The organism is Crocosphaera sp. (genome assembly GCF_030064895.1).
Taxonomy (GTDB): domain Bacteria; phylum Cyanobacteriota; class Cyanobacteriia; order Cyanobacteriales; family Microcystaceae; genus Crocosphaera.
The window spans coordinates 1-56,730 of the sequence record NZ_JASJEB010000046.1; the positions used below are offsets into that span (position 1 = coordinate 1).

The 56,730-nt window shown below is 38.6% G+C and carries 53 protein-coding genes; 38 read left to right on the plus strand and 15 right to left on the minus strand.

Annotated elements, in window-relative coordinates:
• The first annotated feature begins 323 nt into the window (after positions 1-323).
• The 6 genes from QNJ66_RS12245 (at position 324) to QNJ66_RS12270 (ending at position 11,702) form a co-directional block, all read left to right on the plus strand.
• Complete coding sequence (locus tag QNJ66_RS12245) at positions 324-686, plus strand: response regulator (protein WP_300507078.1); 363 nt, start codon at positions 324-326, stop codon at positions 684-686.
• Between the two features lie 114 nt (positions 687-800).
• On the plus strand, positions 801-1,346 hold the full coding sequence (locus tag QNJ66_RS12250) for a chemotaxis protein CheW (protein WP_300507081.1): 546 nt from the start codon (positions 801-803) through the stop codon (positions 1,344-1,346).
• Positions 1,347-1,447: 101 nt separating this feature from the next.
• Complete coding sequence (locus tag QNJ66_RS12255) at positions 1,448-3,886, plus strand: HAMP domain-containing methyl-accepting chemotaxis protein (RefSeq protein WP_300507083.1); 2,439 nt, start codon at positions 1,448-1,450, stop codon at positions 3,884-3,886.
• Between the two features lie 254 nt (positions 3,887-4,140).
• Entirely contained in the window at positions 4,141-6,327 is a 2,187-nt protein-coding gene (locus QNJ66_RS12260) for a methyl-accepting chemotaxis protein (protein ID WP_300507086.1), read from the plus strand.
• A 123-nt stretch (positions 6,328-6,450) separates the two neighbouring features.
• On the plus strand, positions 6,451-9,627 hold the full coding sequence (locus QNJ66_RS12265) for a hybrid sensor histidine kinase/response regulator (RefSeq protein ID WP_300507089.1): 3,177 nt from the start codon (positions 6,451-6,453) through the stop codon (positions 9,625-9,627).
• Positions 9,628-9,881: 254 nt separating this feature from the next.
• The gene (locus tag QNJ66_RS12270; RefSeq protein ID WP_300507091.1) at positions 9,882-11,702 is read left to right on the plus strand and encodes a diguanylate cyclase; all 1,821 of its coding nucleotides are present in this window, start codon (positions 9,882-9,884) and stop codon (positions 11,700-11,702) included.
• Positions 11,703-11,919: 217 nt separating this feature from the next.
• On the opposite strand, the gene QNJ66_RS12275 is transcribed toward QNJ66_RS12270, so the two are convergent.
• From QNJ66_RS12275 to cysE, 9 genes are all read right to left on the minus strand, one after another.
• Positions 11,920-13,656, minus strand: coding sequence for a 6-pyruvoyl-tetrahydropterin synthase-related protein (locus QNJ66_RS12275; protein ID WP_300507094.1), 1,737 nt, complete (start codon positions 13,654-13,656; stop codon positions 11,920-11,922).
• A gap of 221 nt (positions 13,657-13,877) precedes the next feature.
• The gene (locus QNJ66_RS12280; RefSeq protein ID WP_300507096.1) at positions 13,878-14,306 is read right to left on the minus strand and encodes an ArsC/Spx/MgsR family protein; all 429 of its coding nucleotides are present in this window, start codon (positions 14,304-14,306) and stop codon (positions 13,878-13,880) included.
• Positions 14,306-14,905: a (2Fe-2S) ferredoxin domain-containing protein gene (locus tag QNJ66_RS12285; RefSeq protein WP_300507099.1), complete on the minus strand. Its 600-nt coding sequence runs from the start codon at positions 14,903-14,905 to the stop codon at positions 14,306-14,308. The genes QNJ66_RS12280 and QNJ66_RS12285 overlap by 1 nt, the downstream gene beginning before the upstream one ends.
• A gap of 424 nt (positions 14,906-15,329) precedes the next feature.
• Complete coding sequence (gene nifT, locus QNJ66_RS12290; RefSeq protein WP_300507100.1) at positions 15,330-15,530, minus strand: putative nitrogen fixation protein NifT; 201 nt, start codon at positions 15,528-15,530, stop codon at positions 15,330-15,332.
• A 77-nt stretch (positions 15,531-15,607) separates the two neighbouring features.
• Complete coding sequence (locus QNJ66_RS12295; RefSeq protein WP_300507103.1) at positions 15,608-15,949, minus strand: nitrogen fixation protein NifZ; 342 nt, start codon at positions 15,947-15,949, stop codon at positions 15,608-15,610.
• Positions 15,936-17,069: a homocitrate synthase gene (nifV, locus tag QNJ66_RS12300; protein ID WP_300507105.1), complete on the minus strand. Its 1,134-nt coding sequence runs from the start codon at positions 17,067-17,069 to the stop codon at positions 15,936-15,938. Before nifV ends, QNJ66_RS12295 begins: the two co-directional genes overlap by 14 nt.
• A gap of 29 nt (positions 17,070-17,098) precedes the next feature.
• Positions 17,099-17,311, minus strand: a complete 213-nt coding sequence (locus tag QNJ66_RS12305) for a DUF2949 domain-containing protein (protein ID WP_300507108.1) — start codon at positions 17,309-17,311, stop codon at positions 17,099-17,101.
• Positions 17,312-17,501: 190 nt separating this feature from the next.
• Positions 17,502-17,789: an Asr1405/Asl0597 family protein gene (locus tag QNJ66_RS12310; protein ID WP_300507111.1), complete on the minus strand. Its 288-nt coding sequence runs from the start codon at positions 17,787-17,789 to the stop codon at positions 17,502-17,504.
• A 16-nt stretch (positions 17,790-17,805) separates the two neighbouring features.
• On the minus strand, positions 17,806-18,516 hold the full coding sequence (cysE, locus tag QNJ66_RS12315) for a serine O-acetyltransferase (RefSeq protein ID WP_300507114.1): 711 nt from the start codon (positions 18,514-18,516) through the stop codon (positions 17,806-17,808).
• Positions 18,517-19,543: 1,027 nt separating this feature from the next.
• On the opposite strand from cysE, the gene nifB reads away from it, so the two are divergent.
• The 24 genes from nifB (at position 19,544) to fdxB (ending at position 41,053) form a co-directional block, all read left to right on the plus strand.
• Positions 19,544-21,016 (plus strand): nitrogenase cofactor biosynthesis protein NifB, encoded by a 1,473-nt coding sequence (nifB, locus tag QNJ66_RS12320; RefSeq protein WP_300507117.1) that lies wholly within the window; start codon positions 19,544-19,546, stop codon positions 21,014-21,016.
• Between the two features lie 3 nt (positions 21,017-21,019).
• The gene (locus QNJ66_RS12325) at positions 21,020-21,220 is read left to right on the plus strand and encodes a hypothetical protein (protein WP_300507119.1); all 201 of its coding nucleotides are present in this window, start codon (positions 21,020-21,022) and stop codon (positions 21,218-21,220) included.
• 89 nt (positions 21,221-21,309) lie between these two features.
• A complete protein-coding gene (gene nifS / locus QNJ66_RS12330) occupies positions 21,310-22,512 on the plus strand; it encodes a cysteine desulfurase NifS (RefSeq protein ID WP_300507122.1) in 1,203 nt (400 codons plus the stop codon).
• Positions 22,513-22,628: 116 nt separating this feature from the next.
• A complete protein-coding gene (gene nifU, locus QNJ66_RS12335; protein WP_300507124.1) occupies positions 22,629-23,510 on the plus strand; it encodes a Fe-S cluster assembly protein NifU in 882 nt (293 codons plus the stop codon).
• Positions 23,511-23,880: 370 nt separating this feature from the next.
• Positions 23,881-24,771, plus strand: a complete 891-nt coding sequence (nifH, locus tag QNJ66_RS12340) for a nitrogenase iron protein (RefSeq protein WP_300507126.1) — start codon at positions 23,881-23,883, stop codon at positions 24,769-24,771.
• A 189-nt stretch (positions 24,772-24,960) separates the two neighbouring features.
• Positions 24,961-26,397 carry a nitrogenase molybdenum-iron protein alpha chain gene (nifD, locus tag QNJ66_RS12345; protein ID WP_300507129.1) on the plus strand — a complete coding sequence of 479 codons (1,437 nt, stop codon included), beginning with the start codon at positions 24,961-24,963 and terminating at the stop codon, positions 26,395-26,397.
• 209 nt (positions 26,398-26,606) lie between these two features.
• Positions 26,607-28,142 (plus strand): nitrogenase molybdenum-iron protein subunit beta, encoded by a 1,536-nt coding sequence (gene nifK, locus QNJ66_RS12350; RefSeq protein WP_300507132.1) that lies wholly within the window; start codon positions 26,607-26,609, stop codon positions 28,140-28,142.
• A 209-nt stretch (positions 28,143-28,351) separates the two neighbouring features.
• The gene (locus QNJ66_RS12355; protein WP_300507135.1) at positions 28,352-28,654 is read left to right on the plus strand and encodes a Mo-dependent nitrogenase C-terminal domain-containing protein; all 303 of its coding nucleotides are present in this window, start codon (positions 28,352-28,354) and stop codon (positions 28,652-28,654) included.
• Between the two features lie 76 nt (positions 28,655-28,730).
• Positions 28,731-30,149: a nitrogenase iron-molybdenum cofactor biosynthesis protein NifE gene (gene nifE, locus QNJ66_RS12360; protein ID WP_300507137.1), complete on the plus strand. Its 1,419-nt coding sequence runs from the start codon at positions 28,731-28,733 to the stop codon at positions 30,147-30,149.
• Positions 30,150-30,291: 142 nt separating this feature from the next.
• Positions 30,292-31,674 (plus strand): nitrogenase iron-molybdenum cofactor biosynthesis protein NifN, encoded by a 1,383-nt coding sequence (nifN, locus tag QNJ66_RS12365; RefSeq protein ID WP_300507140.1) that lies wholly within the window; start codon positions 30,292-30,294, stop codon positions 31,672-31,674.
• A gap of 37 nt (positions 31,675-31,711) precedes the next feature.
• Positions 31,712-32,131, plus strand: coding sequence for a nitrogen fixation protein NifX (gene nifX, locus QNJ66_RS12370; RefSeq protein ID WP_300507143.1), 420 nt, complete (start codon positions 31,712-31,714; stop codon positions 32,129-32,131).
• A gap of 157 nt (positions 32,132-32,288) precedes the next feature.
• Complete coding sequence (locus QNJ66_RS12375; protein WP_300507145.1) at positions 32,289-32,765, plus strand: NifX-associated nitrogen fixation protein; 477 nt, start codon at positions 32,289-32,291, stop codon at positions 32,763-32,765.
• A gap of 78 nt (positions 32,766-32,843) precedes the next feature.
• Positions 32,844-33,080, plus strand: a complete 237-nt coding sequence (locus tag QNJ66_RS12380) for a CCE_0567 family metalloprotein (RefSeq protein ID WP_300507148.1) — start codon at positions 32,844-32,846, stop codon at positions 33,078-33,080.
• Complete coding sequence (nifW, locus tag QNJ66_RS12385; protein ID WP_300507151.1) at positions 33,077-33,424, plus strand: nitrogenase-stabilizing/protective protein NifW; 348 nt, start codon at positions 33,077-33,079, stop codon at positions 33,422-33,424. The genes QNJ66_RS12380 and nifW overlap by 4 nt, the downstream gene beginning before the upstream one ends.
• 145 nt (positions 33,425-33,569) lie before the next feature.
• Positions 33,570-34,391 carry a HesA/MoeB/ThiF family protein gene (locus QNJ66_RS12390; RefSeq protein ID WP_300507153.1) on the plus strand — a complete coding sequence of 274 codons (822 nt, stop codon included), beginning with the start codon at positions 33,570-33,572 and terminating at the stop codon, positions 34,389-34,391.
• 100 nt (positions 34,392-34,491) lie between these two features.
• Positions 34,492-34,845, plus strand: a complete 354-nt coding sequence (locus QNJ66_RS12395; protein WP_300507156.1) for an iron-sulfur cluster assembly accessory protein — start codon at positions 34,492-34,494, stop codon at positions 34,843-34,845.
• 99 nt (positions 34,846-34,944) lie between these two features.
• Positions 34,945-35,319: a 2Fe-2S iron-sulfur cluster-binding protein gene (locus QNJ66_RS12400; protein ID WP_300507159.1), complete on the plus strand. Its 375-nt coding sequence runs from the start codon at positions 34,945-34,947 to the stop codon at positions 35,317-35,319.
• Positions 35,320-35,414: 95 nt separating this feature from the next.
• Positions 35,415-35,843 carry a hypothetical protein gene (locus QNJ66_RS12405; RefSeq protein ID WP_300507163.1) on the plus strand — a complete coding sequence of 143 codons (429 nt, stop codon included), beginning with the start codon at positions 35,415-35,417 and terminating at the stop codon, positions 35,841-35,843.
• Positions 35,833-36,186, plus strand: a complete 354-nt coding sequence (locus QNJ66_RS12410; protein WP_300507165.1) for a hypothetical protein — start codon at positions 35,833-35,835, stop codon at positions 36,184-36,186. Before QNJ66_RS12405 ends, QNJ66_RS12410 begins: the two co-directional genes overlap by 11 nt.
• Positions 36,187-36,341: 155 nt before the next feature.
• The gene (locus QNJ66_RS12415) at positions 36,342-36,968 is read left to right on the plus strand and encodes a FeoB small GTPase domain-containing protein (RefSeq protein ID WP_300507168.1); all 627 of its coding nucleotides are present in this window, start codon (positions 36,342-36,344) and stop codon (positions 36,966-36,968) included.
• Positions 36,934-38,397: a nucleoside recognition domain-containing protein gene (locus QNJ66_RS12420; protein WP_300507171.1), complete on the plus strand. Its 1,464-nt coding sequence runs from the start codon at positions 36,934-36,936 to the stop codon at positions 38,395-38,397. The genes QNJ66_RS12415 and QNJ66_RS12420 overlap by 35 nt, the downstream gene beginning before the upstream one ends.
• A gap of 2 nt (positions 38,398-38,399) precedes the next feature.
• Positions 38,400-38,651 carry a FeoA family protein gene (locus QNJ66_RS12425; RefSeq protein WP_300507173.1) on the plus strand — a complete coding sequence of 84 codons (252 nt, stop codon included), beginning with the start codon at positions 38,400-38,402 and terminating at the stop codon, positions 38,649-38,651.
• Between the two features lie 128 nt (positions 38,652-38,779).
• Positions 38,780-40,714 carry a molybdate ABC transporter permease subunit gene (gene modB, locus QNJ66_RS12430; protein WP_300507176.1) on the plus strand — a complete coding sequence of 645 codons (1,935 nt, stop codon included), beginning with the start codon at positions 38,780-38,782 and terminating at the stop codon, positions 40,712-40,714.
• A 42-nt stretch (positions 40,715-40,756) separates the two neighbouring features.
• Positions 40,757-41,053 (plus strand): ferredoxin III, nif-specific, encoded by a 297-nt coding sequence (fdxB, locus tag QNJ66_RS12435; RefSeq protein ID WP_300507179.1) that lies wholly within the window; start codon positions 40,757-40,759, stop codon positions 41,051-41,053.
• Positions 41,054-41,131: 78 nt separating this feature from the next.
• Here the strand turns inward: fdxB and QNJ66_RS12440 are convergent, their stop codons facing one another.
• The 4 genes from QNJ66_RS12440 to QNJ66_RS12455 form a co-directional block, all read right to left on the minus strand.
• Entirely contained in the window at positions 41,132-41,461 is a 330-nt protein-coding gene (locus QNJ66_RS12440) for a type II toxin-antitoxin system PemK/MazF family toxin (protein ID WP_300507181.1), read from the minus strand.
• 3 nt (positions 41,462-41,464) lie between these two features.
• A complete protein-coding gene (locus QNJ66_RS12445) occupies positions 41,465-41,689 on the minus strand; it encodes a hypothetical protein (protein WP_300507183.1) in 225 nt (74 codons plus the stop codon).
• Positions 41,690-41,856: 167 nt separating this feature from the next.
• Entirely contained in the window at positions 41,857-44,430 is a 2,574-nt protein-coding gene (locus QNJ66_RS12450; protein ID WP_300507186.1) for a tetratricopeptide repeat protein, read from the minus strand.
• Positions 44,431-44,442: 12 nt separating this feature from the next.
• Positions 44,443-44,871 (minus strand): hypothetical protein, encoded by a 429-nt coding sequence (locus QNJ66_RS12455; protein ID WP_300507189.1) that lies wholly within the window; start codon positions 44,869-44,871, stop codon positions 44,443-44,445.
• Between the two features lie 344 nt (positions 44,872-45,215).
• Here QNJ66_RS12455 and QNJ66_RS12460 point away from each other — a divergent pair, with 344 nt between their 5' ends.
• The 3 genes from QNJ66_RS12460 (at position 45,216) to QNJ66_RS12470 (ending at position 46,400) form a co-directional block, all read left to right on the plus strand.
• Entirely contained in the window at positions 45,216-45,437 is a 222-nt protein-coding gene (locus QNJ66_RS12460) for a hypothetical protein (RefSeq protein ID WP_300507192.1), read from the plus strand.
• Between the two features lie 6 nt (positions 45,438-45,443).
• Entirely contained in the window at positions 45,444-45,833 is a 390-nt protein-coding gene (locus tag QNJ66_RS12465; RefSeq protein ID WP_300507193.1) for a type II toxin-antitoxin system VapC family toxin, read from the plus strand.
• Positions 45,834-45,923: 90 nt separating this feature from the next.
• Positions 45,924-46,400, plus strand: a complete 477-nt coding sequence (locus QNJ66_RS12470) for a hypothetical protein (RefSeq protein WP_300507196.1) — start codon at positions 45,924-45,926, stop codon at positions 46,398-46,400.
• Between the two features lie 99 nt (positions 46,401-46,499).
• Here the strand turns inward: QNJ66_RS12470 and QNJ66_RS12475 are convergent, their stop codons facing one another.
• Positions 46,500-47,264 carry a superoxide dismutase gene (locus tag QNJ66_RS12475; RefSeq protein ID WP_300507200.1) on the minus strand — a complete coding sequence of 255 codons (765 nt, stop codon included), beginning with the start codon at positions 47,262-47,264 and terminating at the stop codon, positions 46,500-46,502.
• Between the two features lie 438 nt (positions 47,265-47,702).
• Between QNJ66_RS12475 and QNJ66_RS12480 the strand changes: the two genes are divergently transcribed.
• A complete protein-coding gene (locus tag QNJ66_RS12480) occupies positions 47,703-51,731 on the plus strand; it encodes a TIR domain-containing protein (protein WP_300507203.1) in 4,029 nt (1,342 codons plus the stop codon).
• 214 nt (positions 51,732-51,945) lie between these two features.
• Here QNJ66_RS12480 and QNJ66_RS12485 read toward each other — a convergent pair whose 3' ends face one another.
• A complete protein-coding gene (locus tag QNJ66_RS12485; RefSeq protein WP_300507206.1) occupies positions 51,946-52,188 on the minus strand; it encodes a type II toxin-antitoxin system HicB family antitoxin in 243 nt (80 codons plus the stop codon).
• 159 nt (positions 52,189-52,347) lie between these two features.
• Between QNJ66_RS12485 and QNJ66_RS12490 the strand changes: the two genes are divergently transcribed.
• The 4 genes from QNJ66_RS12490 (at position 52,348) to dnaK (ending at position 56,553) form a co-directional block, all read left to right on the plus strand.
• Entirely contained in the window at positions 52,348-52,599 is a 252-nt protein-coding gene (locus QNJ66_RS12490) for a hypothetical protein (RefSeq protein WP_300507208.1), read from the plus strand.
• Positions 52,600-52,684: 85 nt separating this feature from the next.
• Positions 52,685-53,344 carry a ComF family protein gene (locus QNJ66_RS12495; protein ID WP_300507211.1) on the plus strand — a complete coding sequence of 220 codons (660 nt, stop codon included), beginning with the start codon at positions 52,685-52,687 and terminating at the stop codon, positions 53,342-53,344.
• A 127-nt stretch (positions 53,345-53,471) separates the two neighbouring features.
• Positions 53,472-54,356 (plus strand): tetratricopeptide repeat protein, encoded by an 885-nt coding sequence (locus tag QNJ66_RS12500; protein ID WP_300507213.1) that lies wholly within the window; start codon positions 53,472-53,474, stop codon positions 54,354-54,356.
• A gap of 277 nt (positions 54,357-54,633) precedes the next feature.
• Positions 54,634-56,553: a molecular chaperone DnaK gene (gene dnaK / locus QNJ66_RS12505; RefSeq protein ID WP_300507215.1), complete on the plus strand. Its 1,920-nt coding sequence runs from the start codon at positions 54,634-54,636 to the stop codon at positions 56,551-56,553.
• Positions 56,554-56,730 lie beyond the last annotated feature (177 nt).

Consider the following 56,730-nt stretch of genomic DNA (forward strand, 5'->3'; position numbering starts at 1 on the left):
AAATAGCCAATTATGAGCAATTTAAAAGCTAAATAATCTTATTTTTCAACTTTTTTCTCCCCTCCTGCCTCCTGCCCCCTGCCTTCTGCCTCTACTTATTAAGTATTCTTGTTCTAATGCAAGATGTGAGTCTCCCCATCTTCCCCTCTCCCCGTCAAACTCCAAGAATAAGTTTTTGGCAAAAATGGGATGCTCCCCAGGGTTTTCACTTAATTGAACTAATAACTTACTGTTTAAAATAGTTATTATTGACTATTTACTTTTGTTGAACTATTGGGAACATTGATAGTAGTCCATATAGTAGCAAAAATGCTCTCTAGTTCATGAATACAATATTAGTCGTAGATGATATAAAGGCTGAATTAGACCTTCTCAGTCAATATTTAATTAAAGCAGGTTATAAAGTCGTTACTGCAAACGATGGTAAAGAAGCTTTAGAAAAAGTTATTGACAACAAACCTGATGCTATTTTAACAGATTGGATCATGCCTAATATGGGTGGTTTGGATCTCTGTCGTCAACTGAAGAAAAAAGCCGAAACCGCAGATATTCCTGTGGTTGCTTGTACTGCAAAAGATCGTGATCTGGACAAGATGTGGGCAAGCAAACAAGGGGTTAAAGGGTACGTTGTTAAACCCTGTAGCGAAGAAGAAGTTGTTACTGCTCTGCAAACCGCTATGGCCTAAACAAATGTCTGTTTTCAGGAGTTAGATTTAGGAACCATTAAAAAAGAAGCTTTCCTAACTCCTAACTCCTAACTCCTAACTTCTAACTCCTAACTTCTAACTCATATTAATATCATGTCAACCACTGAAATAAGTTCCCTTTCTAGACTACAAGAACTCCTTCCCCAACTTTTTGAAACTCCGCAAATACAAGGACAATCTTATTTAAGTTGTCAACTAACTTCTCAAATAAATGGGTTAGTTCCTATGGAGTTTGTTCAAGAATCTTTATTAGTAGCTGGAGAACAAATAACGATTCTTCCTAGTATGTCATCCTTTGTAATGGGTTTAATGACTTCACGTGATAGCGTTTTTTTTGTAATTGATCTGCCGCATTTATTGGGTTTGTCGTCTCCTTTTTCTTTACTACAAACCTATCAAATGATTGTAATTCGTGCTTCATCTTTGATGTCCCAAACAACTAATAAGGAATTATTATTAGGGTTAGCTGTTCCTCGTATTCAAGGGGTAATCAGGGTTATTTCTGACAAGAGAGAAGCTGAGCAAAAAGATTTGCCAGAAAGTCTTTTGCCTTTTATTCAAGAAACCCGAAAAGAAGGAGAGAATGCTTTACATATTCTCAATTTAATTAACATCATTAAAAAAGTTGAAAAAAATTAATTGATCTATACTTAAAATGATTTAAAAAATTATTAATAGGTAGGCCATTTTTTGAATCAAAATTTATTTTATTTACCCTAATTTTTAAAAATAAAAACTTCATGAAAACCCACGAAAAATCAAGAGATTTAGTGTCAGACAATCAACCTGAACCACAAGATAATTCTACTCAAGAAACAAAGGAAATTTTTGCTTCACCTCAAGAGGAAAAGAAAAAAAATAGCCACCGAGCAAGTACCCTTCGGAGTCGCTTATTAACAACTATTGTACCCACGGTATTAGTTCCCTTATCGGTGGCTAGTACCATAGGGATTAATGTTATTAATAGTGATAAAAAAGCTGAAATCTTGAGCGAGGTAGAAAGAAAGGTTATTGTCACCAGCGTTTTAACTCGGAATTTTCTGAATGATGCGTTAAATATTAAGGAATTATTGGTAGCAAGTCCTTTTATTTACCAAAACTTACAAGCAGGAAATGAACAAGTAGAACAGCTAGGATTATTAGACAAATCCATCGAAGAAGTAGAAGCAGAATTTGCTGAAACAAAATTGTTGAATCCTAACCCTGATCTAAATAATTATCTACAAATTATTGCTCAAAAAAATGGACTTTCTGAAATTATTTTGACAGAACGAAACGGGTTTAATGTTGCCTATAATATGCCTACTTCTGACTTTGTACAAAGTGATGAAGACTGGTGGCAAATAGGTGTAAAACAAGGGGCAAAGATAGTCAGATCAGGGTTTGACGAATCAACTCAGGCCAACATTTTAGAACTGGTTAACTCCGTTCAAGATATGCAAACAGGAGAATTATTGGGTATTACGAAAATTGGGGTTTCAATGGAAAAATTCAATGAAAATCTTAACATCAGCATTGGAAATAACGTTTTAAACTCCCAAAGTCTCCAAATTATTAATGGAGAAGATGGTAGTATCTTAGTAAATTTTTCGGCAGAAGGGACAAATAATCAACAAGAAATCGTTGGTGGGGCAACAGTTGGCCAAGTTGTTAAAAAATTATTAGAAACCCTCAATAGAAATGATAATCCCACTAAAGAAACTATGGCCCCGTTTTTAGCTGCCTTAAAGGAGAAAGCTGGTATTACTCATGTTATGTTTGAAGCCCAACACACAGACGAAAAAACAACAAATTTAGTAGGGAAAACAAACCTCCTGTGTTTCGAGTTTGGGGGAAGACATTTCCTCTTAAAAAGAATTCCCAACACTAAGTTTGTGGTGGTGTCTTCCGTTACCAAAGCAGAAATTGCCGCACAAGGACGGAAACTAGCCAGTATTTTCGCTGTAACTGCCTTAATTTTAGGAACTGTTGCCACTGGGATTATCATTCTTTTATCCCAGAAATTGTCCGAACCCTTAGCTAACTTAGTAACTAAAGCGCAACAGGTAGCAGCCGGAGACTTAGACGTTAAAGCGCCCTTAGAAGGGACTCAAGAAACTCGCATTTTAGGGGAAAACTTTAATAACCTCATAACCAAAGTTAAAGGACTTGTACTCGAACAAATAACTGTTGCGCAACAGAAACAACAGGAAAAAGAACAACTGGAACTAGGAATTTATCAACTACTAGAAGAAATACAAGACTCAGTGGATGGGGATCTCACCGTTCGCGCTAGTTTAACCTCCATAGAAATGAGTACCATTGCTGACTTATTCAACGCCGTTATTGACAGTCTGCAAGATATTGCCATTCAGGTGAAAAACTCTAGTGCTAGGGTAAGTAACGCATTAGAAGAAGATAAACAGTCTATTCAAGCTTTAGCCCAACAAACTATCCAAGAAGCCAAAGCAACGGAGAAAACCTTGGGATCGGTAGAAGAGATGTCAGAATCTATCCAAGGAGTTGCCAAAATTGCCAACCACGTATCAACCCTCGCCGATGATACCTACGGGGTAACACAAGAAGGGGCCAAAGCAATGGATGACACGGTGAATAGTATTGTCAGCTTAAAGACAACTATTGCCGAAACCACCGAAAAAATGCAGCAATTAGAAAAATCCTCCCAAAAGATTTCTCAGGTTGTCTCCTTAATCGAAGAAATGACCTTAAAAACCAACCTCTTAGCCATTAATGCCGGACGTTCAGGGGAACAGGGAGAAGGATTTGCTATTTTTGGAGAACAACTAGCCCTATTAGCCGAACAATCTGCCATCGCAACTAGAGAAATTGCCAATATTGTGGCCAATATTCAAAGAGAAACCCAAGAAGTAGCTTATAACATGACCTTGGGAACCAATCAGGTGAACGATACCACCCAATTAGTAGAAGCCACCAAAGGGCAACTAGAACAGGTTTTAGACCGTTCTCGGAGCATCAACGACCTGATGAAATCTATTTCCGAGGCGACCATTTCCCAGACAGACACCTCCCAAACCGTTACCCAGTTAATGGCAGAAATTGCCCAATATTCCAAACAAAGGTTAGCTGCTTCCGAAACCGTCGCCCATTCTATGGAACAAACCGCCCAGGTTGCCCAAGAATTAGAGGCCGCCGTTGAACAATTCAAAGTTGAAAAGTAATTAAACATCAATCATGTAGGGGTCAACGGTCCTTGACCAAACATTGAACATTGAACATTGAACATTGAACATTGAACATTGAACATTGAACATTGAACATTGAACATTGAACATTGAACATTGAACATCTTTCATTTTGGTTTCAAGCCTACTTCCAAACGAATGATAAATGATAAATGAAATGACCCCCATAACCTAAACTTTAACGCCGATCTCGTCTAAAACAACACTTATTAAATAAGACTGAACCAAAAATGACTCAATCATCTATAAAAACTACCCCAGAAGCCATTATTAGTCAGCCATCCCCCAATTCAAAAGCTGAAACCCTTTCTGGGTGGCAGCGATCGATGAAGATTCCCTTTATGCAAAGGTTACAGTTTCGTGTTCCTTTATTCGTGTTGCTTGGTGTCATACCCCCGATGTTAATCGGCATTAACTATGCCAGTTCTCGCGCTAGTAAAATTATTGAAACCAATGCACAAGAAATCCTGGCTAACCAAACCCAAGCATTGACAGAAAACGTTGCTCGCTGGAAAACCATGAACGTTTTAGCATTGCAAAATTTGAGTCGATTACCCAGTATGGTTAGTTTAGAGGCTAAACAGCAGAAACCACTCCTAGAAGAATTTGTCAAATCTTATGATCATCTTTATTTGGCAAGTACCATAGGGCTTGACGGGATGAATATTGCTCGTAATGATAATAAACCTCTTAAAGACTATAGCTCACGGAATTATTTTAAGGGAGCCAAAGCCGGCAATGATATTACTTGGCAATCTCTGATCAGTAAAACGAATCAACAACCAGCCACTTGTTTCTCTACACCCATTCGTCAACAAGAAGTAGTCGCAGGGGTTCTTCAAGCCTGTAGTAATCTAGACACAATTGCTCAACAAGTGGGTGCGGTCAAAATTGGCGAGACTGGTTACGCAATGGTTGTGGATGAAGCCGGTCAATTGGTGGCTCATCCTAACTCAACCTTAGTCACAGGGGATAAGCTAACTGATTTTAGGGATTATCCTCCCGTTAAAGCCTTATTAGGGGGACGAAAGGGGCATCTTGACTTTACCGATGGACAAGGCATTTCATGGATTGCTTATAGTGCCTCTTTGGAAAATGGTTGGGGAGTTTTTGTAGTGCAACAACAAGGAGAAGCCTTTTTACAAAAACGACAATTTGAACAAATTGTTTGGACCATAGCCTTGACCGTTGTGGGTTTAGTGGGATTGATTGTTTTTGTGGTAACTAATCGCATGGTAAAACCGATCATTCGACTCACTAAAGCCTCTGGTGCTTTAAGTTCTGGGCTGCTCAACCAAAAGATAAACATCAACCGTAATGATGAAATTGGTGTTTTAGCCGATTCTTTTAATACTATGGCACAACAGTTACAAGTATCTATTGCCAGTCTAGAACAAGAAGCGGATCAAAAACGACAACAGAAAGAAAAACTAGAAAATGAAATTGCTCAACTATTGGGAGATGTTGGGGGTGCAATGGATGGGGATCTCACTGTTCGCGCTAACCTAACCTCCATGGAAATGAGTACGGTAGCTGATTTATTTAACGCTATTATCCATAACCTCAAAGACATTGCTATGGAGGTAAAAACCTCCACAACTCACGTAAGTTCATCTTTAGGAGACAATAAACAATCTATTCAAGGGTTAGCCCAACAGGCCATCGAAGAAGCCGAAGCTACCCGCCAAACCTTGGGATCTGTAGAAGCAATGTCCCAGTCCATCGAAGCAGTTGCCAACAACGCTAATGAAGCAGCAACCCTAGTAGATGACACCTACACCGTCACCCAAGAAGGGTCAAAAGCCATGGATAAAACCGTAGATAGTATTTTCCAGTTACGGACAACTGTAGGGGAAACGGGGAAGAAAATGAAGCGGTTAGGGGAGTCCTCACAAAAGATTTCGCAAGTAGTGTCCTTAATCGAAGAAATTGCCCTGAAAACCAATTTATTAGCCATTAACGCCAGTGTAGAAGCCCGTCGTGCTGGTAAACAAGGAGAAGGTTTCATGATTGTAGCGGAGCAAGTAGGGGCCCTAGCAGAACAGTCAGCCGCCGCTACCAAAGAGATTACCCAGATCGTGGAAGCTATTCAAGGAGAAACCCAGGAAGTTACCCAGGCCATGGAATTAGGAACGTCTCAGGTGGTGGATAGTACCCGACTGGTCGAAGCCACCAAAAAAAGGTTAGAGACGGTTCTAGCGCGGTCTCAGACCATTAATGAGCTAATGCACTCTATTTCCCAAGCAACAGTTTCCCAAACAGAAACCTCTCGCGTTGTTACGGAACTGATGCAGCAAATAGCCCAACAATCCCAACAACGTTCTACAGCGTCCCAAACCGTGGCCCAGTCCATGGAAGAAACAGCCCAAGTTGCCCAAAAATTAGAAGCAACCGTAGAACAATTCAAAATTAGTTAATAAATACTCAACTGATAACTGATGACCAAACATCTTTCATCTTTCATTTTGGTTTCAAGCCTACTTCCAAACGAATGATAAATGATAAATGTTAAATGATAAATGAAATAACTGATAAACATCATGGATCAAGAACAACAAGTCCGCCTTAATTTTCTCGACGAAGCCCACGACTGTTATGATGGCATTGAAACAGCGTTATTAGAGTTAAAAAGCTCTGATGACATTACCCAACAATTGGATCTAGCACTGCGATCGGCTCACTCTGTTAAAGGGGGGGCTGGTATGATGGGCTTTAATGCCTTAAGTAAAGTAGCTCATCATCTCGAAGACTTCTTTAAAATTTTACGGGTTCGTCACGCTTCCACTCCCATCGCAACCAAAGTCGAAACCTTACTTTTACAAGGGGTTGATTGTCTGCGTCAGGTGAACGAATTACATCGTCAAGGGGCAGACATTGATAACGAGTGGTTAGAGCAAAACGTTAACCCCATTTTTGAACAGTTACGGAATTATTTAGGGGATCTCCAAGAAGAGGACGAAAATACTTTATTTTCTCAAAATGCAGACAATGATGAACCTGTTTGGTTGATGTTTGAGGAAGGAGTAGAAACCGTCCTCGATCAATTTGAGCAAAGCTATGTTTTCCTATCCCCCACTGAGTTAAAAGAAACCCTGGTCTTAACAGCAGAACAACTATTGGCCTTTGGTCAAATGGCAGAACTTGACCCTTTTATTCAACTCTGTCAGTCGGTTCAACATCAAGTTACTATTGTCCCAAACGAACAGTTATCTGCTTTAACTCAACAAGCGTTAAGTCTATGGAGACGTTCCCACGCTTTAGTTGTACGCGGTAGTTTCGAGAAACTTCCCTCTCATTTAGAAGGGTTTGTTCATGAAGTCACAACTCAGAACTCAGAACTCAGAAGTTATTCTTGTGATGGTGACACGGTTGAAAACTCTAGTGCTAGGGTTTTACATTCAGAAGACAGCACCGAAGAACTCTTATTTTTAGCTGAAAATGACACGGTTGAAAACTCTAGTGCTAGGGTTTTACATTCAGAAGACAGCACCGAAGAACTCTTATTTTTAGCTGAGGATGACACGGTTGAAAACTCTAGTGCTAGGGTTTTACAGTCAGAGGAAAACTTATCTTTCACTGAAGATGAGAGCTTAAATTTATTTACTGAAACGGAATTAACCGATTTTAGTCAGCTTCAAAACGAAATAGAACAAGCATTAGACTTATCCTCGGAGACTATCTTAAATAGTTCAGACTTAGCAGAGTTGCAGAATGCTTTTACTCTGGATACACCCTCTGTAGAAACAAAACAAGAGGAAACAGCTAAGAGGAAAAATGACCTAGAGTTTAGTCGTCAAAATATTCCCAATAATCTCAACCCTCAAACCACAGGGAAAACCGTTCGGGTTCCGGTGGAGCAACTTTATCAAATTAATAGTCTATTCGGAAAATTAGTTCTAGAGCGCAATAGTATTAACCTCCGTTTAGAACAACTGACCAACTTTGTCGCACTAATGCGTCAAAGGATCACTCAATTAGAAACATCCAATAACCACTTAAAAACTTGGTACGATAAAGCTTCCCTAGAAGGAATGGTTTTGAAAACTCAGGAGTTGAGCGACAGTTATCAGTTATCAGTGACGGGTGAACAGTTGAATGGTGCATCATTGTTGACTGTAGAGAACGATGTTAGAAAGTTCGATCGCCTGGAAATGGATCGTTATAGTGATCTCCATTTAATCTCTCAAGAACAAATAGAAACCATTGTCCAACTGGAAGAAGTCACCTCAGATATGGACTTAGGGTTACAAAAAATGACCCAAGTAGTTCAAGACTTCAACCAAACCACGCGATCGCTACAAAAGAATGTCACCACCACCCAGATGCAACCCTTTGCGGACTTGGTTAAACCGTTTCCTCGTTTGGTAAGGGATCTTAATTTACAGTGGGGTAAACAAGTTAATCTGAAAATTGAAGGGGAAAGCACACTCATCGATCGCACCATGGTCGAAACCCTTAATGCTCCTTTAATGCACTTGATCCGTAATGCGTTTGCTCATGCGATCGAAGATCCTCCCACTCGCATCAAAGCAGGTAAACCCCCGGAAGCAACCATAACCCTACAAGCGGTTAACCGAGGTACAGAAACTCTGATCACCGTTAAAGACGATGGTAAGGGTATTGAAACCCATAAAATTTGTCAACAGTTGCGAAAAATGGGGGTTAGCGACTCAGAAATTGCAAAAATGTCCGCTCAAGAAATAATTGACTACATTTTTAAACCTGGGTTGACTACCAGCGAAGAAGTCACCGAACTTGCTGGTCGTGGGGTAGGAATGGATGTTGTTAAAACCAGTCTGGAAGAGATTCGTGGGGATATTAGGGTTAACAGCGAAGTAGGAAAAGGGACCACCTTTATCCTCAAAGTTCCCTTTACCCTCTCCATTTTACGGGTGATGTTAGTCGAAAGTTCTGGCCTCATTTTTGCTGTCCCTGCTAACAGTGTACGAGAGGTCTTACCCTTACAAGTTGAAGGAGTGAACGACTTAACAGAAATTACCTGGCAAGAGGAAACGATCCCCTTGCTACATCCCGAAAAAAGTCTGCAGTTCAACCGACCCCATAAACCCTTTGAAATGTCGGGTTATCCCGTCATCAATAAACCCACTGCTTTGATTGTTGGGAATGAAAATAGTTGGGGTGCCATTCATATCGATCACGTTTGGAGTGAACAAGAAGTTACCATTCGACCCATTGAAAGTCCTTTACCCTTACCTATGGGTATCATCAGTTCCATGATGTTAGGGGATGGTCGAGTGGTTCCTTTGGTCGATCCGGTGCAACTTCTAGAAGACTGTTTAGACAAGGGATCTCAACCTATCACCCCATCTTCTCAACCCGCAACCGAAAATACTGCAAAAACGATTCTAGTAGTAGATGACTCTATTAATGTCCGTCGTTATCTCACTTTAACCCTAGAAAAAGTTGGCTATCAAGTTGAACAAGCAAAAGATGGACAAGATGCAGTAGATAAACTGGTTTCAGGACTTGTGGTAGATGGAGTTATTTGTGACATCGAAATGCCACGACTGGACGGTTATGGGGTACTCGAAGAACTGAAAACTAAACCAGAGTTTCATTCTTTACCCATTGCTATGTTGACTTCTCGTAGTAACGAGAAACATCGTAAGTTAGCCATGAACTTAGGTGCTGCTGCTTACTTTTCTAAACCTTACAACCCACAAGAATTACTGCAAACCCTGCACAGTATTTTGTAAAAAAATACGATCCCCCATTTTCTCTTGAGACTAGGAGTTTGGGGAGTGGGGGGAGACGGGGAGACTGGGAGTGTGGGGAGTGTGGGGAGACGGGGAGACGGGGAGACTGGGAGTGTGGGGAGATATATTGACTCCTAACTCTGAACTCCGAACTCCGAACTCCGAACTCCGAACTCCTAACTCCTAACTCCTAACTCCTAACTCCTAATTTCTGACTTAACAAACACAATTTTCCAAATTCTAAATTATCTATCATGAACAACATTTTTCAACCCATTGAACTCTTAGAAAATGCTGCCGCTAAATGCAAAAGCGGTCATCTACAAATAACCGCTAACCAAGTAACCTGGGACTTATACTTTATCAATGGAATGCTACAGGATGCAACCCATTCCTTACAGTCCCTCGCTACAATAGAACATTATTTACTCCGAAATAATCAAGAGGCCGTTGCTAAAATTGTGGCCAATGTAGCCAAAAATGTTCCCTCAAGACAGCCCTTACTCCCTAGTGTTTTAAAGCAGTTAACAGAAAAAAATCATTTAACTACTGATGAGGTATTGAGCTTAAAAACAGACCTCATCAAAGATGCTTTAGAATCTTATTTATGGTTAAGAGAAGCAGAATATCATTGGTCTGATGAGCAACCTCAATCTTCTCATCAGATAACCATCAAAGGAGATAATCTTTTCATTATTTCTAATTTATTGGACAATCTAATCATCAGAATGCAAAACTGGCAAAAATTCTCTGCTGCGATCACTTCTCCCTATCAGCGTCTTTTCTGTGCTAACCCTAATTTAATACAGCAAAAAGTTCCTTCTGGAAATCTTAATCCCACTGCCTTAGAACAATTAGTTAAGTTCATGCAAGGAAAAACACTGCGTCAAATTAGTCTTTTTGTAAAGCAAGATGAATTAAAAGTTGCTCAATTATTATTCCCCTATCTTCAGAGCAATATTCTACAATTACAACCACCCCAAACCACTCTAGATAAACTACCTTCTATTCCTCCCTTAACCCCAAAAAATACACCTAGTAAAACCCAAAATAGTTCACAACCACTTAATAATTATAAACCCACTCAAAGCAAACAACAGAAAACTTATAAAATTGTTTGTATCGATGATAGTCCCACTATTTTAAACATGATTAAAGCCTATTTAGAAGAGGCTCAACACGAAGTTATTACCATAGATAATCCCACACAATCTCTTCCTTATTTGTTTAAATATAAGCCAGATTTAATCTTAATTGATTTTTCGATGCCAGGTATTAATGGGAATAAACTGTGTCGCATTATTAAAACAAGTCCTTTATTTAAGAATACTCCCCTGATTATGATCAGTGGTAACGAGAAAATGTTGACCCCTGAAAATATTAAAGAAGCAGCAGCAACTGATTATTTAGCCAAACCTTTTAGGAAACATGAATTACAGACTATTGTTAATAAGTATTTGCACAGCAATACGAATATCAGTAAACCACTAATCACAACAAAAATTGACACTATTTCTTCTCCAAAGACCGTAGAAAAAACCGAAATGAAACAGCTAACCAGAAGAAAAAGTGACACTATTTCTTCTAGAAAATATGTAGAACAACAAGAATTTAAACTATCTGATAATTTAGAAAGAAAACCAATACAAATTACGCCAACTGAACGCGATATTGATCCCATTACTCGCTTAGCAAACCGTCAATGTGTTGAGAAATATTTATCTGTCATTGCTAAAAATCATGAAAATAGACAATCTTCTTTTAGTTTAATGTTTATCAAGGTTAATAATTTAACGGATATTAAAGACACTTTAGGAAACAGTGAAGGGGACAATATTCTACGAAATATCGCAAAACAAATACAATCTTTAGTGAGAGAAAATGATGTTACTTCCCGTTGGAGTAATGATGAATTTGTGATTATTTTCAATAATGTTTCTCACCCCAAAATACTGGAAAAAATTAGTCAAAGAATTCTTAATAATATTGAAAAATTATCTATTTTATCGGAGCATAAACTGAGTTTAAAATTGAGTCATAGTGTCAAGATTAATTCTTTAGTTGGAGTTATATGAATTCAGTAATTATCGGGTTTCTTAGACTTAGACTTATTAGCTACACCCTACCTTCCTGTAGAGACATTTCATTCAACGTCTCTACAAAAAACTATGTACTTCACGAGTATGAGAAGTTTTATTATCATTAAAAATTAATAATTAAAATTCCGCTTTTGGGAAGGGTTAGGAGTTGGTTTTCTGCCTCCTGCTATACTAGAATTTTTGCTAAAGATGTTCATATTATTCTCATTCTCACAAAAAAGATTAGAGCAGTAAAACTCAACAAGCTTAAAATAATTCCTAAGATAAAAGCCTGAGTTTTTTGATATCGTAATTCTATACCATAAGAACCTGGCTCTAATTCCAATTCTATTGTTCCATCATTAGACATATTAATAGGGGAAGACTTCCCATTGATGTATAAATTCCAAGCTGGATAAGAATAGATTCGGACTCGAATTTTTGAAAATTTTTCTGCTGTTACAGAGAATATACGATGATAGCTTTTCCACTGCTGTATTTCAATTTCGGATTGACCACTAATAACAGAAATTTTGGGTTGACCAATAACAGGTACAGGAGGAGATGAGGTATCATTTTTAAGAAGAGGGCGGTATTCTCGAACATCCCTCAATTTATCTGTGTACGGGTCATCAATAATAGTTTTAATATGCTGAAGATGTTCGATATTACCTCGTCCTGGGTTACGAATCGTAATATATTTACGTGAAAGTTTATAAGAATATCTAAAATTCATTAGCAGAATTCCCACAATTACTATGGATAATAAAAATCTATAACCTAGGGGAAGTTTTAGGAGCATATTAACAAAAATTCCTAATAAAACTGCTCCAATAAATGATAAAACTTGTAAGAATCTCCAAGGAAATTGAAGCATTTGTAAAGTTGGACTCGCTTCCCAAATAAATCTGGAAAAAGAACTTATTAAAAAAGTTATACTGAAGGCAATAACTATCCAATACCAAATTTCTTGAGGCTGGAAAAAGCGAGAACGTTCAGCAATAAAAGCAAGAATTATTAAAACAATGATTACGGATAATTGATGAAAAACAACAGGAGAAATCGGATTGTTGTTGGTTATACCTAAGAGTTCTTGGATACCCAATAAATTTCCAGAAAAACCTCCATGAAGTTCTTTCATTGTCTCGATATTAACAAAACGTTTTTCGAGAATAGCTGGTAATAAATAAAAAGATGCGATTCCCAATCCCATAACCGCAGATAAAATTGTTTTTAGTACAATTTTACAAGGTTTATTAAATAGAAAAAATAATACAGAGGGGAACCAAATAACTGCACAAATTAGCAAGCTTGGGGTATGTGTTAAAGCAATTATTGTCCAACACATAGCAAGTCCTAATCGCGATTTTTTGTTTGAGGAAAGGGACTGTTCAGTTAACAACCAAAGTAGAGGAATCCAGGCCTGAACAAACATTGACCCTAACCCTCCTCTCCAGTAGATATCAAAACCGATATATGGAACTGTTATGTAAGCGAATGCACCCATTAAAGCAGCAATTCTTCCCCATTTATTTCTACCATAAAGATAAAAAGTCAAACCTGATAAAAACAGTGCTAAAGAAAAGAGACTAATAAGAGTATCTTGAGCATCTAAGCCACTTAATCTAAAAAATGAACCAAAATAGTAAGCAAGAGGTGGATAAAATACAAAAGTGGGGCTACCGTATCCATAATTAGTTCCAGCCAGCCATCGAGGATACAAAATTCCTTCCGATAATTGTTTAGAGAAATGCTGAATCCAAGTAAGATGCCATTTAATATCTGCATTTCCATTGAGTCCATCCTTGATCATCTTGAAATTTATAATGATCGTTGCTATTGCTAAAATAACAACTATCCCACCTTCAAGTAAATAGGGTGGGGGTGATAACTTAGTGGTAATGCTATCTATTTTTGATTTGACTGTTTGTGAACTTGTTTCTCGTATCATAAAGTCAATTAGTTAATTACTATCAATAGGGTTTTTTGTAATTATTGATGATTCAATATATGGGAATCATAACATTGTTTTTAACGAAAAATCCTGTCTAAATTGATAGCGATCACTAATAACCAGTGATCGCTATCAATTTTCATAATTCAACTTTATTTTAGGGTCTTTTAGAGTTTTCCCCTCCGTCGAACTCACATTACTACAGAATGAACTGTCAACTATTGAACAGTTGTACAAGATTTTTCCTCGTGACTACGGGGACAGGTTTCTAAGTCTTCAGTCACAGGTTTATCTGGGTTTAAACCGATCCAAGTATCAATTTTTTCAGGTTCAAAACCTACTCGAAAAACTCCATCAACATGAATTAAAGGACGACGAATCAATAAGGGATCAACTATCATTAACTCTAAGGCTTTTTCCTCACTTAAATTATCAGGAATAACCTCCCCAGATTTTATTTTCGGCGCGCTAGGATTAAACCATAAATTAACAGGTAAATCCCCAAAAAATGGTCTTAAAGTTTCCGGTGTCCAAGGTTCAGTTAAAAGACTTTTTGCTTCTAAATTGTGTCCGGCTGCTAATAACAAATTTTTCTGTTTTGTGTTATTCCGGCAACCTGGTTTCTCGTAAAAGGTAACGTTAGCCATTATTTTTTTCCAGAGGTAAGATAGTGTTCTTCGAGTAATCCTGCAATTTTTTTAGGATTAGGTTTACTGTGTTTACATTTCCCCGGCATTAAAATCATATTGGGAGCTTTTCCACAGCGTTTTTGACAGCCAGTTTTCTCGATTTTTACGTGCTTTTCTAAGCCTAAATTAGAGATAGTTTTTTCCAGGACAGTATAAAGTTTTTTCCCTCCTCTTTTTGCACAGTCAGACTTATTACAAAGCAGGATTTTACCTTTTTTGGCACAACCTTTACCTTTAGTTTTACCCATAGTATTAGTCCCTAGTTCCTGATTACATTTTACGTCGCAACTTAGTCGCTCAATTTCATAAGCTTTCAACTTTAACTTAGTAAATTTTTCTTTCTTTAACTCCTGTTCTCCTGTGATTGAAATCCAATCTCCAGGTAATAAGTTTAAGGCGTTAGTATCCTGTAAACTGTTGTCAATTTTAATCCTTAATTGCCGTTCTCCAACTGCTAGAATTAAAGATTTTGCTTGACCATTAGACTTATAAATAAAGCCCACAAATTCGCCTTGTAATTCAAAGGGAATTGTTTCACTAGAATGACTTGAACTCATGATAGCTTTCCTAAAAGTATGGGTTATCAGTTACCAAACATTGAACATTGAACATTGAACATTTTGTTTTCAAGCCTCTCCCTTTAGGGAGAAAGAAGTGTGGGAGAGGTTTCAAGCCTACTTCCAAACGAATGATCAATGATAAATGTTAAATGATAAATGAAATGACCAGTTATTGTTCACTGAAGAAATTACCATTTTTTTTGAGGTGATGAGAGTTTTTGTCAACTAAAATGACAAAAAAGCTTTTATCAGGTTGAGCTAGATTACTGAAACCATCTTTAAACTATAATTTCTCTCAATAAGAAAAACAGTAAAAAAACTTGAAGAAAGGGGCTTAAATTAGTTACCAGTTACCAGTTACAAGTTTTCAGTTATTGCTCACTGTTCACTGTTTAATTAAGCCCGAAAAACTGGAGGAAGCTTAAAGACGTTTTGCGTCGAATGTTTGAGGTAAAGTTGTGTCGTCATTGAGGTCAGAAAATTTTAATTCCCAACCATTAGCTAAAGTTAAAATTTTGCCGTCTCCTTCAACAGTTTCTTTAACAACTAACTCTTCCAAATCTTTTTTAGGCACATAAACGGATAAATTACCTTCATCTTCTCGGCGTAGCATTACTTTCATTGAATAACTCCTAAAATAGTTGACAGGGAATAGGTAATAGGGAATAGAAAAAAGTTGCTATTTTCAACTCCGAACTCTTAAACCTGAGACTCTTGTAGAGAAGGTTCTACGGTTTCTACAATTTCCTCATCATCGGTATCATCAGTAAAAGGTTCATCCACAGGAACTAACTCCTTACGACGACAACCAACAACATAACCCTTTTCGAGGAAATGAACGGCATAAATGTAATAACTTTGTAGATAGGTGCCAATGCCAACAACATAACCTACATCGCCTTTTTTGGCTAAAGTTTCGCCCACTTCTTTACCAGGAAACGTTCCATCATTGCGAATCATTTTCCGCAGACGCACTTTTTGTTCCATTTCAAAAGCGGGAGGATCATTAAGTTCAATTTCACCTGGATTATACAATCCCATGAGACATACTCCTATTGGATACAACATCAAGTAACTCTTCAACGGTTAGACTCCGTTTCATTTGCACCGATAAATGGCGCACTGAGTCTAACACCACTTGGGACTCTTCATGGTTTAAACGGATACCATGTTGACTCAAGAGATTAGTCAATAAGTGTCGTCCCGAATGTTTCCCTACCACTAAACGGCGTTTCCAACCCACCTCATCCGGGGAAAAAGGTTCGTAAGTTTGGGGGTTTTCTAAGACACCGTGAGCGTGAATACCGGACTCGTGGGCAAAGACATTATCCCCGACAATCGCTTTCCAAGGGGGAAGAGCAATACCTGAAGCAGCGATCACGAGTTGAGATAATTCCCGTAAACGGGAGGTTTCCACCCCTAAATCAACTTGATAGAGTCGTTTTAGGGCCATGATCATCTCTTCTAAAGCCGCATTACCGGCTCTTTCTCCCAAGCCATTAACGGTTGTATTAACCGCCGTTGCCCCTGCTTGCAACCCGGCTAAGGCGTTAGCTGTGGCTAGGCCAAAGTCATTGTGGGTGTGCATTTCAATGGGTATATTGAGGCACTTAACCAATTTTCCCACTTTTTGAGCCGTGCTTAAAGGCTCAAGAATACCTACCGTATCGCAAAAACGAAAACGGGAAGCACCTAAAGACTCGGCAAACTGTGCTACTTCGAGTAAAAAGGACTCATCAGCCCTTGAAGCGTCTTCAGCACCCACAGAAACAAATAAATCCTGATCTAAAGCAAAATTCAGACTATCTTTTAAGCGTTGCCAAACAAGATTAGTTTTTCCTTTAAATTTTGCCTTAATTTGAATTTCAGAAACAGGGATAGAGACATGAACCCGTTTCAAACCACAGGCAATAGAGGCTTCTATATCGGAACGGACAGCACGGTTCCAGCCTAAAAGCTGAGCTTTTAATCCTTTTTGGGCAATGGTGGTGATGGCTTGGGCTTCTGAGCCTCCCATGGCGGGAATTCCTACTTCTAACTCAGGAATGCCCATACTATCCATCATCGAAGCGATGGCTATTTTTTCGTCGGCACTAAAAACAATACCGGCAGCTTGTTCTCCGTCTCGTAGGGTTGTATCATTGATATGAATATTGTTCAAGACTTAATCCTCCTCAGATTGACCAATAATTAGGGAGACTGAAAGTACATTTGAGCATCTAGCCAATCCCAAATTCTCTGTAGTTCTCCCAAAGAGATTAAGCCGTATTGCCAAAGCAACATAGGAATGGGATCTCCTGGTTGTCTTCGGTTTTTGATGACCACTGCTAGGTCATTCTGTGATAGGGCCATCTCTTGTTGCAAGAATTGACTAAATTCGCTAGAAATTGAATTGTTTTCCATGACAGCACTGAGAAGTTCAGTTATCTATATTGTGATCAGGTAACTGAGAAAAGCAAAAAAGCGGCTTAAGAGGAAAAAACCTAACTTTAAGAATAATAAGCCTGATGATTGGCTGAAAAACCCCAATAAGGCTATTGATTAGTCAATTTTCTCAGTGTTGCGTTGGTGATCTAACCAGAGAATCACCATGTTACAGTTGTCTATTTTGATAAGACTTAACGGACTCGTCATCAACCGTTTGCCAACACCGCTCTAACCAGTTGATTAACTCTTGACGGGGAGCGATCATCCCAGAGACAACACTACGGAGTAAAATAGCATGGATTCCATTTTCTATTTCTACCCACAATGAGCCATCTTCGGGACACCAGCAGGGAATTGTTAATTCTTGAAGACGTTGACAAACAGTCCAGCGATCGCAGCGAGAAATTTTCTCAACTCGACTGATTAGAGCATCGGAGTTATAAGGTTGCATCATAATTGTAAGGTAAAGGTCAAGATAGTTTTTGTATCTTTTGTTCCAATTTTTCAATTCTGTCCAATAAAGTCCTAATTACTTCCCCCTCAACATCAGGTAATTTACCGTGTTCCAATGGGCAAAATGGACCTGTACGGGAGATAATACGACCAGGAACGCCTACTACGGTACAATCGTGAGGAACATTCCCTAAAACAATAGAGCCTGCTCCAATACGAACATGACTGCCAATACAAATATTGCCTAAAACTTTGGCTCCGGCTCCCACGATCACCGAATGGCCTAAAGTAGGATGGCGTTTACCGCTTTCTTTGCCGGTACCACCAAGGGTAACATTTTGGTAAATTAGACAATCATCCCCAATAATGGCTGTTTCCCCAATCACCACCCCCATACCATGATCGATAAACACTCCTTTACCAATAGTAGCTCCAGGGTGAATTTCAATTCCGGTGAGGAAACGGGCAAAATGAGAGAGCAAACGAGGGACAAAAGCTACATGACGTTGCCATAGGTAATGAGATAGACGATGGATCGCCAAAGCGTGTAAACCTGGATAGCAACACACCACTTCTAACCAATGATGAGCGGCGGGATCTCTTTTGAAAATGATTTGAAAATCTTGCCACAAAACGCTCCATAGGTTAGTCTCAGAAGTGCGTGCCTTTGCAATAGAGCTTTCTGACTGACTTCCATGACCCTCTCTGACTGGGAGTGATCCAAACATTAAATTCCGTGCTTACGCATAGACTTAGTTGTTATGCTTATACCAAGCCCTCTATTGACCCCATACACAAAGACGGTGAGTCAAATTGGTTGAACTTATTAATGGATTATTCCTTTTGCTCAAAGCTAGACATGGTAGGCTTTTCAAGAATTTTAAAAGTTTTTTTGGGGTCGGGGGACAAGTATTTTCTGGTGGGGGATAAAGTATTTTTGAGGTGAGGGTTTTGTATTTGTGTACTCAGTCAAAATCAGTATCTAGCAAGACTTTCAAACCTTTTTTCATCCAATAATAGCCTAGATCAATAACTACTCAAAATTAAGAAACTATAAAGGGGCTATACATCCCATTAAATCTGGGTTTGAGCTATGTTATACCCCCGAAACTCGAACCTAACGGGTTCCTAGCAAATTTACCAGCGAGAAAATGTTACATTGGATACAGAATTGAATTCCGTGACGGCACTGGGGAGGCGAGAGGAAGCTAACTCGGTGTTTCTTTTGAGAGTGAACAGTAAACAGTAAGCAATAACTGGTAACTGATAAGTGATGAGTGGGAAATAAGAGGGGAAAAAAACAAGACAATAATAGGCTCAAAACCTTACGTAATCAGACTTAGAAACTGAGTGCAAAAATGCCTGACTCCCCCCGTAAAAATACAGGGGCCTCCCCTGATAAATACCTGTACCCTGTACCCCAAAAAAATTTTGAGCAACCTCAAACCCTTGTGTTAAAAGGACTTGAGGATATGAGTGCATATTAAGTAATCCAATCAATCCCAACCCACTCAACAACAGGCAACCCGAAATGAGGGAGGTGTTATAAATGACATAACGCCGAAGACATACAGTTCATTGTTTAACCCTTTGCTCGTTATAAAGTCTCTGACTAATTCCTCTAACAACAATGGCAACTTGGGCAACAACGGCATCATAAGATAACAACTTTTCCTCTGTTTTTCCTCTGTGCCGCCCTTTATGCCTCCTGTTTTCAGTCAAGCTTTAATTCGTCCTCTTAACTCACGGAATTCAATGTTACAATCTACTGGTCTCATTAACGCTGACGCATCTACGGCTAAGAAAGCGACTCCTGGGGGAAGCTCGTTCATCCCCAAGGCTAAAGGAGGTTGTGCTTGTCCTTCAAGTGACGATGGCACACAAACCATAGATGCAAGTATTCAAGAAAGAATAGCCAAACACCCCTGTTATAGTGAAGATGCCCATCATCACTATGCACGGATGCACGTTGCTGTTGCCCCTGCTTGTAACATTCAATGCAACTATTGTAATCGTAAATATGACTGTGCTAACGAAAGTCGGCCAGGGGTAGTAAGTGAAGTCTTAACCCCGGAAGAAGCAGCACACAAAGCATTAGTTATTGCAGGAAAAATTCCCCAAATGACGGTGTTAGGTATTGCCGGACCTGGAGATCCCTTAGCTAACCCCAAACAAACCTTTCGCACCTTTGAATTAGTAGCAGAACAGGCACCGGATATTAAACTCTGCTTATCCAGTAACGGATTGATGTTACCCGAATATGTTGATCGCATTAAAGAATTAAACATCGATCACGTTACCTTGACCATTAATATGATCGACCCGGAAATAGGAGAGAAAATTTATCCTTGGGTTCGGTATAATCGGAAACGTTATAAAGGAATAGAAGGCGTTAAAATACTTCATGAGAAGCAAATGGAGTCCTTAGATGCCCTCAAAGAAGCAGACATCCTTTGTAAAGTCAACTCAGTAATGATCCCCGGGATCAACGACGAACACCTAGCAGAAGTTAACGAGGTAATTCGTTCTAAAGGTGCATTCCTTCACAATATCATGCCCTTAATTTCTGCCCCTGAACACGGAACTCACTTCGGATTAACCGGACAAAGAGGACCCACACCCAAAGAACTAAAATCTTTACAGGATAAGTGTTCTGGCAACATGAAGATGATGCGTCACTGCCGTCAATGTCGTGCCGATGCTGTCGGGTTGTTGGGAGAAGATCGTTCTCAAGAGTTTACCAAAGACAAATTCTTAGAAATGACTCCTGAATACGATCAGGCTAAACGTCAAGAAGTTCACGCTGATATTGAAAAATTCAACGCCGAACTCAAAGCAGCTAAAGCGCAACAAAAAGCAGAAAAAGAAGCCAACGCACCTAAAATATTACTGGCAGTAGCCACCAAAGGCAACCGCCTAGTTAACCAACATTTTGGTCACGCCAAAGAATTCCAAATCTTTGAAGTCGATGGCACCGAGGTTAAATTTGTCGCTCACCGCAAAGTAGATCACTACTGTCAAAGTGGTTACGGCGAAGAAGCAACCCTAGACAACATTATTAAATCCATCTCCGACTGTAAAGGTGTTCTTGCCTCCAAGATCGGTCCTTGTCCCCAAGAAGAACTACGCAAAGCTGGCTTAGAGCCTTACGAAGCCTACGACATTATAGATAACGTGGCCATTAACTTCTACAAAGATTATATGCAGAAACAAGCATTAGGAGTCTAATGTATGCTCGATACCCTTAGCTATGGTTCACAAGCTTCCCATCTTTCCTCAAAAGGAAATTCTTCAACCTCTGTTGTCAACCCTCAGAGTTCCACCTCAAGCGAAACAGAAAATAACTGTAACACTTGCGTCGATGACTACTCTATACCTCCCTGTACAGGGTTTTCCAAAGACTACAGTTGTTTACCCAACCTAAACGATTAATCTAGGACCGCTTTCAACCTATCCTGACGGGCTTAATTAATCAAATTAAGCCCCCACCGACTCCCCACCCTGACTTCTGGTACAAACTGATGAGAGACTGTATTTATCTAGACAATAATGCAACCACCCAAATAGACGAAGAGGTAATAGGAGCAATGATGCCCTATCTCACCCTCTATTATGGCAACCCCTCCAGTATGCACACCTTCGGGGGACAAGTGGCCAAAGCAGTCAAAACCGCCAGAGAGCAAGTTGCTGCCTTACTCGGGGCCCAAGAGTCAGAAATTATTTTTACCAGTTGCGGGACAGAAGGAGATAACGCTGCCATCCGCGCTGCTTTGAGCGCGCAACCCGATAAACGTCATATTGTTACCACAGAAGTCGAACACGCAGCCGTTTTAAATCTCTGCAAACATTTAGAAAAACAAGGTTATAGCGTCACTTATCTAGGAGTCGATAGTCAGGGAAGATTGGATCTCGATGAGGTGCAAGCATCTTTAACCGGCGGCACTGCCCTGGTGACCATGATGTACGCTAATAATGAAACAGGGGTGGTTTTTCCTGTTGAAGAAGTGGGACAACTGGCTAAGGAATATGGAGCCTTATTTCATGTAGATGGGGTGCAAGCGGTGGGTAAAATACCCATGGACATGAGTAATAGCACCATCGATATGTTAACCCTATCCGGTCATAAACTTCATGGTCCCAAAGGTATAGGTGCTTTGTATGTACGTAAAGGAACCCGTTTCCGTCCCTTTTTGATTGGTGGACATCAAGAAAGAGGCCGCCGAGGAGGGACCGAAAATGTAGCCGGTGTGGTTGCTTTGGGGAAAGCTTGCGAGTTAGCACAATCTCACTTGGCCAATGTTTCCCATGAAAGACAATTAAGAGATTATTTAGAAGCAAGCATATTGACGTTTATCTCCGATACAGTGGTTAATGGAACCACCGAAGCAAGATTACCTAACACAACTAATATTGGTTTTAAATATATCGAAGGAGAAGCCATTTTATTGTCTATGAATCAATACGGTATTTGTGCTTCCTCCGGGTCAGCTTGTACCTCCGGTTCTCTCGAACCCTCTCATGTTTTGAGAGCAATGGGACTCCCTTATAGTGTGTTGCACGGTTCGATTCGTTTTAGTCTGTCTCGTTATACCACCAAAGATGAGATCGACCGTGTCATCGAAGTACTACCCGATGTTATTACCCGTCTGCGAGCGCTCTCTCCCTTTAGTAGCGACGACGCAACCTGGTTACAAGAACAAGAAAAAGCAACCTTAGCTAAGTAGGAGTTCGGAGTTCGGAGTTCGGAGTTCGGAATCATATCTCTCCCCACACTCCCCACCCCTCCCACACTCCCCACCCCCATTCAACTATTAACAAACAATAATCTGGTAACTGAATCATGTGGGAATATACAGACAAAGTAATGGATCTCTTTCATAACCCTCGTAATCAAGGTACGATTACCGAGAAAGAAGAAGGACAAGCAATTACAACTGGAGAAGTGGGAAGTATTGCTTGTGGAGATGCTCTAAGATTACATTTAAAAGTAGATGAAGTCAGCGAAATTATTTTAGATGCAAAATTTCAGACCTTTGGTTGTGCTTCTGCGATCGCTTCTTCTTCTGCCTTAACGGAGTTATTGGTAGGGAAAACCATAGACGAAGCCTTAAACCTGACCAATAAAGAGATCGCCGACTTTTTAGGGGGTTTACCAGAAGAGAAAATGCACTGTTCTGTCATGGGACAAGAAGCCCTAGAAGCAGCTATCTTTAACTATAGAGGAATTCCCCTCGATAACCACGAAGACGATGAAGGAACATTAATCTGTCGTTGCTTCGGAGTAACAGATACTCGTATTCGTCGCATCGTTCTAGAAAATGATATAACCACAGCAGAACAAGTGACCAACTATATCAAAGCCGGTGGCGGATGTACAACTTGTTTAGCAGATATAGATGATATTATCGCCGAAATTTTACAAGAAAAAACCACTGCTGTTGCCGTCGCTACTGAAGTGGTCAAAGCCAAAGAAGATAATCAACCGTTAACCACCCTACAAAAAATTACCCTAATTCAACAAGTCCTGCAAGAAGAAATCAAACCTGCATTAGCACAAGATGGAGGAGATGTGGACTTACACGATGTGGAAGGAGACTTAGTCAAAGTGATCCTCAAAGGAGCTTGTGATTCTTGTCCTAGTAGTACCGCAACCTTAAAAATGGGCATCGAAGCAAGATTAAGGGAGCGAGTTTCCCCAGAATTAACCGTCATTGCAGTGTAACCAACAAGCACTGATGACTAAAAACTGATAACCGATAACTGACACAAAGGAGAACACCATGTTAAGCAACCAAAAAGGAAGAGAGCGATCGCCTCCTTAAGCATCGCTTCTCGACCCGACGTTATTAAAACGTCACCTCTTGACCCAACGAGTAAAGTTTCACAGCCTTTACTCAGGGACCGAAGCCATCATTAATTTAATTAAATTGGCTTCTTAACTCGGAAGACATCTACTGATGTAGAGAACAAAGATTATTTTGGGATGAAAATCCCCGTGTTTCCTAACCGAACAACGAATCATCTTTACGTCAGCAACAGATCAAGCTTCCGAAATTGTACACAATCACTCTCTAATTTAGCGAGAATCAACCATGCGTCAAATTGCATTCTACGGAAAAGGTGGTATCGGTAAGTCCACCACTTCTCAAAACACCTTAGCTGGAATGGCTCAGTCTGGCAATCGCATCATGATTGTAGGTTGTGACCCTAAAGCTGACTCTACCCGTTTAATCCTTAACTGTAAAGCACAGGTAACTGTATTACACTTAGCAGCAGAACAGGGTTCCGTTGAAGACTTAGAACTCGAAGATGTATTGCTCCAAGGATTTGAAGACATCAAGTGTGTAGAATCTGGTGGTCCTGAGCCTGGAGTTGGTTGTGCTGGTCGTGGTATTATCACTTCCATCAACTTCCTAGAAGAAGAAGGAGCTTACGAAGACTTAGACTTCGTATCCTACGACGTATTAGGAGACGTTGTATGTGGTGGTTTCGCAATGCCTATCCGTGAAGGAAAAGCACAAGAAATCTACATCGTTACCTCTGGTGAAATGATGGCGATGTACGCTGCTAACAACATCGCTCGTGGTATCTTAAAATACGCTCACACCGGTGGAGTACGTTTAGGTGGTTTAATTTGTAACAGCCGTAACGTTAACAAAGAAATCGAGTTAATTGAAGAATTAGCTGAACGTTTAAACACCCAAATGATCCACTTTGTACCTCGTTCTAAAATGGTACAAGAAGCTGAATTACGTCGTCAGACAGTTATTCAATTCGCTCCTGATCACCCTCAAGCTCAAGAGTACCGTGATTTAGGTGACAAGATCGTTAACAACGACAAACTCACCATCCCCACTCCCATCAACAACGACGAACTTGAAGAACTGTTGATCAACTACGGTTTACTTGGTTCTGAAGAAGAATACAAGAAAGTTATGGAAGCTGATCGTGCGGCTCAAGAACTTACTAAGTCTGCTAAGTAGGATCAAGGCTTGATTCTCATTTAGTCTAGTTGGGACATGGGGGAGTTATAGAAGTCAGAAGTCAGAAGTTTGAAGTCAGAAGTTGTATCAATTATTTTTGCCTTTTGCTTTTTACCTTTTGCCTTACGCGTAACGCGGACCCCCCAAACCCTTTCTATTTCTTCTATATTCACTTTGAGAGGAAAACCAATGGCAACCGTTGAACAAAATAAGAAACTTATTGCCGACGTTCTGGCAACCTATCCCGAAAAAGCCGCGAAAAAACGTGCAAAACACCTTGGTGTTTACGAAGAAGGTAAAGACGATTGTGGCGTAAAATCTAACAAACAATCCTTACCTGGAGTTATGACCGCTCGTGGTTGTGCTTATGCAGGTTCAAAAGGGGTGGTTTGGGGTCCTATCAAAGATATGGTCCACATCTCCCACGGTCCTGTAGGTTGTGGTTACTATTCCTGGTCTGGTCGTCGTAACTACTACATCGGAACCACAGGGATCGACACCTTCGGTACCATGCAGTTTACCTCCGATTTCCAAGAACGTGATATCGTTTTTGGTGGAGACAAAAAACTCGGCAAAATTGTTGATGAAATCGAAGAATTATTCCCCCTCAATGGTGGTATTTCTGTTCAGTCAGAATGTCCCATTGGTTTAATTGGAGACGACATCGAAGCGGTTGCTCGTAAAAAATCCAAAGAACTTGGTAAAGGTGTAGTTCCTGTTCGTTGTGAAGGTTTCCGTGGGGTTTCTCAATCCTTAGGACACCACATCGCTAACGACATGATCCGTGACTGGGTTTTCCCTGCTGCGGAAAAAGAAGGCATCGAGTTTGAAGGCACTCCTTATGACGTAGCCATCATTGGTGACTACAACATCGGTGGTGACGCTTGGTCTAGCCGTATCTTACTCGAAGAAATCGGTCTTCGTGTTGTAGCACAATGGTCTGGTGATGGTACTTTCACAGAAATGAAAGTTACCCCCAACGTTAAGTTAAACCTGATCCACTGTTACCGTTCCATGAACTACATCAGTCGTCACATGGAAGAAAAATACGGTATTCCTTGGTTAGAATATAACTTCTTTGGACCTACCAAGATTGCTGAATCTTTAAGAGCGATCGCTGCACGCTTCGATGAGACCATTCAAGCGAAAGCTGAAGAAGTCATCGAGAAGTACAAAAAGCAATCTGAAGAGATCGTTGCTAAATACCGTCCTCGTTTAGAAGGCAAAACCGTAATGATGATGGTGGGTGGTTTACGTCCCCGTCACGTAGTTCCTGCTTTCAAAGACTTAGGCATGGAAATCATCGGTACCGGATACGAATTCGCTCACGGTGACGACTACAAACGTACCAGCAACTACGTTGAAGACGCTACCCTCATCTATGATGACATCACCGGTTATGAGTTTGAAGAGTTCGTGAAAGAACTGAAACCTGACTTAGTTGCTGCCGGTATTAAAGAGAAGTATGTCTTCCAAAAAATGGCACTTCCCTTCCGTCAAATGCACTCTTGGGATTACTCCGGACCTTACCACGGTTATGATGGCTTCGCTATCTTCGCCCGTGACATGGACTTAGCCCTCAATAGTCCCACCTGGGGATTAATTGGCACCCCTTGGAATAAATAAGAGGGAGATTGATCATGGGAGACTTTGGGGACTGGGAGACTGGGAGACTGGGAGACTGGGAGACTGGGAGAAATGATTGATATATCTTCACCCCCTCACCCCCTCACTCCCTTCACCCCGTCGCCCCCTCAACCCCTCACCCCTCCCTCTCTCTAAATTCCAAGCTTCTTTAGTCTGAGATATCCATCCTAATACTGGAGTTACAACCAATGGCTCAAAACGTAAACAACATTAAGGACCACGTTGATCTATTTCATCAACCTGAGTACCAAGAACTTTTCGAGAATAAAAAACAGTTTGAAGGAATGCCTTCTGCTGAGAAAGTTCAAGAAGTAGCTGAATGGACCAAAACCTGGGAATATCGGGAAAAGAACTTTGCTCGTGAAGCCCTAACCGTTAACCCTGCTAAAGCTTGTCAACCTTTAGGTTCTTTACTTGCTGCTGTTGGGTTTGAAGGAACTTTACCCTTCGTTCACGGTTCTCAAGGTTGTGTGGCTTACTTCCGTACCCACTTAACCCGTCACTTCAAAGAACCTGTAAGTGCTGTTTCTTCTTCCATGACTGAAAACGCTGCTGTTTTCGGTGGATTAAAGAACATGATCGATGGGTTAGCTAATGCTTACGCTCTCTACAAACCCAAAATGATCGCCATCTGCACCACCTGTATGGCTGAGGTTATTGGGGATGACTTGGGTGCGTTCATCGGAAATGCTCGTCAAGAAGGCTCTATTCCTGAAGAGTTCCCTGTTCCTTTCGCTCATACTCCTTCTTTTGTGGGTTCCCACATCACCGGTTACGATAGCATGATGAAATCCATCTTAGCTACTTTAACCGAAGGCAAGAAGGCTGAAACCACCAACGGTAAAATCAACATCATTCCTGGTTTTGAAACCTACATCGGTAACTTACGGGAACTGAAAAAAATCATCTCTGCGTTTGATTTAGATGCCACCATCTTAGGTGACCACGAAATGTACTTAGATTCTCCCAACTTAGGAGAATTCCAAATGTACCATGAAGGGACTTCCTTAGAAGATGCGGCTGACTCCATCAACGCTGAAGCTACTGTTACCTTACAAACCTACACCACTCCTAAAACTCGTAAATACATCGAGAAAGAGTGGGGACAAAAAACCGCTACCTATCGTCCTTGGGGTGTTAAAGCTACTGATGAGTTCTTAATGGGCTTATCTGAGTTAACCGGCAAACCTATTCCTGAAGAGTTTGAATTAGCTCGTGGACGTGCGGTTGATGCTATGACTGATACCCAAGCTTGGGTACACGGCAAACGCGCTGCTGTTTATGGTGATCCCGATCTAGTAATGGGCTTATTACAGTTCATGTTAGAAATGGGTATCGAACCTGTTCATGTCTTGGTTAACAACAGCACCAAGGAATTTGAAGAAGAAGCCAAAGCTCTACTTGCTGCTAGTCCTTATGGACAACAAGCAACTGTTTGGGGTGGTAAAGATTTATGGCATATGCGTTCTTTACTGTTCACCGAACCTGTGGACTTCATCATTGGTAACTCCTACGGTAAGTATTTAGAGCGTGATACCAAGACTCCTTTAATCCGTATTGGCTATCCTATCTTCGATCGCCATCACCTACACCGCTTCTCCACCATTGGTTATGAAGGTGCGATCAACCTTCTCACCTGGATCGCTAATGGACTAATGGATCACTTAGATCGTAAGACAGATACCCCTTCTGTAACGGATATTTCTTTCGACTTAGTTCGTTAATTAGGAAATCTGAAACGAGGGAGATCAGGAGCATTCAGGGAGTCCTTACTCCCCCCTCTCCCCCTCTTTTTTGAAGTTCCTCACTGCGTTCCGGCGCTATCGCACAGAAGTCGGAAGTTTGGAGTTAATATTTTCTTGCCCGGCTTCCTCTGCTGTCAAAAAAAACACTCTCTGCCATTATTTTTTTTTATCAAGATGAGGAAATGGTTATGACAAGTCCTACTCCTTATTCCACTCACAAAAGCTTCACTCTCGACCCCCTTTTCCCCCTCAAACGCTGGCTAGATAATCTCGAGATCAATGATCGCCCTTTTGCTCATTTTATTTGTCGGGTGATTCCTTGTTCTTGTCCTTTTGAAAGAACAATAACTGTGTTAGGGCGTAAGTTGTTCCACATTCCTCCTCTATGTAAATTGAATCCTCTCTATCACCAATTTGTGGGTTTACGACTCAAAGCATTAAGTTATTTAGCTGATGTTTGTGGTGAAGATGTCGAGCATTATATCTGTTAAAAATTATAACTGATAACTGCTCACTGATAACTGATAACTGAACAATGGTCACTGGTAATTATTAGGGAATTCAGTCATGAAACTAACCAAGAGCAAAATCAACGATTTGTTGACACAACCTGGGTGTGAACATAATCAAAAAAAGGAAGGTCAAGGTAAAAATAAGGCTTGTACTCAAAAAGCTAACCCTGGTTCTGCTCAAGGGGGTTGTGCTTTTGATGGGGCTTCTATTGCCTTAGTTCCTATCACCGATGCTGCTCATTTAGTTCATGGTCCCATTGGCTGCTCTGGTAATAGTTGGAATAGTCGGGGTAGTCTTTCTAGTGGTCCGATGACCTATAAGATGGGTTTTACCACAGATTTATCGGAAAATGATATTATTTTTGGTGGTGAAAAAAAGCTTTATAAAGCGATTTCTAAGTTAGTAAAAAAGTATAATCCAGCAGCAGTTTTTGTTTATTCTACTTGTGTTACTGCTCTTATTGGTGATGATTTAGACGCGGTTTGTAATGCTGCTACTGATAAGTATAAAACTCCTATCATTCCTGTTCATTCTCCTGGTTTTGTTGGTAGTAAAAACTTAGGAAACCGTCTTGGTGGTGAGGCTTTATTAGATCATGTTGTTGGCACAAAAGAACCTGAATATACAACGGCTTATGATATTAATTTAATTGGTGAATATAATGTTGCCGGGGAAATGTGGGGTGTTCTTCCTCTGTTTAAAAAAGCGGGTATTAATGTTCTTTCAAAGATTACAGGGGATGCTCGTTATGATGAGGTTTGTTATGCTCATCGGGCTAAGCTGAATGTTATGATCTGCTCGAAGGCTTTAATTAATATGGCCACTGCTATGCAAGAACGCTACAATATTCCTTATATTGAGGAATCTTTTTATGGCATTGCAGACATGAACCGGTGTTTACGCAACATCGCTCAATTTTTTGGTGACCAAGTATTAATAGAACGAGTTGAAGAAATAATAGAAGAAGAAACCGCCAAGTTAAATGTTGCCTTGGCCCCTTATCGGGAACGTCTCAAGGGTAAACGCATGGTTTTGTACACCGGTGGGGTGAAAAGTTGGTCCATCGTTTCGGCGGCACAAGACTTGGGTATGGAAGTGGTGGCTACTAGCACCAAGAAAAGCACAGAAGAAGATAAGGGACGTATTAAGAAACTTTTGGGTAAAGATGGCATTATGCTGGAAAAAGGTAGCCCAGAGGAGCTTTTACGGGTGATTGAGAAGACAAATGCTGACCTCTTGGTGGCAGGTGGCAGAAACCAATACACTGCACTGAAAGCAAAGATACCTTTTCTCGATATTAACCAAGAACGTCATCATCCCTACGCTGGTTACATCGGTTTAGTGGAAATGGCCCGAGAGTTAAGCGAAGCGGTTTATAGTCCCATCTGGAAACAAGTTCGTAAACCCTCCCCTTGGGAACTTTGGCAACAGGAACACGAAAGTTTATTGAACTTAGAAGCTGAAGGGGAGTAGATAGGAGACTGGGGGACTGGGAGACTGGGAGACTGGGAGAGTTATAAATAACACTAATCTCATCACCCCATCACCCCGTCACCCCATCACCCCATCACCCCAACACCCCGACACCCCAACACAAAACAGAGGAGTAAGTAAAATGACCACTATCCTAAACCCCCACAAGTCCCTATCAGTTAACCCTTTAAAAATGAGTCAACCGCTAGGCGCAGCGTTAGCGTTTCTGGGGTTGCGAAAAATGATGCCTTTGTTTCATGGTTCGCAAGGATGCACTGCTTTTGCTAAGGTTGTTTTAGTGCGTCATTTTCGCGAGTCTATCCCTCTGTCTACTACTGCTATGACGGAAGTGAGTACCATTTTGGGTGGGGAAGACCATATAGAACAGGCTATCTTAACAATTTTAGAAAAATATCAGCCTCAGATTATTGGTTTGTTAACCACTGGGTTAACGGAGACCAGAGGGGATGATATGCCTCGTATTTTAAAGGAATTTCGGGAGAAACACCCAGAATTAGAGACATTTCCTATTGTTTATGTTTCTACTCCTGATTATAAGGGATCTTTACAGGATGGTTATGCGGCGGCTGTGGAAAGTATCGTCTCTGCTGACTATAGTAATGTACCCGATGATGAACCACCAATGGTGGGACTGAAACCCCAGGTAACGGTGTTATGTGCTTCCTATATGTCTCCTGGAGACGTGGAAGAGGTCAAAACTGTTATTGAGGGGTTTGGAATCACTCCTATTATGGTTCCTGACTTATCCCGTTCTTTGGATGGTCATTTAGAGGATGATTATCATACGGTAACTACTGGGGGAACGAGTTTAACTCAATTAAAACAGTTAAATCGTTCTTGTTTAACTTTAGCTATTGGGGAAAGTATGACCAAAGCGGCTTCAATTTTACAGAAACGTTTTGGCACAAAATATAAAGTTTTCCCTCGTTTAGCTGGTTTAGATGCGGTTGATTCGTTTTTATGGGAATTGTCCCAAATTTTGACCGCCCGTTGCGATCATCACTTCCCTATTGTACCTAATATTCCTGCACATTTACAACGGCAACGCCGTCAGTTACAGGATGTTATTTTGGACACTCATTTCTATTTTGGTGGCAAGAAAGTTGCCTTGGCCTTAGAACCTGATTTACTGTATCAAACCGCTTGGTTATTAACAGAAATGGGGGCAAATATTCAAGCTGCTGTCACTACAACTAAGTCCCCACTTTTGGAAAAATTACCTATCGATACTGTTACTATTGGTGATTTAGAAGACTTAGAAGAATTGGCGGTAGGTTCAGATTTAATTATTACTAATTCTCACGGTACATCTTTAGCTAAACGTCTGAAAGCCCCCTTATATAGAATGGGTTATCCTGTGTTTGATCGCTTAGGTTTAGGTCAACGCTGTTTAGTGGGTTATCGTGGTACCATGAAGTTTTTATTTGATGTTGGCAATATTCTCATGGAAGAAGAAGCCAAACATAGTCCCGTCGCGCTACAGAAACACGGGTTAACTGCTTAAGGTTTCCCCTTAATTTTGTTCATCTGAGAGGAAAAACATGAAAGTTGCATTTACGACTAGCGATAACGTTCACGTCAACGCTCACTTTGGTTGGGCAAAGAATATTGACTTATATGATGTCTCTACCAATGGCTTCGATTTTGTCAATACTTTAGAGTTCGGTGGTGACTTAAAAGAAGACGGGAACGAAGACAAATTAGTGCCTAAATTAGAAGCATTAGACGGCTGTACTTTACTCTATGTTTCTGCTATTGGTGGCAGTGCAGCCGCCCGTTTAATCCGTCAAAATGTGACTCCTATTAAAGCTAGAAGTGAGTCGGAAAAAATTGACGAAATTCTCACTGAATTAGTCAAAACTTTAAAAGGAAACCCTCCTCCCTGGTTAAGAAGAGTTCTACAAAAAGAAGCAGGAATTGAGCCAACTCCTAATTTTTTGGATGACGATGAGGATGAATAATTAGTGAACAGTTAGCAGTAAACAGTGAACAGTAAATTTACTAATCGCTGGTAACTGTAAACTAATTATGTCACTAAAAAAATCTATGAATAATTAACAACAAAATAGTGTAAAATTGTTCATAGATAACGGAAATATTCTCAGGATAATTGTTATTATGGCAACAACAACAACCAATACAGAAACCAATACTCTCTTAGTTGCAGATAGTCCTTTTCTACAAGCATTAGTTCAGCAACTTCGGGCTTACGATCACTTTGGTGTGTATCGCACATGGACCGATGAACTTGTGATTGCACCTTATGTTATTCCTAAGAAGAAAAGACGGGAAATTTCCTTAGATGGAGAAATTGATCCCACCACACAATTAAGGATTATTTGTTATTTTCGGGCCATCGCTGCCTTAATAGAACAAGAGACAGGATTATTGTGTCAAGTTGTTGTTGACTTAAACCATGAAGGTTTCGGTTGGGCTTTAGTATGGGGTGGGAAACTAATGGTTGTTTCTCGCAGTTTACGAGATGCTCATCGCTTCGGTTTTGATACCTTAGAAAAGTTAAATGACCAAGGAACTAAATTAGTAAATTCTGGCATTGAATTAGTGCAGAGATTTCCTGAAGTTTCTAAACTGTAATTAAAGCAAGAAGGAAAAACAAAAAATATTTACTTTTTGTTTTTCCCTCAATTTCTAAGTAAAACAGAGGTAAGAAGTATGACAGTTGCTACTGAAAATAATCCGACTCCAGAAGCCGTTGCTGATCTAAAAAAAAAGGTTCGTAAACTAAACTCTAAAGCAGGTCAAATGAAGATGGACTTGCACGATCTAGCCGAAGGATTACCTACCGATTACCAAAACTTAATGGAAACGGCACAAAAAACTTACGATATATTCAGCGAGTTAGAACAACTCAGGAAAAAACTAAAAATCTGGGAGGAAGCCCTAAAATGACTATTACTCTTGATACACCAAGAACCTTTGCTGAGTTCACAAAACTCATCGACACCGAAGACTATCTAAACTTCTTTGATATTAGTTATGACCCTTCTTTTGTTAATGTTAATCGTCTGCATATTCTTAAGCAGTTCTCTTTACTTATCACCCAAGTCGATCAAGCCTTCCCCGATCTTGGTGAAAGTGAGAGATTAGAAAAATATAAATTAGCTTTCCAGGAAGCTTACGAACTATTTAAAACCTCTAGTCCTCTGGAAACCAAACTATTTAAAGTCTTCAAAGATGTTCCTAACAACGTCGTTTTATTGGATGATTTAGCTAAACAAGCAGAAACGCTTTAATAAGAGTTCGGAGTTCGGAGTTCGGAGTTCGGAGTTCGGAGTTCAGAGTTCGGAGTTCGGAGTTCGGAGTTAATATATCTCCCCGTCTCCCCCACTCCCCACTCCCCGTCTCCCACCCTTTCCAACCCTCACCCCCCAAACCGTCATGAACTTCACCCCAACGGAAAGAGAACGTTATTCACGACAAATACAACTCCCTGGTTTTGGCGAAGAAGGACAAAAACGCCTTAAGGACTCCACTGCTGTGGTAACAGGAGTGGGAGGGCTAGGTGGTACAGTTGCTCTCTACTTAGCGGCTGCCGGGGTAGGTAAAATCATTTTGGTGAGGGGTGGGGATCTGCGTTTGGATGATCTAAACCGTCAGATATTGATGACCAATAGCTGGGTGGGTCAACCAAGGGTGTATAAAGCCAAAGAAACCCTATTAAACCTCAACCCGGAAATTGAAGTAGAAGCGGTTTCGGAGTTTGTGACAGCAGAGAATATTGACGCTTTGGTACAACAGGCGGATATTGCCTTTGACTGCGCCTTTGACTTCAAAGAACGCAACCTCTTAAACCAAGCTTGTGTGCGTTGGGGGGTTCCCATGGTGGAAGCGGCCATGAGTGGCATGGATGCGTACTTAACCAGCATCATTCCTGGGGAAACTCCCTGTTTATCCTGCATTTTCCCAGAAACTCCCCAATGGGATCGCTGGGGGTTTGGAGTTTTAGGGGCAGTTTCTGGTAGTTTAGCCTGTTTAGCTGCTTTAGAAGGCATCAAACTCTTAACCGGACTGGGAGAACCTCTGACGGGTCAACTTTTGACCATGGACTTAGGGACTGCAACTTTTGCCAAGCGTCGTCCTTACCACGACCCTAACTGTCCTGTTTGCGGTGACTTTACAAAGCAACGCTTAAGCAGTTATATCCGAAGGCAGGAGGCAGAAGGCAGAAGTCAGGAGTCAGGAGTCAGGAGTCAGAAATGATGATTTTTTCATATTCTCCTCACCCCTCCCACACTCCCCACACCCCCCACACTCCCCCGTCACCCCGTCACACCCTCACCCCATCACCTCCTAAAAAACCATGACTGTTACTCTTACTGAAAAAGCTTCTTCAAAACTCCGTACGTTCCTCGAAGGAAATACTATTACTGGTATTCGCGTTGGGGTTAAAAGTGGTGGCTGTAATGGCTACGAATACGCTTTAAATTTAGTTAAGGAAGCTAAGAACGAAGATGTTTGCTTTGAACAAGATAATGTCCTCATCTATGTTGACCCTAATAGTGTGTCTTTGTTAGATGGTGTGGTCATTGATTTTGTCGATAGTTTAACTCAAGGGGGTTTCACCTTCACTAACCCCAATGCAACACAGACTTGTGGCTGCGGTAAGTCTTTCGCTACAGCAAACTGCGGCAGCCAAGCTGCTTCTTGTGGCTAAAAAAAGCTTTGATTTTTAATGGTTATTCCTTCTAAAAACACAAGGAATAAATTGTTAAAAATTAATGGTAAATGTTCGTATGTTTAAGGAGAACACTGAATGACTACAACCTACAAAGTTCGTCTCATAAAAACTGCCAAAAAGAAAAATAAAGAGACGGGCAAAAAAGAACAGATAACTGAATTGGATATCAGCTTAGATGTTCCAGAAGATGAGTACATCCTTGAAGCATTTGAAGATGCCATTAACGACGATCAGATTGAGTATCCTGATGGTCTTGATGAGTTACCTTCTTCTTGTCGAGCAGGTTCTTGTTCTAGCTGTCTTGGTAAGATTGTAGAAGGAGAAGTTGATCAAGAAGATCAAAGCTTTTTGGATGACGACCAATTAGAGCAAAAATGGGTACTTCTTTGTGTTGCCAAACCAAAATCTGATTGTACCATTAAAACCCACCAAGAAGCTTATCTACCATAAACTTGTGACCTATTTTCCTCATCCATCTGCTGAGGAAGTCGTGGCAAATGCCACGACTTCCTATCCCTAATTCAAACTTTTAAGGGAAAGATTTTATGGGTACTCTTCAACAACAAAATAAATCGCTTTCTCTGAGGTTGACTATGAATTTAAGGTGGAAAACATTTATTTATAAAACCGCATTTTGGATGATGGGGGAGATTGTTCTTAATCTCTTGGGTTTGGATAATGTGGCCGATTATAGCGAGTTTCTTTTTGGCCATGAATTAGAATTATCTAAAAAGAATCATAAAACGGTTAAACTATCTTGTCTTAAGCCAAAATATTGTGACAAAATTCAGGAAAGTTGTCCTGTGGATGAAGTTGCTTTACAGTTTTCAGACTCTCCAATTGAAGATTGTATTACCAATCATCGGGTTTTCTTTAAGAAATGTACAAAAATAAAACATTATTGTATTAAGGCTTCTTTATTTTCTGATTTATCCTACAATTTGAAATGGGAGAGTTGTAGCCGTGATTCGTGAAAGATTAGTCCAAAAATATCGAGATTTAGTTAGTTATTCTTATCCTTATATTAATTCACTATTAAATGACTGTTATATTCACATTATTGATGGTTGTCTTAATCCTGTTTCTCCCCCCTACTATTATTTGAGTATCTACTATGTCGGGAAAACAGGAAAAGAAGTTATTTCATATCAAGAACAATTACGAAAAATTGCTAAAACTTTTGGCATGATTGATATCGTTTTTGTCGATGCTAAAAGACTAATTCGTGACCCAGTATCAAGACTTAAAATAGAAAATCCTCGTCTTTGGTTAGAACTTTATTGGATCTCTAGTAAAGTAACAACTAACTTAGATTGATCATTAATTATACTTATTGATTAATTGTCCATTATATATTCTTGAAAATAAATAATTTTCAAAAAAAAATTGATAATTATTTAAGTTATGTATCTCTAGTTACTGTTTAAAATCAAGAAAAAAAATACACTGGTAACAAGGTACAAAAAAGACAGATGAAGTGTAATCAATGTCCTGATAGTTGTCAACAAAAATCCCAAACTTCTAACAGTTTCTGGCAAAATTTCTTACCTGAGTCTCTGAGGGCTAAATCTTCAAAAGTTATTTCTGAAGGAACCATGGCCTTAGTGGGTTGTCCAAACGTGGGTAAGAGTCTTTTATTTAATATTTTAACTGGGGGTTATACCACAGTTTCTAACTATCCAGGAACCACTGTAGAAGCCGCTCGTAATTATATCAAAATTGCGGGAAAAACTATCACTCTTATTGATACACCAGGGATGTATTCTCTGATGCCAATGACAGAAGAAGAACGATTTTCTCGGGAGTTATTATTTCGAGAACCTTTAGATTTAGTAGTTCATGTTATTGATGCCAAAAATCTCAGTCGAATGTTAAATCTAACATTTCAACTAATAGAAACTCAAGTTCCCATTTTACTCGCTGTTAACATGATTGATGAAGCAGAAAAACTAGGAATTTGGGTGAACGAAAAGCAATTAGAAGCATCCTTAGGTATCCCTGTTGTCACCTTATCTGCTGCCCAAAAACGAGGCATAAAAGGTTTAACCACTAAAATGGCTAACTATGTCCACATTCCTGCGCTATCCTACAGCTATTGAAGAAGGAATCACTAAAATAGAGTGTCTTCTAGAGAGCGATCATAACGTTCTGAAAGGAGCCATTGAACCGTTGATATCTCGGCGTTCTTTAGCTATTTTATTACTACAAAAAGACCCTTTATTATGGCAAAAGGTTCGTCAAGAAGAACCCCATTTTGAAGCCATTGAAATGGTGGTGGAGTCCGTTCAATGTCAATTTAGTGATCCTTTAGTTTTAGTGATAGCTAAAACACGCCATCAAACTGCCAAAAAATTTGAAGAATTAGCCATTGTAAAAATCAAAAAAAAGTCAACGGAAAGCGAAGAATTTTTTCATCGTTTAACCGTTAATCCTATTACGGGTTTTCCTATTCTTTTTCTGATTATTTATTTGGGAATATATAGATTTGTCGGTTGTTTTGGTTCTGGGGTTTTAGTTAATCACTTTCAAGAGGTTTTTGTACAGCAAATTAACCCCTTAATTGACGGGATAGCTGCTCGTTTATTACCCTGGACAATTTTGCAAGATTTAGTGGCCAAGGAACAGGGAATTTTAACTTTAGGAATACGTTATGTAATTACTATTATTTTTCCCATTACTACTACATTCTTTTTGCTTTTTTCTCTTGTTGAAGAAAGTGGTTATTTGCCAAGAGTTTCTCTGCTAATCGATCATTTGTTCAAAATGATTGGTTTATCGGGTCGTTCGATTATTCCTTTAATTTCAGGGTTAAGTTGTAGCAGTACCGGCTCATTAGTAACCCGTAACATCGAAAGTAAAAGAGAACGTTTTATTGTCTCTTTACTGTTAGCATTAGTCATTCCATGTTCAGCACAACTGGGGATTTTTATTGGCCTACTTTCTCAAAATTTTACTGCTTTAATGATTTGGGCAATTTTTATGGCTTTTATTTTCGCCATTATTGGTTCATTAACCGCCAAAGCATTACCAGGAAGTTTGTCTTATTTCTACATGGAAATTCCTCCCTTACGCTTGCCTCATATTCGCTCAACTTTAACGAAAACATACAGTAGAGTTCGTTGGTATTTGAGTGAGGTTATTCCTTGGTTTATTTTCGCTTCAGTTATAATTTGGTTTGGTAATTTAATTGGCTTATTTCCTTTTTTAGTGCATGGTTTAGAACCAATTATACTCAAATTAGGACTGCCACCAGAAGCCTCAACTATGTTTATTTATGGCTTTTTTCGGCGAGATTATGGAGCAGCGAAAATGTTCGATTTACATCATGCTGGAGTCTTAGAAGGTAGACAATTAGTGGTTGCTGCTGTAACATTAACTCTCTTTATTCCTTGCTTATCTCAGTTTAAGTTTATGCTCAAAGAAAGAGGATTAAAAACAACTATTGCTTTGAGTAGTTTGGTGGTTGTTTTTGCTTTTTCTATTGGTTATTTATTGAACAAAATATTAGTTATTTCGGAGATTATTTAATCATGATTGCTCAAACATTTACTTTTGAATCTTCGGCCTTAAATCTCATGAAAGAAAAGGAAAGAGGGGTAATCACTCAGTTCAGAAAAAACGATGAAAATTTACTGAAGAAACTTATTGCTATTGGCATAATGCCAGGACTTTCTATTAGCTTAGAACAAAAATTTCCTTCTTATGTTGTTAAAATTAATGGCACAAGAATAGCTTTAGATAAGTCTATTGCTAAAGCTATTTATGTCAGAAAAACAAAGTGAGTTCGGAGTTCGGAGTTCGGGGTTCGGAGTTCGGAGTTCGGAGTTAAAATTTTAACTGTTTATGGTAGTTAATCTACTGAATTTATCTCAATCAAACTCGGTCTACATTATCGGTATTAGGAAGTATTATGAATCTTGATTTTTCTCCGATTTGGATATCATTAAAAACCGCAGCTTTGGCAACCCTGATCGCCTTTTTTATAGGAGCGATCGCCGCTCGGACTATGTTTAAATATCGGGGAAAAGGAAAAGGCTTAATCGATGGTATTTTCACCGCTCCGTTGGTGCTGCCACCAACTGTTGTGGGCTTTTTTCTCCTATTGTTACTGGGAAAATATGGACCAATCGGTAGATTTTTAAGATTATTTGATGTTACTATAATATTTACATGGTATGCTGCGGTAATTGCGGCTACAGTTGTCGCCTTCCCTTTGATGTATAAAACTGCATTGGGAGCGTTTCAACAGATAGATATCAACCTCTTAGCCTCTGCAAGAACCCTGGGTGCTACAGAATGGCAAGTGTTTTGGCGAATTTTACTGCCTTTAGCCAGACCTGGCCTAATTTCGGGAGTATTACTAGCATTTGCTCGCGCTTTAGGAGAATTTGGTGCTACCCTGATGTTAGCAGGGAGTATTCCAGGCAGAACCCAAACTATCCCCATTGCCATATTTTTCGCTGCCGAAAGCGGGAATATGTCACAAGCCATGTTATGGGTTTCCGTGATGTTAGTATTATCCTTAACCATTGTGGTTGGGGTCAACTACTGGAACGACCATCGTCCCCATCAACGGAGGTCAAAACGGGCAAAAGAAGGCCATCTCACCCTAGTCGATGAAAGTTTACTTCCTTGGGATAATCCTGTCGCCCCCTTAACCTGGGAATCAAACAGTACAAATATTTTACCTGATCCCATTGAACTAATAGTTGATATACAGAAAAAATTACCCGAATTTACCCTAAATGTTTCCTTTTCCAGTAATCAATTACCATTAGGACTATTAGGAGGTTCAGGAGCAGGAAAAAGCTTTATTTTACGCTGTATTGCTGGTTTAGAAACCCCCGATGAAGGTTGTATTATCCTCAATGGTCGGGTTTTATTCGACTCCCGTAGAGGTATAAATGTACCTATCCGCGATCGCAGAGTTGGTTTCTTATTCCAAAACTATGCCCTATTTCCCCATCTCACTGTTGCGCAAAATATCGCCTTTGGCTTCCCCAAAACCCTCTCATCCCTTGCCATTCGTCAACGGGTGGAAAAACAACTAATTGCGGTACAATTACAAGGGTTAGGAGATCGCTATCCGCAAGAACTATCGGGAGGACAACAACAAAGAGTGGCTTTAGCCAGAGCCTTAGCTAGTGAACCCGATATTTTGCTCCTAGACGAACCATTTTCCGCCCTAGACACCTATTTACGGGATCAACTAGAAAAACTGCTCAGACTCAGTTTAACCCATTTTCCAGGGGCAACCTTATTCGTCTCCCATAACCTGGAAGAAGCCTATCGTCTTTGTCCCAACCTCTTAATTTTAGACGAAGGAGAGATTATTGCCCAGGGTCCCAAACAAGACATATTCGACGTACCGCGATATTTTCGGGTTGCCCAACTCACCGGTTGTAAAAACTTTTCTCGCGCCCTTATTCAGTCAGAAAATACCATCACGGCCCTTGACTGGGGATGTACCCTACGAGTCAACGAACCCATCCCCGAGAGTTTAGCCCACGTTGGTATTCGCGCCCATCACCTCATTTTTACAGGGTTAACAGAGCAACAAACTCGCTCTCCTCACAACATTTTTGCTGCTTGGCTAACCACCACCAGCGAAACCCAACACAGAATGACATTATACCTGAAGTTAAATTCTGCCCCTACCAGTCCCTTCGACTATCACCTACAAGTTGAAGTGTTCAAAGACACCTGGAATGCTCTACAAAAAGTGTCTTATCCCTGGCATATACAACTTCACTCTACTCGCCTCATGTTACTACAGAATTCAAGCGGTTCCGTATCTCTTGAATATCAACCCAGTCATCTTTCAAGCATGACTAGGGATGATTAGTCCCATCAACAACTATCCTAATAAAATAGGAGAACACTTATTATGGCAAGTTTAACTGGCCTAACTTTTGCTAAACTCGAATGGATTCCTAAATTTGTTGAAGCTATCAACAAAGAAACCTGCCTTGGTTGCGGACGTTGTTTCAAAGTCTGTGGTCAAAACGTCTTAGCTTTAATGGGCGTTAACGAAGAGGGTGAGTTTGTCGATGAAGACGACGACGACGACGATATTGAACGTCAAGTTATGATTGTTGCAAATAAAGACAACTGCATCGGTTGTGAAGCTTGCGCTCGTATTTGTCCCAAAAAATGCTACACTCACAGTCCTTTACCTGCTTAAGTGTACTAAGTTAAGTTGGGTTGCGCTTCGGCGCAGCCTTCTTTTGAGAAGGAAAAAATAAAAAGGCAAGTGGCAATATTAAGATTGATTCCACATTTCTTGTATTTTTGTTTTAATATTTTGCCAATCACTTGATTCTAACTGCCCTAAGCGTCGGTTTATCAAAGACTTTGCTAAAGTATTAATTTTATGTAATCTAACTGTTGAAGGTTTTAATAATCCTGCTTTTTGCCATTCGTTAATATAAACATCAAAATCGGTATAATGTGGTTTACTGGTAATTCTGGCAACGATTATATCCTCATCACCTGTATCTAACAAAACTAACCCTGGACGACGTTTTCTCTCTGTTGTTTCAGTAAAGAAAAACTCGACTAATATAATTTCTCCAAAAAAATAATTATCCATGAATCAAATTTGATTATAAATTTCATCTTCTTGGCTATAATCAGCAAAAAATTGTTCTGCTGCTAAACGTGACCAATCTTGATTTTCTGTGTTTTCTATCGGGGAATTTTCATTGACTAAAATAATAACTCTTACTTCTTGATTAGGTGGTAATTTGTGACGTAAATTTTCAGGTTGTTCTAATTTACCATCAGGGGAAATTTTTGTATTAAATTCGTAAGCTTTCATTTTAGTAACTAATAAATGATTATATTATTTAATTGTAGATGATAATTAAAAATTATTCAACCCCTACAGAAATCAGTTAAACTATTATAGGGAAAAAGCATTAGAAAATAATTTACACCTTCACAAAAAATTATCACCCCGAACTCCTAACTCCTAACTCCGAACTCCTAACTCATCTCATCAAGCATTTTCTGATAATTCTCTCGTACTTTAATAGTCGAAGGATTTTCATTACCTAAGACAGTTTCAAAGATGTTTATAGCATCTATATAGAGAGGTTTAGCTGCTTCATATTTTCCTTGTATTCTGTATAGTTGTGCTAAATTATTCATACTCAGAGCAACATCGATATGTTCCTCCCCTAAAAGCTTTTTCTTCATTGCTAAAGCATCTACATAGAGAGGTTCGGCTGCTTCATATTTTCCTTGTGTTTTGTACAGTGCTGCTAAATTATTGATACTACCAGCAACATCGGGATGTTCCTCCCCTAAAAGCTTTTTTGTCATGGCTAAAGCATCTACTAAAATAGGTTCGGCTGCTTCATATTTTCCTTGTGAATAGTACAGCAAAGCTAAATTATTCATACTCAGAGCAACATCAGGATGTTCCTCTCCTAAAAGCTTTTTCTTCATTGCTAAAGCATCTACTAAAAGAGGTTCGACTGCTTCATATTTTCCTTGTGTTTTGTACAGTTCTGCTAAATTATTCATATTCACAGCAACATAGGGATGTTCCTCCCCTAAAAGCTTTTTCCACATTGCTAAAGCATCTACTAAAAGAGGTTCTGCTGCTTCATATTTTCCTTGTGAATAGTACAGTGCTGCTAAATTATTCATACTCAGAGCAACATCGATATGTTCCTCCCCTAAAAGCTTTTTCATCATGGCTAAAGCATCTACATAGAGAGGTTTGGCTGCTTCATATTTTCCTTGTAAATCGTACAGTGCTGCTAAATTATTCATACTCAGAGCAACATAGGGATGTTCCTCCCCTAAAAGCTTTTTTCTCATGGCTAAACCATCTACTAAAAGATGTTCTGCTGCTTCATATTTTCCTTGTGTTTTGTACAGTTCTGCTAAATTATTCATACTCACAGCAACATCGAGATGTTCCTCCCCAAAACGCTGTTTACAAACCGATAAACAGTCTTTATACCATGTTTCTGCTTCTTGATAATTAGTTTGTCCTTGATAAAATATTCCCAGCCCACTAAACGGCCGCTTAATATCTTTATCATCAATATTATCTCTCATTACTGTTGCTATCATCTCCAGATGAGGGACAGCAATGGTAAATTTTTTAATGTCTTTTAAGGTTGGAGTATCATTGATAGACTTAGCAACAGGAATCAAACTTTTACAAAATTTATGTTTTAATACTTCTCTATCTTCTAAACTAATAAAATTACTATTATCTTTATTAAATAAAATACGCTTTATAAAATATACTAAAAAACTAAGGCAGCGACAAATGTTGACTAAAAATTTTTCTCTACTATCATAAGTGTATTTGGTATTATTTAACTTGCTTTTAAAGTAATAACTAATCAGGGGATGATAACTATATAAAGGTTTCGCCTTAGCATTTTCTTGACGATAATCTAGTAAAGTTAAAAATGCAAGTTGGTATAAATGATTAATAATCAAATAATAGATAATGCAAATTACTTTTTTATTAGTTTGTTTACTGGTTTGTAAAAGATTGAAGTTTTGCAGTTCTTCTTCTCTTAATTTTTCTAATTCTTCAATTTCCTCCTCTGCATCATCATTAGGATATAAATGACTTAATTCTACCCATGACCAATCAAATAATTCCGAACCAAATAAACTGAGATAACAGCCTAATTTTTTCCCTTCTGGTGATAGTTTTTCCCAAGATAATTCAAACGCTGAAGCAATTCCTAATTGCGCTGTCATATCTGCTTGATTATCTTTAGGGTCTAATAATGCTCTTGCTTGTAATTGTTTTTGATTGAGTCGTTGTAAAGCTTTACTTAAACTTAGATTCTCATAAATAATTAAATACCGTCCCACCAATTCTAATCCTAACGGTAAATAACCCAACCATTGACATAATTCCTGTGCTGTTTCTAATTCATTATTAACCCTTTCTTCTCCAATAATTTGTTTTAATAAATTTAAAGCTTCTGGTGGTTTTAATACTTCTAACTCTAACTTTTGTAACCGTCCTAACTTCTGGCGACTGGTAACAATAACCTTAAACTTTTCATTTTTTGCAGGTAAACTATCCTTGATATTCTTGTAATTTTCTACATTATCAAAAATCAGCAAAACATTACCTTCTTGCCAATGACTCCAACAATATTGTAGACGTTCATTGATCGTTTTTAAGTGATCAGGAATAATAACATTAACCGATGATTGAGCAAAAGAAATAATTTGTCCCGAAACATCACTATTGCTTCTATTTGCTTCTACCCAACAGATACCACCTTGATATTTTTGTTGATATCTGAGAGCATATTGTAGAGCTAATTCTGTTTTTCCTACACCTCCCATACCTATTACCGAAGTAATAGCTAATGGTTGATTATTGCTCAAAAGTTCATCAATTTTTTCTAACTCTTTTACCCTACCCACAAAAATCTCTGTCCCAGTATAAGGGATATTTTCAGGTATTCCTGTTATCTTTTGAGGGGGTGCTAATGCTTGATTAATAGTAATTTGATCAGCAATAAAGTTTTTAATTGTGCCTTGATTATTGTCTTGATTAATATTCATAATATTTGTGCATTATTCTTTTTCATTAACAGTCATAGTTTCTGCATTATAGTTTTTGATTGTTCCTTGATTATGATTTGCTTGGAAGGAATTTTTACCATAAAAGTTCGTAATATTAGCATCTTTTCCTTCATTGTTTAATGCTTGATTAATCTCATCATAGAGACGTTTAACTTCTTCTCTAAAGTCTTTATTTTGTCTCAGTTCGCTTTCTAAATAAAATCGAATGGTTTCTAAATCTTTATCCTCATCTGACCCTTTCTCTAACTCAGTTAAAACTTGTGGGTTAGACTTTAATCTTCCCCTAACCATATTTCCTAATGTATTAATCTTTTTAAGGGTTGCTTCCGTTGCTTTTTCAACCACTGTTGTTGAAGCAGTTGTAAAAACAAACCCGACAATAGATGTAGCTAAAACAGTTAAAGATACTGGTTCTACCATGAGCATTTCATAAATTAATATATTGATTATTATATCTTATTTGATTATTTCTTGGCCCAGTGAGTATTTTTGTGAGCATAGTTATTCTCAATATATATGTTAGATAACTGTAGCAGTGCATCAACATTGTAGGTTGGGTTAAGGAACGAAACCCAACAATATTATGAATTATTTAATTACTTTAATTCTATTGAAAATTTCAGAGAATTATCCTATCTGAGAATATATAATATATTTAGAGCCTAAATGTATATGTTAGATACTAACATTTGTATTTATATCATTTGTACCTCACAAGTATGGGAACTGGTATAATAAGAGAATTAACTTAAAGAAAGAAAACTATGATTGAATCTCTAAATAAAGTGATGACAAAACTTGAGCAGTTACCTGAATCTGAACAAGAAAGAATTGCTCAAATAATTCTTAATGAAGTAGAAAAACAAGAGTTAATAGTATTATCTTCTACCTGGAAAGACTTTTTTGAGACAACTCCTTTACCCTCGGAAGATTTTATGGAAAAAAGAATTGATTTACCTCCTCAAACTAGAGAGGAGTTATTCTAAATGTATATGTTAGATACTAACATTTGTATTTATATCATTAAAAAGCGTCCACCCAAAGTATTGAGTCGTTTTCAAACTATTTCTTCTGAAGATTTATATCTTTCTGTGATGACTGTAGCTGAATTACAATATGGTGTACATAAATCTAATGCTAAAAGTAAAAATCAAGCGATTTTAGATGATTTTATCTCACGCTTGCAAGTTTTACAATGGGAAGAAACAGCAGTGCAATACTATAGCAAAATTCGTAATTATTTAGAAGCAAAAGGGACTCCTATTGGTAACATGGATATGTTGATTGCAGCACATTGTCAAAGTAAAAATTACATTTTAGTTACCAATAATGTCCGAGAGTTTGAAAGAATTCCCGATCTAAAAATAGAAAACTGGATTTAGTGCCATCTCTAATGCTTTAATTCTTTTTAAAATTTCAGACAATTCTCCGATCTTAGAAGATAATATATATAAATGATACCGCTTAATATTATGAATCAACTTTCTTGGTATGATGCTTCAGAAGAAGTGAAAGAGTTATTAGTATTAGCAACAGATAACTGGGAAGATAGCAGTTTATCTGAACAATATATTAACCAAGCATTAGAAAAAGCAGGGGATAATATTGATGTTTTGGTAGGTGCGTATCGTTTCTTTTTCTACAAAAATAAGCCAGAACTTGCCCTAAAAATTGCCAAAAAAGTCTTAAGTATTATCCAAGAAAAAGAAAATTTACCTTTAGAATGGGAACAACTACAACCTATTTTAAAGGAACGTCAAAAAGAAGAAAGCATAAGACTTTATCTTAATGCTTATGCTTCTCAAGGTTATATCTTAGCAAAAATGGGTGAAATTGAAGCAGCAAAACTAATTACAGAACGAGTTCAAATAATTGATGAAAATCGGGAATCTTGTGCTACAACAGTATTTGAAGTATTAACAAAAGACCCCGATGAAGATGATGACTAAATAATATAAATTTCAAAAAGTAGGGGTTAACGGCCGTTAACCCCTACAATGTAAGCATCTATAATCTAAGTGAATGAAAATTGTGTAAGCTGTTTAATATTAAACAGTTTGTGACTCTTTAAAACGGGCGTTGACTTCATCCCAATTGATGGTATTCCACCAAGCATCCACATAGCTTCCTCGAGCATTGTTATATTTAAGATAATAAGCGTGTTCCCACACATCAGTACCTAAAATGGGATATTTTCCTTCCATAATAGGGTTATCTTGTCCTGCTGAATTAGTAATTTCTAGACGACCATTTTTATCTCTAACTAACCAAACCCAACCACTACCAAAACGTTTAAAAGCTTCAGCTTTAAATTGTTCCTTAAACTCCTCAAAACTACCAAAAGAATCATTAATAGCTTTAGCAAATTCCCCATTGGGTTCACCACCACCATTAGGAGTCATAATAGCCCAGAATACAGTATGGTTGTAATGACCACCACCATTATTACGAATTGAAGTGCGAATATCTGAGGGCATATTATCAATATTTCCTAGTATTTGTTCGAGGGTTTTTCCTTTTAATTCGGGGTGTTCTTCTATGGTTTTTTTGAACTTTTTGAGATATCCTCCATGATGCCCAGTATAGTGAATTTCCATAGTTTTAGCATCGATAAAAGGCTCTAAAGCATTGTAATCATAAGGTAAAGGAGCTTGAATAAATTCTCCATTAGGAGCTTGGGCTATTTGACTAACTCTAGTAGTATAGGATGGAACGGCTGAGTAAACTGTGGAATTATTGAAGTTACCCCAAAGACAGCAAATTAGAATTGCAATGCCAAAAAATAAGAAATTAAACCTGTTGCTAATTCTCATACAAAACCTCTTTTTGATTATCGTGAATTTGAGCAAATATCAGCTATTTTAATTACTAAATTAGGCGACATATTAACATTGAACAACAGAGATTATAACTAAGTAGCGAATACATTATTTCCCAAACCTGTTAAATCTATTGAGAAAATTGTAGATATTTAATTAATTAATGAATAATGATAATTATTTTTCTTAATTTGGGAATACTAAGATGATAAGAACTCAAGTTATTAATTGATATAGCAGTCAAAAATTAGTTAGGATTTTCTTTATACTTTAGCTGTCATTCCGAGGTACGAGGAATCTCTTTAAGGTTCTAACCATAATGCGTAGTGCTATACTATAATCATTAATTTTTAAAGTACTATTAGATGGCATTTTATTCTAATTTATGCTAGGCTATATAACTATTAAAATTTTTGATAATCAAAGAGCAAAATGGAAAAAACGTTTGATGCTTTTATTTCTTATGGACGTGCAGATAGTAAAGCTTTTGCCACAAAAATTTATGAACAATTAACAGCAAAGGGGTTTAAAGTTTGGTTTGATCAAAATGATATTCCCTTAGCTGTGGACTTTCAAGAACAAATTAATGATGGTATAGAAAAAGCACACAATTTTATTTTTATAATAGCACCTCATTCCGTTAATTCTGAATATTGTCTCAAAGAAATTAATCTTGCTGTTAAATATAATAAACGCATTATTCCTTTACTTCACGTAGAAAGAATTACTCAAGAAATTTATCAACAAAGAAACCCGAATAAAACAGAAAAAGACTGGCAAAAACATCAAGCTAAGGGACTCCATTTAACTTATGGTAATCCCAAGATGCACGAGATTATATGTAAAATAAACTCTCTTAATTTTGGAGAAAATGAAGATATTTTTGACAGTAAATTAAAAAAGTTAGTAGCAACAATTCACGAAAATAAAGATTACGTAGAACAACATACAAACTATTTAATACAAGGTTTAGAATGGACAATAAATCAACAGCAAACTAATTATTTATTAGTAGGAGAAGAAAGAAAAAAAGCAACAAATTGGTTATTGAAAAAATTTGAAGAATTACCCCCTTGTACTCCCAGTGATATTCACTGTGAATTTATTAGCGAAAGTATTAAAAATGCTAATAATTTAATGACAGATGTTTTCTTAGCTTATGCAGAACAAGATGAGGACATTAAAGAGAAGATCCGTAAAAGCTTAATGCGAGAAAGTTTAACAGTTTGGACAAATAAGACAGATATAAAAACAGGAATTACTTTTCAAGAAGCCATTAATCAAGGAGTAGAAGAAGCAGATAACTTTGTTTATTTAATTTCTCCACATAGTATAGAATCGGAATATTGTCAACAAGAATTAGCCCATGCTTTTGCCAATAATAAACGAATTATTCCCTTATTAATCCAAGAAATAGAGTTAGACTCAATTCCTTCTCAGGTGAGAGAATTACAATTTATAGATTTTACAGCATATCAACAAGAAGAAAAATATCAAGAAAGCATTACTCAATTATTGAAAGAATTAAAACAAGATTCTCATTATTATGAAAAACATAAAAGCTTGTTAGTCAAAGCCTTAAAATGGCAACGACAAAATTATAACTCAAGTTTATTACTGCGAGGTTATAACTTACAACACTTTGAGGCTTGGTTAAAAACAGCACAAATAAGAAATGAACATCCTTCCATACCCTTACAAGAAAAATTTATTAATGCCAGTTTAAAGCAACCAGAAAAAGCATCCTTAGAAGTCTTTATTTCTTATTCTCGGACAGACTCAGACCTAGCCCGAAAATTAAACGATCGCTTACAAGAATTAGGGAAAACAACTTGGTTTGATCAAGAAAATATTGCCACAGGAACCGACTTTCAACAAGAAATTTATCGAGGCATTGAAAGTTCTGATCACTTCTTATTTATTATTTCTCCTAAGTCCATTAATTCCCCATATTGTGCCGATGAAGTGGAATATGCTCAAAAATTGGGGAAACGCTTTGTTACTATTTTGCATCGTCCTTTATCCGCTAAGGATAAACAAAAATTACATCCCACTTTAAAAAGTATAGAATGGCTGAATTTTAATCAACATGGAGGGGAATTTGCAGCTAATTTTAACGAGTTAGTGAGGACATTAGACACAGATAGAGATCATGTTAGAAGTCATACAGAATGGTCACAAAAAGCATTAAAGTGGCAGCAAATGGAGCAAGATGAAGCCTTATTGTTGCGCGGTAGTGAGTTAAATATTGCCAAAAATTGGTTATCTGAGGCACAAAAAAATAATAAACAACCTGCTGCCACTGAGTTACAACAACAGTTTATTGGGGCGAGTCAGGAATTAAGCGATCGCCTGTTAAAAGAGAAAAAACAACGTAAAAGAAATGAGACGATAGCAGTTGTTGCTGCGTTTTTCCTCCTTACTTCATTCAGCATCTTTGCAGGTTTTCAGTGGCGGAAAGCGACAATATCTCAGATTGAGGCTTTGAGACAATCGACACAACTGAACAGGCAATCCAATCAAGACATAGAAGCATTGCTAGACTATTTAAAGATAGTAAAGTTACTCAATAGTGGACTGTTGAAGTTATTCAAACCCCATGAAGAACTCAAAAATCTTAGACAAGCGATACCAAAAGTAGTTTATACAACGCGAGAATTCAACCGATTGGAAACAGATGGGTTGCCAGTTCACACAGTCGATTTTCAGTCCATTGTAGACAGTGAGATGATTATTACTCAGGATACTCGGGGAATATCCCTATGGCATTTAGATGGCAAACTGAAGCAAAAATATACTTGGAAGGAAGTCGACGCTATATTAGAGCAGTCAGATGGCAATCTTTACCAAACACTTAAAGAAAAGTATTTACTTCCCGTATTTTCTTTTAGCCCTGATGGCAAGATGTTAGCTCAGTACAATGAGCATGGAAAAGTCTTTGTATTGAATAATGATGGAACTTTACATAAAACCTTTCAAGCCTCTAACAGAATGATAACCGAAATCAAATTCAGTCCCGATAGTCGGATAATTGCTACGGCAAGTTGGGACAGTGAGGTTAAACTGTGGAATTTAGATGGGACTTTGTCTAAAAAATTACAAGGACATTCCGAATCAGTTAATGGGTTAGATTTCAGCAGTGACGGAGAGATCATTGCTACGGCGAGTAATGACAAAACAGTTAAACTCTGGAATCTAGATGGTAGCTTGCTAAAAACTCTTAAAGGACATCAAGCAGAGGTTTGGGGTGTTAGTATTAGCCCTGACAGTCAGATGATTGCTACAGCGAGTAATGATGGAACAGTTAAACTCTGGAACCGCAAAGGTACTTTGCTAAAAACGTTTGAAGGACATCAAAATGTAGTGAGGGCTGTAGGATTTAGTAGGGATGGTAAGGTTCTCGCATCGGCAGGTGATGATGGTACGGTGAAACTCTGGCAACTACCAGGTACGCCTTTGACACGTTTAAACCATACTTTAGATGAAGTTCACACGGTAAGTTTTAGCCCTGATAGCCAGAAACTGGCTACCACTAGAGGACATGGTCATGCAACTTTTTGGGACAAGGATGGCATGAAACTCGAAACTAAACAAAAGCACTATGGACCAATTAGTATCTTAAAGTTTAGTCCTGATGGCAAGTTGATTGTCTCAGCTGCTGGGGATAGAAGTGTGAGAGTTTCTCTCGCTGATGGTTCCTCTTCATTTCTTTTAGAAGGGCATATAGGGGAAGTGACCCAACAAGAAGTTCTGGCCGTGAGTTTTAGCCCGAATAGTCAAATATTTGTTCTTGGGGATATTAAAGGGAAGATTAAAATCTGGGGACGAGATCGTACCTTACAGAAAACTGTTGAGGGACATAATGGGAGAATTTGGGAAGTCAGTTTTAGTTCTGATGGTGAAGTGTTTGCTTCAGGAAGTGATGATGGAACAGTAAAACTCTGGAACAGAGACGGCTCTTTCAATAGAACGATTTTAGAACATGATCATCGCGTTTTTGGAGTCGCTTTCAGTCCTGAGCAAAACCGAAACAAGCAAATAATTGCTGTAGCAGTTGCCAACGGGACAGTCAAACTCTTCAACAGAGATGGCATCGAAATAAAAACATTTCAAGCCCATGATCGTATAGTGAGTGCGGTCGCTTTCAGTCCCAATGGTGAGCTAATAGGAACAGTCGGTTATGATAAAACGGTGAAATTATGGAACAGAGATGGCACCTTGCATAAAACTTTTTATGGTCATGACGATGATGTGAAAACATTAGCTTTTAGCCCTGATGGCAAGACACTTGCTTCAGTTAGTAAGGATAATACAGTTAATCTTTGGAATTTGGATGCAGGGCTAGATTTAGATAGTCTCTCAGAATATACTTGTGATTGGCTCAGAAATTATTTAGAGCATCATCCTAATCTTAAGGAGGAAGAGAGAAAATTATGTGATGGGATAGGTGAGGAGAAATAGTTCACCATTAGATAAACAGATTATGTGTCTAATTGATGGAAAATACCCTTTTGCAAAGAATAACCCTTGAGGAAATTATTCAATGGATAAACTAGAAAAATACCAACAAATTATTGATATTTCAGTTTATTATGAATTACAAAATTGCAAATTGATCGAGGTGAAATTAAATAAAAAACAAGTTCTCTGCATTTTATTGGCTTCAATGGTGGCATTAGGCTACCTTTTGGCTTAAATTTAGATCAATCCCATCAAGAATAGGAAAAGAATGGCCTAAACGAAACCCTAAAATAATCCAACCTTCAAGGGCATCTTGTAAATCTTCTCGACAACCTTCTAAGGTATTACCATTACCCCAAACCCCCTCACATTCAGCAATTTCTCCATAGAAAGTTCCATCCTCAAGCAATTCGTACTTTGCTTTTTCCATTGCTGTAGCAATATATTTAGTTAACATGGAATTAAAACTAATGAAAGCTAATATCTATGATAGTATTTTGACATAAAAAATACAAAAAAAAGCTTAAGAATTATCCAAGAAACCGAAAACTTAGCACTAGAATGTAAAGCACACACTACATTGCAACTCTTATCCCTCATATTTTAAGGAGACACCATGACAGAATCTCGTCGAGAACAATATTTTAATTTAATCGATCAATTAATGCGTTGTCCCAATGGAGAAGAACCCAAATTATTAACCGAAAATAGTGAATTATTGGATCAAGGTTTTATAGAATCTTTAGTCCAAGTTTCTACTATGATGGCCCACGAAAATAACCCCGATGGTGCTAAATTTTTAATTCATGTTGCCCGTCAATTAGCAAAAGAATTAGGACTTTATCCTGAAGTTCCAGTTAATAGTTAAAATAGTTAACAGTGATCCGTAAATTGTAAACAAAACTGCTTACTGATCACTGGTAACTGATAACTGATAACTGTATCAATTGATTATGTTAAAGAATATTCTCTCAATTTTTCTCCAGCCAAATTGTCCTCTATGTGAAAGAGCAACCACCGAAGAAATTTGTAATTATTGTCAGAAACAACTTAAAAGTTGTCAATTAAAAGAACCTAAAAAATTTTGGCAAGGAGACTTACCCTTATTTGTTTGGGGAGAATACGACGGTAAATTAAAACAGGCGATCGCAGCTTTAAAATACGATAAAAATCCTCAAATTGGAGAACTTTTAGGCTTTTTATTAGCAGAAAGTTGGCAAAAATACTCTTTAATTAATACTAAAATAAAACCTTTAATTATTCCCATTCCTCTCCATAAAAGCAAAGAAAAAATCAGAGGATTTAATCAAGCAGACATCATAGCAAGAGGATTTTGTCAAGTAACGAAATATCCTTTAAATACACAAGGTTTAATAAGAATACGTCAAACCAAAGCAATGTTTAGGTTGAATTTTGAAGAAAAAGAAAACAATATAAAAGGAGCATTTAAACTAGGAAAATCTCTAGAAAATAATTCCTTATCCAGACCAGTTTTATTAGTTGATGATATTTATACCACAGGAACAACAGTTAAAGAAGCTGCTAGAATTTTACGCAATAAAGGAATTAAAGTGTTAGGGGTGCTTGCCGTTTCTACGCCCCGTCATCTATAATATATCCCTACGCATTAAAGTTAGGACATTTTATTTATTTCTGTTGCCTGTTTCCCTATTCCCTGTTCCCTAAAACAAAAATATATGTGTCCTAACAATTTTTTGTAATGCTATAAGTCAGGTTCAGGTGAATACTAATAAAAAAATATTAACTGTTTTACCTAATTTTAAACCCATGATTAAACCAAAAAAAATATATATTACCTTACTGATTGGCAGTTGTTTTTCCTTGGGAAATATCGCTTTAAATTTTGCAGAGAGTTTCGCTCAAGAAAACCCAGAAATACCTCAAGAAAACATTTTAGAAGATTCAGAAGAAACCCCATTATTAACAGCTAAAGACTGGTATAACAAAGGTTTTGATGAAATCGAAGCCAGGAACTATCAAGGAGCGATCGCAGCTTTTTCTGAGTCCATAAAACTCGACCAAACCGATGCAGATACTTATTATAATCGGGGTTATTCTTACCTACTTTTAGAGCAGTTTGAAGAATCAATTAAAGATTATGATAAAGCCATAGAATTAAACCCTGATTTTGCCTATGCTTATGGAAATCGTTGTTATGCTTATTATCAACTAAAAAATCATGGGCAAGCTATTGCAGATTGTTCAAAAGCCATTGAATTAGAATCCAAATATGGAGACTTTTATATTTATCGAGGTAATGCAAAAGATGATTTAGAAATGCACGAAGCAGCAATCTTAGACTATAATCAAGCCATTATTATTAGTCCCAATAACCCTAAAGCTTATTATAATCGTGGTTTAGCTTATAATCGTTTAGGTAAATCCTTACAAGCGGTTGAAGACTATAGTAAAGCCATTCAATTTAATCTCAATTTTGCCGATGCTTATCATAACCGAGGAGTAACTCAATTTAAACTAGAAGAACAAGAAAAAGGTATCGCCGATCTCATAAAAGCAGCACAATTATTTAGACAACAAGGTAACACAGATCGTGCCGAAAAATCCTTGAATACCATTCAACAATTACAGAAAGCAGAAATTTAAAAATGTAGAATGTAGAATAAATTTTTCTGCTTATTCTACATTCGACTTATTCATTATTTGACCGTCACTGTTAACTGCTAACTGTTCACTGTTCACTGTTCATTGTTAACTCAACCATCAAACCGTCATTTCTAGGTTCGGAAAACTACACTACCCGAGAGAACACCGATCCCGTCACTATAGATATGAGTCATAAACACTCAAAAAAACCCATTATTAATACTTAGGCTGATTAACAGCATTGAGTAAGTCATATAGTAATTACGGAGTCTAGGATATGGGAAAAGTTGTCGGTATTGATTTAGGAACCACCAACTCATGTGTAGCAGTAATGGAAGGGGGAAAACCCACCGTTATCGCTAACGCAGAAGGGTTTAGAACCACCCCTTCTGTGGTCGCTTACGCCAAAAACGGCGATCGCTTAGTCGGACAGATTGCTAAGCGTCAAGGTGTAATGAACCCCGATAATACTTTTTATTCAGTTAAACGCTTCATTGGTCGTAAACACGAAGAAGTGACCAACGAAGCAACAGAAGTATCATATAAAGTCCTAAGAGATAGCAACGCCAACGTTAAATTAGATTGTCCGGCCCAAGGTAAACAATTTGCCGCCGAAGAAATCTCCGCCCAGGTTCTGCGTAAATTAATTGAAGACGCTAGTAAATACCTTGGAGAAACCGTTACCGAGGCCGTCATCACCGTTCCTGCTTATTTTAACGACTCTCAGCGTCAAGCTACAAAAGACGCGGGAAAAATCGCTGGAATTGAAGTAAAACGTATTATTAACGAACCCACCGCCGCTTCTTTGGCCTACGGGTTAGATAAAAAAAGTAACGAAACCATCCTCGTATTTGACTTAGGGGGTGGAACCTTCGACGTATCCATTCTCGAAGTAGGGGACGGTGTTTTTGAAGTATTAGCCACCTCTGGAGACACCCACTTAGGAGGAGACGACTTTGATAAAAAAATTGTCGATTTTCTCGCCGGCGAATTCCAAAAAAATGAAGGAATTGATCTACGCAAAGATAAACAAGCATTACAACGCTTGACCGAGGCAGCCGAAAAAGCCAAAATTGAGCTTTCTAGCGTCACCCAAAGCGAGATTAACCTTCCCTTCATCACCGCTACCCAAGAAGGTCCCAAACACCTCGACACCACTTTAACAAGGGCCCAATTTGAAGAACTCTGTTCCGATCTCATCGATCGCAGTCGCATCCCCGTAGAAAAAGCTATGAAGGATGCTAAACTCAGCAACAGCAATATCGATGAAGTGGTACTGGTTGGAGGTTCCACCCGTATTCCTGCCGTACAAGAATTAGTCCAAAAAATCCTCAACAAAGAACCCAACAAAGGGGTTAACCCCGATGAAGTGGTCGCTATGGGTGCAGCTATTCAAGGGGGTGTCTTAGCCGGTGAAGTTAAAGATATCCTTCTCTTGGACGTAACTCCCCTATCCCTCGGTGTAGAAACCTTGGGCGGTGTCATGACCAAAATTATTCCCCGTAACACCACCATTCCCACCAAAAAATCTGAGGTCTTCTCTACAGCAGTTGATAATCAAAGCAATGTAGAAATTCATGTTCTCCAAGGGGAACGGGAAATGGCCAAAGATAACAAAGACTTAGGGTTATTCCGCTTAGATGGTATTCCTTTTGCACCCCGTGGAATACCTCAAATTGAAGTTACCTTTGATATCGATGCTAACGGTATCCTCAATGTGACTGCTAAGGATAAAGGTACCGGTAAAGAACAGTCTATTAGTATTACTGGGGCTTCAACCTTACCCGATAACGAAGTTGACCGCATGGTTCAAGAAGCGGAAGCTAACGCTAGTGAAGATAAGGAACGTCGGGAAAAAATCGACCGTAAGAACCAAGCTGACTCCTTAGTGTATCAAGCTGAAAAACAACTGACTGAGTTAGGGGATAAGGTTCCTGAAGCTGATAAAACCAAAGCTGAAGGGTTGATCAAAGACCTCAAAGAAGCGATCGCCCAAGATGATGACGATAAGATCAAGTCCTTAACCGAAGAGTTACAACAAGTTCTCTACAGTATTGGTAGCAGCGTCTATCAGCAAGCCGGTGGCGCACCTGAAGGGGCCCCTGGTGCTGATACTGGAACCCCTCCTGGTGGCGGAACTTCTGGCGGTGGCGATGATGTCATTGACGCAGAATTTTCTGAGTCTGACCCTAAATAATAATTATTTAGTCTAGTTTTGAGGAGCATCTTAATTAAAGATGCTTCTTTTTTTTGTCTGTTTAATTATACCTGAACTTCCCCCCATATATATATACTACTTTTGACTGAAAACCCTATCTATAAAGGCTTTTAGCCTACATCTCTTTTGTGTCCATACATGGACACAAAAGAGATA

Coding starts and splice junctions, on each gene's coding strand:
- QNJ66_RS12245 (WP_300507078.1), top strand. CDS start 324: ATGAATACAATATTAGTCGTAGATGATATAAAGGCTGAATTAGACCTT.
- QNJ66_RS12250 (WP_300507081.1), top strand. CDS start 801: ATGTCAACCACTGAAATAAGTTCCCTTTCTAGACTACAAGAACTCCTT.
- QNJ66_RS12255 (WP_300507083.1), top strand. CDS start 1,448: ATGAAAACCCACGAAAAATCAAGAGATTTAGTGTCAGACAATCAACCT.
- QNJ66_RS12260 (WP_300507086.1), top strand. CDS start 4,141: ATGACTCAATCATCTATAAAAACTACCCCAGAAGCCATTATTAGTCAG.
- QNJ66_RS12265 (WP_300507089.1), top strand. CDS start 6,451: ATGGATCAAGAACAACAAGTCCGCCTTAATTTTCTCGACGAAGCCCAC.
- QNJ66_RS12270 (WP_300507091.1), top strand. CDS start 9,882: ATGAACAACATTTTTCAACCCATTGAACTCTTAGAAAATGCTGCCGCT.
- QNJ66_RS12275 (WP_300507094.1), bottom strand. CDS start 13,656: ATGATACGAGAAACAAGTTCACAAACAGTCAAATCAAAAATAGATAGC.
- QNJ66_RS12280 (WP_300507096.1), bottom strand. CDS start 14,306: ATGGCTAACGTTACCTTTTACGAGAAACCAGGTTGCCGGAATAACACA.
- QNJ66_RS12285 (WP_300507099.1), bottom strand. CDS start 14,905: ATGAGTTCAAGTCATTCTAGTGAAACAATTCCCTTTGAATTACAAGGC.
- nifT (WP_300507100.1), bottom strand. CDS start 15,530: ATGAAAGTAATGCTACGCCGAGAAGATGAAGGTAATTTATCCGTTTAT.
- QNJ66_RS12295 (WP_300507103.1), bottom strand. CDS start 15,949: ATGGGATTGTATAATCCAGGTGAAATTGAACTTAATGATCCTCCCGCT.
- QNJ66_RS12305 (WP_300507108.1), bottom strand. CDS start 17,311: ATGGAAAACAATTCAATTTCTAGCGAATTTAGTCAATTCTTGCAACAA.
- QNJ66_RS12310 (WP_300507111.1), bottom strand. CDS start 17,789: ATGATGCAACCTTATAACTCCGATGCTCTAATCAGTCGAGTTGAGAAA.
- cysE (WP_300507114.1), bottom strand. CDS start 18,516: ATGTTTGGATCACTCCCAGTCAGAGAGGGTCATGGAAGTCAGTCAGAA.
- nifB (WP_300507117.1), top strand. CDS start 19,544: ATGTTACAATCTACTGGTCTCATTAACGCTGACGCATCTACGGCTAAG.
- QNJ66_RS12325 (WP_300507119.1), top strand. CDS start 21,020: ATGCTCGATACCCTTAGCTATGGTTCACAAGCTTCCCATCTTTCCTCA.
- nifS (WP_300507122.1), top strand. CDS start 21,310: ATGAGAGACTGTATTTATCTAGACAATAATGCAACCACCCAAATAGAC.
- nifU (WP_300507124.1), top strand. CDS start 22,629: ATGTGGGAATATACAGACAAAGTAATGGATCTCTTTCATAACCCTCGT.
- nifH (WP_300507126.1), top strand. CDS start 23,881: ATGCGTCAAATTGCATTCTACGGAAAAGGTGGTATCGGTAAGTCCACC.
- nifD (WP_300507129.1), top strand. CDS start 24,961: ATGGCAACCGTTGAACAAAATAAGAAACTTATTGCCGACGTTCTGGCA.
- nifK (WP_300507132.1), top strand. CDS start 26,607: ATGGCTCAAAACGTAAACAACATTAAGGACCACGTTGATCTATTTCAT.
- QNJ66_RS12355 (WP_300507135.1), top strand. CDS start 28,352: ATGACAAGTCCTACTCCTTATTCCACTCACAAAAGCTTCACTCTCGAC.
- nifE (WP_300507137.1), top strand. CDS start 28,731: ATGAAACTAACCAAGAGCAAAATCAACGATTTGTTGACACAACCTGGG.
- nifN (WP_300507140.1), top strand. CDS start 30,292: ATGACCACTATCCTAAACCCCCACAAGTCCCTATCAGTTAACCCTTTA.
- nifX (WP_300507143.1), top strand. CDS start 31,712: ATGAAAGTTGCATTTACGACTAGCGATAACGTTCACGTCAACGCTCAC.
- QNJ66_RS12375 (WP_300507145.1), top strand. CDS start 32,289: ATGGCAACAACAACAACCAATACAGAAACCAATACTCTCTTAGTTGCA.
- QNJ66_RS12380 (WP_300507148.1), top strand. CDS start 32,844: ATGACAGTTGCTACTGAAAATAATCCGACTCCAGAAGCCGTTGCTGAT.
- nifW (WP_300507151.1), top strand. CDS start 33,077: ATGACTATTACTCTTGATACACCAAGAACCTTTGCTGAGTTCACAAAA.
- QNJ66_RS12390 (WP_300507153.1), top strand. CDS start 33,570: ATGAACTTCACCCCAACGGAAAGAGAACGTTATTCACGACAAATACAA.
- QNJ66_RS12395 (WP_300507156.1), top strand. CDS start 34,492: ATGACTGTTACTCTTACTGAAAAAGCTTCTTCAAAACTCCGTACGTTC.
- QNJ66_RS12400 (WP_300507159.1), top strand. CDS start 34,945: ATGACTACAACCTACAAAGTTCGTCTCATAAAAACTGCCAAAAAGAAA.
- QNJ66_RS12405 (WP_300507163.1), top strand. CDS start 35,415: ATGGGTACTCTTCAACAACAAAATAAATCGCTTTCTCTGAGGTTGACT.
- QNJ66_RS12415 (WP_300507168.1), top strand. CDS start 36,342: ATGAAGTGTAATCAATGTCCTGATAGTTGTCAACAAAAATCCCAAACT.
- QNJ66_RS12420 (WP_300507171.1), top strand. CDS start 36,934: ATGTCCACATTCCTGCGCTATCCTACAGCTATTGAAGAAGGAATCACT.
- QNJ66_RS12425 (WP_300507173.1), top strand. CDS start 38,400: ATGATTGCTCAAACATTTACTTTTGAATCTTCGGCCTTAAATCTCATG.
- modB (WP_300507176.1), top strand. CDS start 38,780: ATGAATCTTGATTTTTCTCCGATTTGGATATCATTAAAAACCGCAGCT.
- fdxB (WP_300507179.1), top strand. CDS start 40,757: ATGGCAAGTTTAACTGGCCTAACTTTTGCTAAACTCGAATGGATTCCT.
- QNJ66_RS12440 (WP_300507181.1), bottom strand. CDS start 41,461: ATGGATAATTATTTTTTTGGAGAAATTATATTAGTCGAGTTTTTCTTT.
- QNJ66_RS12445 (WP_300507183.1), bottom strand. CDS start 41,689: ATGAAAGCTTACGAATTTAATACAAAAATTTCCCCTGATGGTAAATTA.
- QNJ66_RS12450 (WP_300507186.1), bottom strand. CDS start 44,430: ATGAATATTAATCAAGACAATAATCAAGGCACAATTAAAAACTTTATT.
- QNJ66_RS12455 (WP_300507189.1), bottom strand. CDS start 44,871: ATGGTAGAACCAGTATCTTTAACTGTTTTAGCTACATCTATTGTCGGG.
- QNJ66_RS12460 (WP_300507192.1), top strand. CDS start 45,216: ATGATTGAATCTCTAAATAAAGTGATGACAAAACTTGAGCAGTTACCT.
- QNJ66_RS12465 (WP_300507193.1), top strand. CDS start 45,444: ATGTTAGATACTAACATTTGTATTTATATCATTAAAAAGCGTCCACCC.
- QNJ66_RS12470 (WP_300507196.1), top strand. CDS start 45,924: ATGAATCAACTTTCTTGGTATGATGCTTCAGAAGAAGTGAAAGAGTTA.
- QNJ66_RS12475 (WP_300507200.1), bottom strand. CDS start 47,264: ATGAGAATTAGCAACAGGTTTAATTTCTTATTTTTTGGCATTGCAATT.
- QNJ66_RS12480 (WP_300507203.1), top strand. CDS start 47,703: ATGGAAAAAACGTTTGATGCTTTTATTTCTTATGGACGTGCAGATAGT.
- QNJ66_RS12485 (WP_300507206.1), bottom strand. CDS start 52,188: ATGTTAACTAAATATATTGCTACAGCAATGGAAAAAGCAAAGTACGAA.
- QNJ66_RS12490 (WP_300507208.1), top strand. CDS start 52,348: ATGACAGAATCTCGTCGAGAACAATATTTTAATTTAATCGATCAATTA.
- QNJ66_RS12495 (WP_300507211.1), top strand. CDS start 52,685: ATGTTAAAGAATATTCTCTCAATTTTTCTCCAGCCAAATTGTCCTCTA.
- dnaK (WP_300507215.1), top strand. CDS start 54,634: ATGGGAAAAGTTGTCGGTATTGATTTAGGAACCACCAACTCATGTGTA.